The organism is Pseudomonas sp. GW822-FHT06D10, assembly GCF_058799535.1.
Genome location: NZ_JBXALN010000007.1, coordinates 111777 through 167823, shown reverse-complemented (window position 1 = coordinate 167823; position 56047 = coordinate 111777). Strand labels below are relative to the sequence as shown.

General features: G+C 64.1%; 51 protein-coding genes (2 of these 51 only partly in view). 31 read left to right on the top strand and 20 right to left on the bottom strand.

What is annotated here, in order from left to right; all coding sequences use genetic code 11:
- On the top strand, positions 1-419 hold the end of the coding sequence (yedA, locus tag AC1RL5_RS23515) for a drug/metabolite exporter YedA (protein WP_011063629.1). It extends 490 nt beyond the left edge of the window; the window shows 419 of its 909 coding nt (coding positions 491-909); its start codon lies off the left edge, out of view; its stop codon occupies positions 417-419.
- Here yedA and AC1RL5_RS23510 read toward each other — a convergent pair whose 3' ends face one another.
- The 3 genes from AC1RL5_RS23510 to AC1RL5_RS23500 all read right to left on the bottom strand — a co-directional run bounded on the left by AC1RL5_RS23510 (position 420) and on the right by AC1RL5_RS23500 (position 5360).
- Positions 420-1481, bottom strand: a complete 1062-nt coding sequence (locus AC1RL5_RS23510) for an alpha/beta hydrolase family protein (RefSeq protein ID WP_492590111.1) — start codon at positions 1479-1481, stop codon at positions 420-422. It abuts the gene before it with no gap.
- A gap of 177 nt (positions 1482-1658) precedes the next feature.
- On the bottom strand, positions 1659-4559 hold the full coding sequence (locus AC1RL5_RS23505) for a carbohydrate-binding protein (RefSeq protein WP_492590109.1): 2901 nt from the start codon (positions 4557-4559) through the stop codon (positions 1659-1661).
- Between the two features lie 342 nt (positions 4560-4901).
- Positions 4902-5360 carry a hypothetical protein gene (locus tag AC1RL5_RS23500; RefSeq protein WP_072452927.1) on the bottom strand — a complete coding sequence of 153 codons (459 nt, stop codon included), beginning with the start codon at positions 5358-5360 and terminating at the stop codon, positions 4902-4904.
- Between the two features lie 215 nt (positions 5361-5575).
- Between AC1RL5_RS23500 and rhlE1 the strand changes: the two genes are divergently transcribed.
- The gene (gene rhlE1, locus AC1RL5_RS23495) at positions 5576-6910 is read left to right on the top strand and encodes an RNA helicase RhlE1 (protein WP_011063626.1); all 1335 of its coding nucleotides are present in this window, start codon (positions 5576-5578) and stop codon (positions 6908-6910) included.
- Between the two features lie 77 nt (positions 6911-6987).
- Here rhlE1 and AC1RL5_RS23490 read toward each other — a convergent pair whose 3' ends face one another.
- The 3 genes from AC1RL5_RS23490 to AC1RL5_RS23480 all read right to left on the bottom strand — a co-directional run bounded on the left by AC1RL5_RS23490 (position 6988) and on the right by AC1RL5_RS23480 (position 11089).
- The gene (locus AC1RL5_RS23490) at positions 6988-8220 is read right to left on the bottom strand and encodes a TIGR03862 family flavoprotein (protein WP_176876779.1); all 1233 of its coding nucleotides are present in this window, start codon (positions 8218-8220) and stop codon (positions 6988-6990) included.
- Positions 8221-8308: 88 nt separating this feature from the next.
- Complete coding sequence (galE, locus tag AC1RL5_RS23485; RefSeq protein WP_072452932.1) at positions 8309-9331, bottom strand: UDP-glucose 4-epimerase GalE; 1023 nt, start codon at positions 9329-9331, stop codon at positions 8309-8311.
- A gap of 837 nt (positions 9332-10168) precedes the next feature.
- A complete protein-coding gene (locus AC1RL5_RS23480; RefSeq protein ID WP_053154063.1) occupies positions 10169-11089 on the bottom strand; it encodes a histone deacetylase family protein in 921 nt (306 codons plus the stop codon).
- A gap of 75 nt (positions 11090-11164) precedes the next feature.
- Between AC1RL5_RS23480 and AC1RL5_RS23475 the strand changes: the two genes are divergently transcribed.
- The 3 genes from AC1RL5_RS23475 (at position 11165) to AC1RL5_RS23465 (ending at position 13295) form a co-directional block, all read left to right on the top strand.
- Entirely contained in the window at positions 11165-11734 is a 570-nt protein-coding gene (locus tag AC1RL5_RS23475) for a GNAT family N-acetyltransferase (RefSeq protein WP_065363634.1), read from the top strand.
- 101 nt (positions 11735-11835) lie between these two features.
- The gene (gene tesB, locus AC1RL5_RS23470; protein ID WP_011063621.1) at positions 11836-12705 is read left to right on the top strand and encodes an acyl-CoA thioesterase II; all 870 of its coding nucleotides are present in this window, start codon (positions 11836-11838) and stop codon (positions 12703-12705) included.
- The gene (locus AC1RL5_RS23465) at positions 12702-13295 is read left to right on the top strand and encodes an HAD family hydrolase (protein ID WP_011063620.1); all 594 of its coding nucleotides are present in this window, start codon (positions 12702-12704) and stop codon (positions 13293-13295) included. The genes tesB and AC1RL5_RS23465 overlap by 4 nt, the downstream gene beginning before the upstream one ends.
- A 72-nt stretch (positions 13296-13367) precedes the next feature.
- On the opposite strand, the gene AC1RL5_RS23460 is transcribed toward AC1RL5_RS23465, so the two are convergent.
- Together AC1RL5_RS23460 and ypfJ are read right to left on the bottom strand one after the other, a co-directional pair.
- Positions 13368-14339 carry a hypothetical protein gene (locus AC1RL5_RS23460; protein ID WP_093409738.1) on the bottom strand — a complete coding sequence of 324 codons (972 nt, stop codon included), beginning with the start codon at positions 14337-14339 and terminating at the stop codon, positions 13368-13370.
- On the bottom strand, positions 14340-15236 hold the full coding sequence (ypfJ, locus tag AC1RL5_RS23455; protein ID WP_011063618.1) for a KPN_02809 family neutral zinc metallopeptidase: 897 nt from the start codon (positions 15234-15236) through the stop codon (positions 14340-14342).
- A 139-nt stretch (positions 15237-15375) separates the two neighbouring features.
- Here ypfJ and pcaQ point away from each other — a divergent pair, with 139 nt between their 5' ends.
- From pcaQ to pcaG, 3 genes are all read left to right on the top strand, one after another.
- Positions 15376-16305: a pca operon transcription factor PcaQ gene (gene pcaQ / locus AC1RL5_RS23450; protein ID WP_011063617.1), complete on the top strand. Its 930-nt coding sequence runs from the start codon at positions 15376-15378 to the stop codon at positions 16303-16305.
- Positions 16306-16408: 103 nt separating this feature from the next.
- Positions 16409-17128, top strand: coding sequence for a protocatechuate 3,4-dioxygenase subunit beta (gene pcaH / locus AC1RL5_RS23445; RefSeq protein WP_492590107.1), 720 nt, complete (start codon positions 16409-16411; stop codon positions 17126-17128).
- Between the two features lie 10 nt (positions 17129-17138).
- On the top strand, positions 17139-17744 hold the full coding sequence (gene pcaG, locus AC1RL5_RS23440; RefSeq protein ID WP_492590105.1) for a protocatechuate 3,4-dioxygenase subunit alpha: 606 nt from the start codon (positions 17139-17141) through the stop codon (positions 17742-17744).
- Positions 17745-17824: 80 nt separating this feature from the next.
- Here the strand turns inward: pcaG and AC1RL5_RS23435 are convergent, their stop codons facing one another.
- The gene (locus tag AC1RL5_RS23435) at positions 17825-18673 is read right to left on the bottom strand and encodes an aldo/keto reductase (protein ID WP_492590103.1); all 849 of its coding nucleotides are present in this window, start codon (positions 18671-18673) and stop codon (positions 17825-17827) included.
- Between the two features lie 320 nt (positions 18674-18993).
- Here AC1RL5_RS23435 and AC1RL5_RS23430 point away from each other — a divergent pair, with 320 nt between their 5' ends.
- From AC1RL5_RS23430 to AC1RL5_RS23415, 4 genes are all read left to right on the top strand, one after another.
- Positions 18994-19770, top strand: a complete 777-nt coding sequence (locus AC1RL5_RS23430; protein ID WP_011063613.1) for an IclR family transcriptional regulator — start codon at positions 18994-18996, stop codon at positions 19768-19770.
- Positions 19771-19998: 228 nt separating this feature from the next.
- Positions 19999-21051: a Gfo/Idh/MocA family protein gene (locus AC1RL5_RS23425; protein ID WP_492590101.1), complete on the top strand. Its 1053-nt coding sequence runs from the start codon at positions 19999-20001 to the stop codon at positions 21049-21051.
- Positions 21052-21058: 7 nt separating this feature from the next.
- Complete coding sequence (locus tag AC1RL5_RS23420; protein WP_093409753.1) at positions 21059-21874, top strand: sugar phosphate isomerase/epimerase family protein; 816 nt, start codon at positions 21059-21061, stop codon at positions 21872-21874.
- 100 nt (positions 21875-21974) lie between these two features.
- Positions 21975-22853, top strand: a complete 879-nt coding sequence (locus tag AC1RL5_RS23415; RefSeq protein ID WP_072452955.1) for a DMT family transporter — start codon at positions 21975-21977, stop codon at positions 22851-22853.
- A 6-nt stretch (positions 22854-22859) separates the two neighbouring features.
- Here AC1RL5_RS23415 and AC1RL5_RS23410 read toward each other — a convergent pair whose 3' ends face one another.
- Positions 22860-24482 (bottom strand): methyl-accepting chemotaxis protein, encoded by a 1623-nt coding sequence (locus AC1RL5_RS23410; RefSeq protein WP_103407247.1) that lies wholly within the window; start codon positions 24480-24482, stop codon positions 22860-22862.
- Positions 24483-24573: 91 nt separating this feature from the next.
- Positions 24574-25908, bottom strand: coding sequence for an MFS transporter (locus AC1RL5_RS23405; RefSeq protein ID WP_492590099.1), 1335 nt, complete (start codon positions 25906-25908; stop codon positions 24574-24576).
- A gap of 537 nt (positions 25909-26445) precedes the next feature.
- Here AC1RL5_RS23405 and quiC point away from each other — a divergent pair.
- From quiC to AC1RL5_RS23390, 3 genes are all read left to right on the top strand, one after another.
- Positions 26446-28356 (top strand): 3-dehydroshikimate dehydratase QuiC, encoded by a 1911-nt coding sequence (gene quiC, locus AC1RL5_RS23400; protein WP_492590097.1) that lies wholly within the window; start codon positions 26446-26448, stop codon positions 28354-28356.
- 102 nt (positions 28357-28458) lie between these two features.
- A complete protein-coding gene (locus AC1RL5_RS23395; RefSeq protein WP_072452958.1) occupies positions 28459-29136 on the top strand; it encodes a TetR/AcrR family transcriptional regulator in 678 nt (225 codons plus the stop codon).
- A 114-nt stretch (positions 29137-29250) separates the two neighbouring features.
- Positions 29251-29475 carry a hypothetical protein gene (locus AC1RL5_RS23390; RefSeq protein ID WP_015637127.1) on the top strand — a complete coding sequence of 75 codons (225 nt, stop codon included), beginning with the start codon at positions 29251-29253 and terminating at the stop codon, positions 29473-29475.
- Positions 29476-29542: 67 nt separating this feature from the next.
- On the opposite strand, the gene AC1RL5_RS23385 is transcribed toward AC1RL5_RS23390, so the two are convergent.
- The gene (locus AC1RL5_RS23385; protein WP_011063605.1) at positions 29543-30397 is read right to left on the bottom strand and encodes a shikimate dehydrogenase; all 855 of its coding nucleotides are present in this window, start codon (positions 30395-30397) and stop codon (positions 29543-29545) included.
- A complete protein-coding gene (aroQ, locus tag AC1RL5_RS23380; protein WP_011063604.1) occupies positions 30394-30843 on the bottom strand; it encodes a type II 3-dehydroquinate dehydratase in 450 nt (149 codons plus the stop codon). Before aroQ ends, AC1RL5_RS23385 begins: the two co-directional genes overlap by 4 nt.
- Before the next feature lie 259 nt (positions 30844-31102).
- Here aroQ and AC1RL5_RS23375 point away from each other — a divergent pair, with 259 nt between their 5' ends.
- The 7 genes from AC1RL5_RS23375 (at position 31103) to AC1RL5_RS23345 (ending at position 40937) form a co-directional block, all read left to right on the top strand.
- Positions 31103-31624 carry an RNA polymerase sigma factor gene (locus AC1RL5_RS23375; RefSeq protein ID WP_011063603.1) on the top strand — a complete coding sequence of 174 codons (522 nt, stop codon included), beginning with the start codon at positions 31103-31105 and terminating at the stop codon, positions 31622-31624.
- Between the two features lie 63 nt (positions 31625-31687).
- A complete protein-coding gene (locus AC1RL5_RS23370; RefSeq protein ID WP_093409762.1) occupies positions 31688-32701 on the top strand; it encodes a FecR family protein in 1014 nt (337 codons plus the stop codon).
- Positions 32702-32832: 131 nt separating this feature from the next.
- The gene (locus AC1RL5_RS23365) at positions 32833-35538 is read left to right on the top strand and encodes a TonB-dependent receptor (protein ID WP_492590095.1); all 2706 of its coding nucleotides are present in this window, start codon (positions 32833-32835) and stop codon (positions 35536-35538) included.
- Between the two features lie 83 nt (positions 35539-35621).
- Positions 35622-36239, top strand: coding sequence for a heme acquisition protein HasA (locus AC1RL5_RS23360; RefSeq protein ID WP_011063600.1), 618 nt, complete (start codon positions 35622-35624; stop codon positions 36237-36239).
- Positions 36240-36457: 218 nt separating this feature from the next.
- Positions 36458-38254 carry a type I secretion system permease/ATPase gene (locus AC1RL5_RS23355; RefSeq protein ID WP_492590093.1) on the top strand — a complete coding sequence of 599 codons (1797 nt, stop codon included), beginning with the start codon at positions 36458-36460 and terminating at the stop codon, positions 38252-38254.
- The gene (locus tag AC1RL5_RS23350) at positions 38251-39600 is read left to right on the top strand and encodes an HlyD family type I secretion periplasmic adaptor subunit (RefSeq protein ID WP_011063598.1); all 1350 of its coding nucleotides are present in this window, start codon (positions 38251-38253) and stop codon (positions 39598-39600) included. Before AC1RL5_RS23355 ends, AC1RL5_RS23350 begins: the two co-directional genes overlap by 4 nt.
- The gene (locus AC1RL5_RS23345; protein ID WP_011063597.1) at positions 39597-40937 is read left to right on the top strand and encodes a TolC family outer membrane protein; all 1341 of its coding nucleotides are present in this window, start codon (positions 39597-39599) and stop codon (positions 40935-40937) included. The genes AC1RL5_RS23350 and AC1RL5_RS23345 overlap by 4 nt, the downstream gene beginning before the upstream one ends.
- Positions 40938-41143: 206 nt before the next feature.
- Here AC1RL5_RS23345 and trmA read toward each other — a convergent pair whose 3' ends face one another.
- Together trmA and AC1RL5_RS23335 are read right to left on the bottom strand one after the other, a co-directional pair.
- Positions 41144-42223, bottom strand: coding sequence for a tRNA (uridine(54)-C5)-methyltransferase TrmA (gene trmA / locus AC1RL5_RS23340; RefSeq protein WP_492590091.1), 1080 nt, complete (start codon positions 42221-42223; stop codon positions 41144-41146).
- On the bottom strand, positions 42220-43512 hold the full coding sequence (locus AC1RL5_RS23335) for an NCS2 family permease (protein ID WP_015637118.1): 1293 nt from the start codon (positions 43510-43512) through the stop codon (positions 42220-42222). The genes trmA and AC1RL5_RS23335 overlap by 4 nt, the downstream gene beginning before the upstream one ends.
- A 206-nt stretch (positions 43513-43718) precedes the next feature.
- Between AC1RL5_RS23335 and AC1RL5_RS23330 the strand changes: the two genes are divergently transcribed.
- Positions 43719-44168, top strand: a complete 450-nt coding sequence (locus AC1RL5_RS23330) for a DUF4879 domain-containing protein (protein ID WP_015637117.1) — start codon at positions 43719-43721, stop codon at positions 44166-44168.
- 66 nt (positions 44169-44234) lie between these two features.
- Positions 44235-44786, top strand: a complete 552-nt coding sequence (locus AC1RL5_RS23325; protein WP_072452963.1) for a DJ-1 family glyoxalase III — start codon at positions 44235-44237, stop codon at positions 44784-44786.
- 3 nt (positions 44787-44789) lie between these two features.
- Here the strand turns inward: AC1RL5_RS23325 and AC1RL5_RS23320 are convergent, their stop codons facing one another.
- From AC1RL5_RS23320 to AC1RL5_RS23310, 3 genes are all read right to left on the bottom strand, one after another.
- A complete protein-coding gene (locus tag AC1RL5_RS23320) occupies positions 44790-45080 on the bottom strand; it encodes a HigA family addiction module antitoxin (protein WP_053154009.1) in 291 nt (96 codons plus the stop codon).
- A 15-nt stretch (positions 45081-45095) separates the two neighbouring features.
- Positions 45096-45374, bottom strand: a complete 279-nt coding sequence (locus tag AC1RL5_RS23315; protein ID WP_011063591.1) for a type II toxin-antitoxin system RelE/ParE family toxin — start codon at positions 45372-45374, stop codon at positions 45096-45098.
- Positions 45375-45472: 98 nt separating this feature from the next.
- Positions 45473-46711 carry an MFS transporter gene (locus tag AC1RL5_RS23310; protein ID WP_492590140.1) on the bottom strand — a complete coding sequence of 413 codons (1239 nt, stop codon included), beginning with the start codon at positions 46709-46711 and terminating at the stop codon, positions 45473-45475.
- 573 nt (positions 46712-47284) lie between these two features.
- On the opposite strand from AC1RL5_RS23310, the gene AC1RL5_RS23305 reads away from it, so the two are divergent.
- The 3 genes from AC1RL5_RS23305 (at position 47285) to AC1RL5_RS23295 (ending at position 50015) form a co-directional block, all read left to right on the top strand.
- Positions 47285-48724, top strand: coding sequence for a cytochrome ubiquinol oxidase subunit I (locus AC1RL5_RS23305; protein WP_011063588.1), 1440 nt, complete (start codon positions 47285-47287; stop codon positions 48722-48724).
- A 3-nt stretch (positions 48725-48727) separates the two neighbouring features.
- Positions 48728-49735, top strand: coding sequence for a cytochrome d ubiquinol oxidase subunit II (gene cydB / locus AC1RL5_RS23300; protein ID WP_011063587.1), 1008 nt, complete (start codon positions 48728-48730; stop codon positions 49733-49735).
- Positions 49736-49847: 112 nt separating this feature from the next.
- Complete coding sequence (locus tag AC1RL5_RS23295; protein ID WP_011063586.1) at positions 49848-50015, top strand: DUF2474 domain-containing protein; 168 nt, start codon at positions 49848-49850, stop codon at positions 50013-50015.
- Positions 50016-50111: 96 nt separating this feature from the next.
- On the opposite strand, the gene AC1RL5_RS23290 is transcribed toward AC1RL5_RS23295, so the two are convergent.
- Positions 50112-51236 carry a methyltransferase gene (locus AC1RL5_RS23290; RefSeq protein ID WP_103407254.1) on the bottom strand — a complete coding sequence of 375 codons (1125 nt, stop codon included), beginning with the start codon at positions 51234-51236 and terminating at the stop codon, positions 50112-50114.
- Between the two features lie 214 nt (positions 51237-51450).
- Between AC1RL5_RS23290 and AC1RL5_RS23285 the strand changes: the two genes are divergently transcribed.
- Positions 51451-52227: a ferredoxin--NADP reductase gene (locus tag AC1RL5_RS23285; protein WP_053153998.1), complete on the top strand. Its 777-nt coding sequence runs from the start codon at positions 51451-51453 to the stop codon at positions 52225-52227.
- Positions 52228-52274: 47 nt separating this feature from the next.
- Here AC1RL5_RS23285 and mscL read toward each other — a convergent pair whose 3' ends face one another.
- Positions 52275-52688 carry a large-conductance mechanosensitive channel protein MscL gene (mscL, locus tag AC1RL5_RS23280; protein ID WP_011063583.1) on the bottom strand — a complete coding sequence of 138 codons (414 nt, stop codon included), beginning with the start codon at positions 52686-52688 and terminating at the stop codon, positions 52275-52277.
- Between the two features lie 287 nt (positions 52689-52975).
- Between mscL and katB the strand changes: the two genes are divergently transcribed.
- From katB to radA, 3 genes are all read left to right on the top strand, one after another.
- Positions 52976-54517 (top strand): catalase KatB, encoded by a 1542-nt coding sequence (katB, locus tag AC1RL5_RS23275; protein ID WP_492590089.1) that lies wholly within the window; start codon positions 52976-52978, stop codon positions 54515-54517.
- Positions 54518-54583: 66 nt separating this feature from the next.
- Positions 54584-55144, top strand: coding sequence for an ankyrin repeat domain-containing protein (locus AC1RL5_RS23270; protein ID WP_015637109.1), 561 nt, complete (start codon positions 54584-54586; stop codon positions 55142-55144).
- Between the two features lie 45 nt (positions 55145-55189).
- Positions 55190-56047: the 5' portion of a DNA repair protein RadA gene (gene radA, locus AC1RL5_RS23265; protein WP_011063580.1), read on the top strand. The gene runs 510 nt beyond the window's last position; 858 of the gene's 1368 nt are visible here — the first part of the coding sequence; its start codon is at positions 55190-55192; its stop codon lies beyond the right edge, outside the window.

The following is a 56047-nucleotide window of genomic DNA, read 5'->3' as shown; positions in this document are numbered from 1 at the left end:
GGGCTTTCGGCTCGGTGTGGAGCAAGCATTTGCCGCTGCCCCAGGGCGCCATGGCCAGTGCCGCGGAAATGCTCGTCGGTGGCGTGGTACTGATGATCGGCAGTGCCCTGAGCGGTGAGCATCTGGACACCCTGCCTCCGATGGAAGGCTGGCTGGCCCTGGCCTACCTGGCCGGTTTCGGTTCGATCATCGCCTTCAACGCCTACATGTACCTGCTCAAGCACGTGCGCCCAGCCGCGGCCACCAGCTACGCCTATGTCAACCCGGCGGTGGCGGTGCTGCTGGGCATCGTCTTCGTCGGCGAAACCATTGGCATCGAGGAGGCCATGGCCATGCTGGTGATCATCAGTGCCGTAGTGCTGATCGGCCTGCCCCAATGGCGCAAGCCCAAGGCCGCGGCCCAGGAAGAGGCGGCCTGATCACTGTCCCGGTGGCAGGCCGGCCAGGCTCCGTTGGAGAAAGTCGCCGATGACCTGGCTCGCTTGCTGGTGAATCGCTTCGCGGCTGCGCTGGCCGCCGTCCCGGCAGATGATTTCATCCTCGGGGTTCTCTTCCCGGAGCAGGGCCGGGGCACCTGGCTTGCAGATTTGCATGAAGCTGAAATGGCTGGCATCGGCGATCACCAGCAGGCTGGAGGTGGCCGACGGCAGGTGGGTTTCCAGGTAGCCCGACTCCTGCTCCACCGGCATGCTGGCAATATCGACTCCTGCTCCCAGGATCAGGGTCGGCGTCTGCACCGCTGACAAGCTTTGCGGGGTGAACCCACGGACCAGCCCCGGGTCCAGGGAGACGACCGCCTTGATTCGCGGGTCCCGCAGGTCGGTGCCCAGAGAACCCTGGTTTTGCGGCGCAATTCCCAGCTCCGGAGCCAGCCCGCACAGACGCGGGTTGGGATGCAGCCGACATTCCTCCAGGAAGCGTTGCGGGCTATAGCGGGCGCCGGCCAATACGGTGACCGTCCAGCCGCCCAGCGAATGGCCGATGGCGGCGATGCGCTGCGGGTCGACCGCGCCTGCCAGGGACTGGTCAGCGCTCAGTGCGTCTATGACCCGGCTCAGGTCCCGGGGACGCTGCCAAAGCTTCGCCGCTTCTTCCGGACGCTGGTCGAAACTCGTGGTGCCCGGGTGGTCAGGGGCGGCGACCACATAACCCTGGCCGACCAGCGAAGTGACCAGCCAGCTGAGGTTGCGCCAGTTGCCGCGATAGCCGTGTGACAGGACCACCAAGGGATGGGCCGCAGGGGCAGGAGAGGCATCCTTGATGGTGGGCAGGCCCTGGAAGATCGGGTTCTCTGCCGATACCAGAAGCGGGCTGGCGGTTTCGGTGGGGTACCAGAGGGCGACATGCAGGGGGCGCTGCTTGCTTGCATCGGGCAGGGTTATTTCACGAAAACCGACGAGCTCGGCGGCGCAGGCCAGGGGCAGCAACAGGGAGAGTGAAAGGCCCGCTAGCATCCGTGCGGACAGGGCAATCTTGGGCATTGAAGAACTCCATGGGCAAAACGTCAGTGGTCTGCCAATGGGCGCGCTGGGTGGAATCGAGCGGCGATCGACGGCAGTGGGGTGGGCGACGACTGGGGCAATCGCCGCCCACCCTTTTAACCCACATTGCCCGGAAAGGGTGACCCGATTGTGCAGCTGGCTGTCACCCACTTCGCGTCAGTTACAGGTACCGGCGTCGAGCCAGACCTTACCGGAGCCGTCTGGCCCGGTGAACGCCGGGTTGCCCGGCTCACTGCCCTTGACCCACCAGCGAGCGATGTAAAAGCGCCCGTTATGGCTGACTCGGTCCTTCGCCACATAGGTGCCCTGGGCCGACCATGGGCCCTGGCAAGCGGCACTTTCTGCCTTGACCGTCACGCTGTGCTCGCGAGTCACGCTGTGATGGCCGTTGCCCAGGCTCAGGGTGATGCGGTAGGTGACGTCTTGTGCTGTTTTGGGGGCGACGAACTTCATCGAGGTCCCGGCCGCCTGGAAGTCCACGCTCGGGTTCACATTCCAGCGATAACTCAGCGGCAGGCCAGCAGGGTCGCTGGAACCTTTGGCGTCGAGCACCAGCGTTGCTCCGGCTTTGGCCTGGCCCGGGCCGTCGATGCTGGCCACTGGCGGCTTGACCGCCGGCTTTTCGCCTTCGCTGTTGCACGGACCCAGGTCACGCCAGACCTTGCCGGAGCCATCGGGCCCGGTGAAGGCCGGGGTGCCCGGTTCACTGCCCTGGGTCCACCAGCGCGCTTCGTATTGACGGCCTTTCCACTGCACCTGGTCCTTGGCTACATAGGTACCGTGAGCCTGCCACTGGGGCTTGCAGCTGCCGCTGCCGGCCTTGGCCTTGATCAGCATTTCGTGGGTCTTGAGGGTGCTCTGCTTGCCGTTGCTCAGGCTCAGGGTGAAGCGGTAGCGGGTGTCATCAGCCAATTCTGGTGCGGTGAAGGCAATGCGCGGACCGTCGTAGGTAAAGTCCAGCTTGGGCGAGGCTTCCCAGGCAAAGCTCAGGGCCGCGCCTTGTGGGTCGCTGGAGGCGGACGCATCCAGCACGATCTGTTCGCCTGCATTGGCTTCAGTCTTGCCGCGGATCACGGCCACTGGCGGGGTGCCGGCATCCACAGGTTTGAGCGAGGTCACCTTGACCTGGTTGTCGGCGCTGAACTCACCGTCTGCCAGCAAGCTCCAGGGGCCATTGAGGCTGTGGCTGGAGTACATCTGGTAGCCCTTGATATTGCCCGCCTGGCCCTGGTCCTGGCGTGGCAGGTAGCGCAATTGAGAGAAACTGTTATGGCTGCCCATGTCGATCACGATCTGGTGGGGATAACGCGCGTCGGTGGCCGAACTCCAGTAGGAGTTGGGGTTGTCATCGAGCACGTTCGAGCCCGAGGTGGTGCCGGATGCCACGCTGCTGGTTGAGTGGACACGCCAGCTGTTTCGAGGAAGGGGCTCGCCTTTGGCGCTGGCCAGCATCAGTTCGGCGATGCTGGCGTTGTTCTTGCCGTCCACCGAAGAGGTCGCTACGAGCTTCAGGTAGGTGCCTTGGGCCGTTTCCTGGGTGTGGCCGTAAGCGTTGCCTTGCAGGATCAGGTCTTCAGCCGCCATACCTTCGGTCCTGATAGCCAGGTACCAGCGGCCCGGCTTTGGATCCTTGGCCCCGAGACCGACTATCTGGCTGAGGGTCGAGCGGTAGTCGTAGCTGGTGGTGGTTGGTTGAGCACCATACTTGAGCGACAACTGGACCTGGCCGCCCTTGTTGGTACTGGTGCCGGGCACCACGGTGAAGGCCAGGCGCTGGGTGCCTGCCGGTACATCCAGTGGGAAGTAGCGGGTCTGGCCTTTGGCCTGGTTGATCCGTTCTTCGAGAATCGTGATCAGGTTTTCACTGTCCAGCGGCACGAGTGAGGGGGCGTAGGCGGAAATCTTCGCAGCGTTCTCGCGCCAGACCCGGGCCATGTTTGCCGTTCGAGCATCGCCCAGGGGCACGCCGAGGTGGTCCTTGAGGTCCGGGTTGGAGAAGTAGCCGACGTGGTTGCCGCAGAGGATGGTGCCGACCCGACCGTTGTTGTGGCCGAAGCGGTAGTTGTCGTTGCCGTCGTTGCAGTGGTTGCCGCCGATGTTGTGTGCCAGTTCGTGGCGGAAGGCGGCCGAGGCGCTGATGGCGTTGACCGAGTAGCGGCCGTTCACATAGGCCCAGCCGGCGGCGGTGTCCACCCCGGGTGTGCCAACGGTGAATGCGGCGACCAGGTCCGGGCTGTATTTGCGCATGCCATCGGCGAACAGGTTTTTGACATCGGCCAGCACCGGGGTGGTGATCGGGTAGTCGTTGGCTATCACCTGGGTGCCGGCCAGGCGCACACGCACATTCTTGATCTGCGAGTTTTCCACGGCACGGTTGACCGAGGCGACCTGGGCCAGGGCATAGGCCTCGTGGTCACCGATGTAGTTGGCGGCTTTCTGGGTGAAGCCTGCCAGCAGATCGATGACGATCTCGCCCTGGGCGTTGCGGTGGGTCAGGTAGCTGCGCTGACCGCTCTGGGTCTCGATCAGGTTGGGTACGTCGTCGCCTTCGTTGGGCACGGAGTCGATATTGCGCGGGTCGAAGGAGTGTTGGTTGTTGAGGCGAATCAACGACTGTTCGCCACTGGCGTTGCCGCGAATCATCAGGTTACTGTCAGGCATCAGGGCGATGAAGCTGCCGTCGCCACGGGCGGCGACAAACATTTCCTGTGCGGCGCTCTGGGAGCGGTTGTTGCTTTGCAGCGTGCCGACCATGACCTTGAGGCCCTTGAAACTGTCGTTTCGGTCCGGAATGAGGCTGCGCAGGCGCATGCCGATTTCCTGCTGCAGACGTTCGGTTCCCGCGTCGACGATGTTGCGCTGGGCCGGATTGGCCATTAGCGCCTGGATATTGATGAAGGGGCCGTCGGCTGCGCTTTCGGCGCGTGGCAGGGCCGCATCGGCAGGTTCATCGGCGGCCTGTACCAGGCCCGCCATGGGTAGCAATACAACAGTTCCCAGGCTGGCCACACAAAGGCGGGTGGCACGAGACAGGGTATTCAATCTGAAGGTCGGCATAACCATTCCTGGATATACACAGCGCGGCGCAAACCTGGCGAACAGGATCGTGAAAGCGTCCGCGCTGATGATGTGGATGAGGAGTTGTGCCGGCGGCGGGCATCATAGGCAGCGGCGCTGGTGCCGTATATTCGAAGCCTGGCTTTTAGTACCTGTCCTAGGGAACTTGCCCGTACGAAGGGCAAGAGCACTGTTGTGCCAGGGGCGTTTGCCGTGTGTCGGGTGCTGCCGGTGGAGGGGGCAGAAGGGGCGGCGAGTTGGCCAGAACGGCCGGGGAGACGGGGTGGTTGCAATAAAAAAACGCCGGGCAATGCCCGGCGCGGTGGCTTCAGCCTGAACAGGTCACTCGAACCCGCTCAGCAAGACGAGGGCGAATAACACTGCCGCCAGGGCCAGGGAAAACAGCAGGCTGATTCCCGCCACTCGCCATAGCGAGAAGAAGCGCCCGTTGCCGGCCTTGTGCTCTATCACCTGGGGGCCGAACAGTTGGCGTGCGTAGGCGTTCATCCCGTAGATCGGCGGAAGGATGAACACCACCGCAGGGATACTTTCCGGAAGGAAAAAGCCTGCCACGCTCATGGCAATGAAAAGGCCGATGCCCATGGCCCAGACTTTGTTCACTTCGCTCTCGCGGCCCATGGCCTTGAGGTTCTGGCTGATGAAATAGGCGCCGGCCACGGAGGTGCCGATGAAGGTGCTCAGGCCAATGGCCGCCACGCTGTAGAGGCACAGGCTCTGATCGGTTGGCTTGCTGGCCCGGAGTTCGGCGGCAGGGGCCTGGAAGGGATTTTGGTTGTCCATGCGCGGTGAGGCTCCTTGGGAAGGGCAAAGGGGCGGTTGAGTGCCAGCTCGGGTGTTGCGCCGCCCTTGTGCGCGACCCGTGGCAAACAGTGGGGCGAGCATACACTTACCGGGGCGGGCTTGGCAGGCCTGGGGCGGCCCGGAAGCGAGCCCCTGAATTAGGGTAAACTGCCGCCCATTGCGTCCCTGTGCTGACTTTTTCCTACGGTACCCCCATGACATTCGCCACTCTTGGCCTGATCGAACCCCTGCTGCGCGCTCTCGAAACCCTCGGCTACCAGACCCCGACCCCGGTGCAGGCGCAAGCCATTCCGGCAGTGCTGGGCGGGCGTGACCTGATGGCCGCGGCCCAGACCGGCACCGGCAAGACCGCCGGTTTCGCTCTGCCGCTGTTACAGTTGCTGACCCTGGAAGGGCCGAAAGTCGATAGCAACTCGGTACGCGCGCTGATCCTGGTGCCGACCCGGGAACTGGCCGAGCAGGTCCACGAAAGCGTGCGACAGTACGCCGAACACCTGCCGCTGCGTACCTATGCGGTGTACGGCGGGGTCAGCATCAACCCGCAAATGATGAAGCTGCGCAAAGGCGTGGACCTGCTGGTGGCGACTCCGGGGCGTCTGCTGGACCTGTTCCGTCAGAATGCGGTGAAGTTCAGCCAGTTGCAGACCCTGGTGCTGGATGAGGCCGACCGCATGCTCGACCTGGGTTTCTCCGAAGAGCTCAAGAGCATCTACGCAGCCCTGCCGAAGAAACGCCAGACCCTGTTGTTCTCCGCCACCTTCTCCGACGCCATCCGCCAGCTGGCCGGGCAGATGCTCAACGATCCGCTGAGCATCGAGGTCAGCCCGCGCAACGTGGCTGCCAACACGGTCAAGCAATGGGTGGTGCCGGTGGACAAGAAGCGCAAGCCGGAGCTGTTCAGCCACCTGCTGCGCAAGAATCGCTGGAAGCAGGTGCTGGTGTTCGCCAAGACCCGCAACGGTGTGGATGCGCTGGTGGAGAAACTCCAGGGCCAGGGCGTGAATGCCGACGGCATCCATGGCGACAAGCCACAGGCCACGCGTCAGCGCGCCCTGGACCGGTTCAAGGCCAGTGAGATCCAGATCCTGGTGGCCACCGATGTGGCGGCCCGCGGCCTGGACATCGAAGACCTGCCCCTGGTGGTCAACTTCGACCTGCCGATCGTGGCCGAGGACTACATCCACCGTATCGGGCGTACCGGCCGTGCCGGTTCCACCGGCGAGGCGATTTCCCTGGTGTGCGCCGACGAGGTGAACCTGCTCTCGGCGATCGAGATGCTCACCCGCCAGACCCTCAAGCGCCATGAGGAACAGGATTTCGAACCCGAGCACCGGGTGCCGGAAACCGACGCCAGTGGCCAGGTGGTGAAAAAGCCGAAGAAGCCCAAGAAACCGAAAACCTCCGGCGGTGGCGGCAAGCGCAACCTGGGCAAGTGGGTGGACAGCGGCGAAGTGGCCGAAGCTCCGGCGGTGAAACCGGTGCGCAAGGTGCCGGCGTTCAACACCGGGCCGCGCAAGCGCAAGCCTTGATCTGATATCGCGCCGGGCCCTTCGCCGGCAAGCCGGCTCCTACCCTTGCGTAGGTGCCGACTTGCCGGCGAAGCTGTTTATGGCTGGCGCCGCAACCACTTCAGCATCCCCAGCCCCGCCTGGCGCCCGCTGGCAAAGCAGGCGGTCAACAGGTAGCCGCCGGTCGGCGCTTCCCAGTCGAGCATTTCCCCTGCGCAAAAGACCCCAGGCATCTGTTTCAGCATCAGGTTTTCGTCCAGGGCTTCAAAAGGCACGCCGCCGGCGCTGCTGATGGCTTCGTCCAGCGGCCGGGGCCTGACCAGCGTCAACGGCAGCGCCTTGATCGCGGCGGCCAGGAGCGCCGGATCGTTGAAGCTCTCTGCCGGGGTCAGCTCCCGCAGCAACGCCGCCTTCACCCCCTCGATCCCCAACTGGCTCTGCAAGTGCTTGGCCATGGACCGCGAGCCGCGTGGCTTGGAAAGGGCGGCCTGGACCTTATCCAGGGGCTTGTTCGGTAGCAGGTCGATATGGATCGTCGCCTGCCCGTGCCGGTTGATGGATTCGCGAATCGGCGCCGACAGTGCATAGATCAGGCTGCCCTCGATGCCGCTGGCGGTGATCACGCATTCCCCCAGCCGTGGCACGTCGTCATCAAGGCCGATGGCCACGTTCTTCAGCGGCGCGCCGGCGAATTTGCTGCGCAGCAGTTCGCTCCAGGCGTTGACCTCAAAGCCGCAATTGCTCGGTTGCAAGGGCGCAAGCTGCACACCGCGCTGTTCCAGCAGGGGCATCCAAGCCCCGTCGGAACCCAGTCGTGCCCAACTACCGCCGCCCAATGCCAGCAGGACCCCATCCGCCCGTACCGCACTTTCACCCTCGGCATGCCGGATGCGCAGGCTGCCGTCGGCATTCCAGCCCAGCCAGCGGTGCCGGGTGTGGATAACGACTCCGGCATCGCGCAGGCGCTTGAGCCAGGCGCGCAGCAGCGGCGCAGCCTTCATGTCGGTAGGAAACACCCGGCCGGAGCTGCCGACAAACGTCTGGATACCCAGCTCATGAATCCATTGGCAGAGTGCCTCGGCGCCGAACTCGCGCAGCAGCGGGGCGATTTGCGGCGCACGCTCGGCGTAGCGCGAGAGGAAGGCCGGATAGGCTTCGGAGTGGGTGATGTTCATGCCACCGACCCCGGCCAGGAGGAATTTTCGGCCCACCGATGGCATGCCGTCGTACAGGTCGACCTGAACCCCGGCCTGGCTCAGTACCTCGGCGGCCATTAGGCCGGCGGGGCCGCCGCCGATAATCGCGACGCGGGAAGTAAGGGTGGGGGACATCAAAAAGCCTAGAAAATGGAAGGGGTGGTTATTGTAAGCAATGCTCGGGAACAGCGCCTGCTGGATGAGTTGCCGGCCAGTGCCGTCTTCATTCAAACGACCTGTACCCATCCGGGTTATTCGACTGCCAACGCCACGTATCTTCCATCATCTCCTTCAAACCGCGTTCTGCCTTCCAGCCCAGGTCGTGCAGTGCCTTGGACGGATCCGACCAGCATTGCGCAATGTCGCCCTGACGGCGTGGGGAGAGGGTGTAGGGAATGGTGCAGCCAGAGGCATCCTCGAATGCCCGGATCATTTCCAGTACTGAGTAACCCACCCCGGTCCCGAGGTTCCAGGCATTTATACCGGTATGCTGGGAAATGTAGTTCACGGCTGCTATGTGCCCTTTGGCAAGATCAACTACATGAATGTAGTCACGAACACCGGTGCCGTCGGGGGTGGGATAGTCGTTGCCATAGATGGAAAGTCTTTCGAGCTTTCCCACAGCGACACGGCTTATGTAGGGCAATAGGTTTTCCGGCAGGCCGTTTGGGTCTTCGCCCATCAGTCCACTCTGATGGGCGCCCACCGGATTGAAGTAGCGCAACAGGGCGACTGACCAGCGTGGATCGGCGGCTGCCATATCCTGCAGTATCTTCTCTACCATCAACTTGGAGGTGCCATAGGCGTTGGTAGGTGTTCCCAACGGGCTGCTTTCGACCAGCGGTATCTGCACCGGGTCGCCGTACACTGTGGCAGAGGAACTGAACACCAGGCGGTAGACGCCTGCGGTGGCCATGGCCTGGCACAAGGTGATGCTGCCACTGACGTTGTTCTGATAGTAGGGCAAAGGCTGTTTTACGCTCTCTCCGACGGCTTTCAGGCCCGCGAAGTGCAATACCCCATCGATCTCGTGCTGGCTGAAAATACGGTCAAGGATGGCGCGGTCGCAAACATCACCTTGAACAAATACAGGGGTGGCACCGGTTATTTGTTGCACGCGCTGTAGCGAGAGCATGGAACTATTGCACAGGTTATCCAGAACCACCGCCTCATGGCCGGCCTGAAGCAATTCCAGCACCGTGTGTGAGCCGATATACCCTGCACCGCCAGTTATTAAGAACCGCATAGTTATGAGCCTGTTTCAAGTGAGTGCTGACAGTCCGGTCGCAATGTTATCTGGAACTGATGGTGGAAATTGAAAAAATGATACAGCACTGCCAACAGTTTTCTGTGTGAGTTCGTTGCGGGCTCTTTGCTTGAGCAGCACTTCACCCATGTTTTCCAGCTAATAACAAACTACTTGAGCTCTACCCGAAGATCGTAATCTCAGGGTTTAAGGTGAGATTGTATTCGTCGGTTTTGATCATCACTGTTTTCAATAAACTGTGGTGTTATGGAAAGGTGGTTTTTATATCTGGGTAACTTTTCTGTGTGGGTGCCTTCACGCAAATACACGGTGAGGTGCTGGTAAAAAGCGCTCGACCATGTTCATCCACGTGTTGAAAGTTGAACTAAACGTTTATGCCTTTCCTGAAACGCTTTCATATTGGGGGGCGTGCTTGTCGGCGATCAGGTGCAGTTGGAGATGCTTGGGCGTTTCTCGATTGATCTTCTTGAGAAACTCCAGCCACTGCTGATGTTGTCATTCAATACTCCCCATCCCCCTTGAAGCCAGTCCAGGTTTGCGAAAAGCGCCAGGGAGGCGGGTCTGCGCCCTGATCAAAAAACAGGCACCGCTCTGCAGGCCTTGCAGAGCAAGGGGCCTAGCGTGTTTCGCGCAGGTTATCCACAGGCGGTTCCACAGGGATTGGGGGTAAGCCGCTCACAACTGTATGACCGTCTGATGTCACTGATCAAAAAACAGGCGATGGCCTTGAGGCCCCGTAGGACAAGGGCTGCAGAGGCTTTCTCCCAGCTTATCCACAAGCGGTTCCACAGTGGATGTGGGTAAGGCCTGCGGATGTCAGTAGCACCCTGACGATTCCCAGACCTTCTGGGCACTGTGGTGAAGAATGCCGTGGCGCCGGGCCAGGGCCTGGCGGTCCTTGCTGTAGCCGCCGCCGATCACGCCGACCACCGGGATGTCGCGGCCCAGGCAATGGCGCATGACCCGTTCGTCGCGTTCGGCCACGCCGGCATCAGTGAGTTTGAGGTAGCCCAGGGCGTCGTCCTGATGCACGTCGACCCCAGCGTCGTACAACACCAGGTCCGGCTGGTACAGGGGCAGCAGGTAGTTGAGGGTGTCGTCCACCACGTTCAGGTAGTCGGCGTCGCCCATGCCCATGGGCAGCGGGATATCCCAGTCGCTCTGGGCCTTGCGCGCGGGGAAGTTCTTTTCACAGTGCAACGAGACCGTCACCGCGTCGGCGGTATGTTGCAGGATCCGCGCGGTGCCATCGCCCTGGTGCACATCGCAGTCGAATATCAGCACCCGGCCCACGCGCCCGCTTTCCAGCAGGTAATGGCTGATCACCGCCAGGTCGTTGAAGATGCAGAACCCCGCCGGGTAGTCATAGTGGGCGTGGTGGGTGCCGCCGGCCAGGTGGCAGGCCAGGCCATGTTCCAGTGCCTGTTCGGCGGCCAGCAAGGAGCCGCCGACGGCACGCACCGTGCGCCGTGCCAAGGCTTCGCTCCAGGGCAGGCCAAGGCGCCTCTGGTCCTCCCGGGACAACTCGCCGCTCATGTAGCGTTCGATATAGGCCGGGTCGTGGGCCAGGGCGAGGATTTCTGCCGGGCACAGCTCGGGGCGCAGCAGGTCGGCGTCGCGGGTCAGGCCGCTGGCCACCAGGTGATCGCGCAGCAGGCGGAACTTGTCCATGGGAAAGCGGTGCTCCGGCGGGAACTCGGGGCTGTAGTCGTCGTGATAGATCAATGGCAATGGCATGGCATTTTCTTAGAGGAACCCGTGAAGGATCCTACCAGCGATGTAGACTTGCACCCACGGAAACGGAGGGCACTGATGGAGCCGATACTGCAACTCGAAAGCGCGCGCCTGCTGCTGCGTCAATGGCGCGACGATGACTTGCCGGCATTTGCGGCGATGTGCGCCGATCCGCAGGTCATGCGCTACTTTCCGGCGCCTTTGAGCCGTCTGGAAAGCGCGGCGCTGATCGGTCGGGTGCGTGGGCATTTCGCCGAACATGGCTTCGGACTCTGGGCCCTGGAGCGTAAGGATAGCGGTGAGTTCATCGGTTTTACCGGTCTGGGCGTCGTGGGTTTCGAAGCGCCCTTCACTCCGGCGGTGGAAATCGGCTGGCGCCTGGCCCGCGAGCACTGGGGCCTGGGTTACGCCAGTGAGGCCGCCTGGACCGCCCTGCGCTGCGCTTTCGATCGTCTGGCGCTGGAGGAGGTGGTGGCGTTCACGACCCGGACCAATCTGCCGTCGCAGAAGGTCATGCAGGCCATTGGTATGCATCACACCGTCGAGGATGACTTCGAACACCCGAACCTCGCTGGCGATCACCCGCTGCGCGAGCATGTGCTGTACCGCATTACCCGCGAACAATGGTTGGAAACCTTGCATGGATAGCAAGCGCGCACGTTTAGAATGTGCCGATGAGGTGCGACCCCAATTGATTTGACCGCCGCAGCCGAGATTGCGCGGTTTTGCTCTGTGTGAGGAGAGTCTGAATGAGTCATGTGCTGGATGATCTGGTCGATCTGTTGACCCTGGAAGCCATCGAAGAAAACCTGTTTCGCGGTCGCAGCCAGGACCTCGGTTTTCGCCAGCTGTTTGGCGGCCAGGTGCTCGGCCAGTCGTTGTCCGCGGCCAGTCAGACGGTGGAGGAGGCGCGCCATGTGCACTCCATGCACGGCTATTTCCTGCGCCCCGGGGATGCCGCGCTGCCGGTGGTCTACCAGGTGGACCGGGTGCGCGACGGTGGCAGCTTCAGCACCCGGCGAGTGACGGCGATCCAGAAGGGCAATCCGATCTTCACCTGCAGCGCCTCGTTCCAGTACGACGAACAGGGTTTCGAGCACCAGAACAGCATGCCCCAGGTGGTCGGGCCGGAAAACCTGCCATCGGAGCTGGAGATCACCACCCAGCGCGCCCACCTGATTCCCGAGCACATGCGCGAGAAGCTGCTGTGCCCCAAGCCGATCGAAGTGCGCCCGGTGACCGAGAAGGACCCCTATAACCCGCAGCCCATGGATCCGGTGAAGTACGTCTGGTTCCGCGCCGACGGCGCCCTGGCCGACAGCCCGGCGCTGCACAAGTACCTGCTGGCCTACGCTTCGGATTTCGGCCTGCTGACCACCTCGATGCTGCCCCACGGCAAGTCGGTGTGGCAGAAGGACATGCAGGTCGCCAGCCTCGACCACGCTCTGTGGTTTCACGCCGACCTACGCGCTGACGACTGGCTGCTGTATGCCATGGACAGCCCCTGGGCCGGAAACTCCCGGGGCTTCTCTCGGGGCAGCGTGTTCAACCGTGCCGGGCAGTTGGTGGCCTCGGTGACTCAGGAAGGGTTGATCCGCCATCGCAAGGATTGGGCATGAGTCTTTCAGAGATAAAACATTGGGTGTTCGACATGGACGGCACCCTGACCATCGCTGTGCATGATTTCGCGGCGATCCGCGAGGCGCTGTCGATTCCTGCCGAGGATGACATCCTCACACACCTGGCGGCCTTGCCGGCGGACGAATCCGCGGCCAAGCATGCCTGGCTGCTGGAACACGAGCGCGACCTGGCCCAGGGTTCGCGCCCGGCGCCGGGTGCGGTGGAACTGGTGCGGGAACTGGCCGGGCGCGGTTATCGCCTGGGCATCCTCACCCGCAATGCGCGGGAGCTGGCCCATGTGACCCTGGAGGCCATCGGCCTGGCGGACTGCTTTGCCGAGGCCGACGTGCTGGGCCGCGACGAAGCACCGCCCAAGCCCCATCCGGGCGGTTTGCTGAAGCTGGCCGAAGCCTGGGATGTCTCGCCGTCACGGATGGTCATGGTGGGGGACTACCGCTTCGACCTGGACTGCGGGCGGGCCGCCGGGACCCGTACGGTGCTGGTCAACCTGCCGGACAACCCCTGGCCGGAGCTGACCGACTGGCATGCCCGGGATTGTGCGCAGTTGCGCGACCTGCTGTCGGCCTGAGGGCCCTGTTCGCCGGCAAGGCTCCCGTCGGAGCCTTGCCGGCGAAAGCGTCGTTCCAGGCAGCGCCTTTCTTTACTTGAACACTGCCGCCTGCCCCTCGGGCGAGGTGAACATCCGGTCACCGTCATGCCCGACCCCGGGCACTTCCACCAGCCGTTGCAGCAAGCCTTGCGGATGACGCCGCACCAGGTAGTCGAAGTAGTTGTGCCCGCGAATCAACCGGTACGCGCCCTGGGTCTCGGCGGCGCAGCTCTTGTCCAGGGCGGGATGGTTGGGATCGGTGTCCTGCTGGCCCAGCAGGTAGGTGATGTCGCGCGTCACGTAGCCCTGTTCAAGCTGCGCCGGGGAATGGCCGCCGGCATAGGCCGGTAGCCGGTTCAGGCCGTACTTCCAGTCGTTGAAGCCCGGGCAACTGGCCGGTTCGAATGCCACCGGGCGCCATGCGTCGAAGTAGGCGTAGGACGACGGATTGGCGATCACGTAGCGCAGGCCGATCCCGGCTTTTTCCAGCTCGGGGTGGCTGCCGGTGCTCAGCGCATAGCGCTGCACCACCTGGGCGCCGCCGGAGTGACCGGCGATCACCACTTCCTTGAGTGCCGGAAAACGTTTGCGGTCTTCCAGGCGCTGGAGGATGGCATCGAGCACCGCATAGGAGCTGATGGCCTGCGGGCCCACGGAAGGTTCGCCGGCCATCCAGCCATTGCCCTTCCAGCGCAGTAGCGCGTCTGGCAATTGATGGCGGGCGATGTCGCTCTGGTTGAGAAACTGCGGGGCGATCACCAGGGTTGTTGTGCTTTGCCCGGCCTGCCCGGCAGCGCTTTGCCCACTGTGCAGATACGTCTGGGCGTTGCGCAGCCGGCCGTGAACGATGATCAGGGCCCGCTCTACGCCCGGCAGCGGCTGGCGCCAATCCTGGCTCAGGCCCAGGGCCAGTTGCCCGCCCTCCAGGGGCAGGCGTTGCGGGCTGATGACCTTGACCCCCTGTTCCGCCGCCTGGGCGCCGCAGCCACCCAGGCACAGCAGCAGGGCCAGCAAGCGGCGCATCTACAGGCTCCTGGCGCTGAAGGTATCGCACTGGCTGACCTGGCCCTGGCTGAAGCCGGTCTTGAACCAGCGCACTCGCTGCGCCGAGGTGCCGTGGGTGAAGGAGTCCGGCACCACCCGGCCCTGGCCTTGCTGCTGCAGGCGGTCGTCACCGATGGCATTGGCGGCGTTCAGGGCTTCTTCCACATCCCCGGGTTCCAGCCAGTTCAGGCGCTTCTGTGCGTGATAGGCCCAGACCCCGGCAAAGCAGTCGGCCTGCAGCTCCTGGCGTACCAGCAGGCCGCCATCGCCTTGCATCTGCTGGCCTTGCTGGCGCGCGGCCTGGATTTTTGCCGAGACCCCGAGCAGGGTCTGCACGTGGTGCCCGACTTCATGGGCAATCACGTAGGCCTGGGCGAAGTCGCCGGCGGCGGAAAAGCGCTGGGCCATCTCCCGGAAGAAGTCCATGTCCAGGTACACCTGGCGATCGGCGGGGCAGTAGAAGGGCCCGCTGGCGGAAGTGGCCGCGCCACAGGCGGAATTGACCCGGCCCCGGAACAGGATCAGCTTGGGCGGCTGATACTGGCGGCCGGCTTGCTGGAAGATCTGGCCCCAGGTGTCTTCGGTGTCACCGAGGATGGCGCGGACAAACTCTGCCTGTTCGTCATTGGCCGGTGGTGCCTTGCGTGCCTGGGTGGTGGCCGGCGCTGAAGTCTGCCCGCTCTGCTGGCCCAGCAGTTGCCCGAGGATCTGCAGCGGATCCTGGCCGGTGGCCCAGCCGATGCCGACGATCAGTACGATCGCCGTCAGGCTCAAGCCCTTGCCTCCACCGAACCGCATGCCACCGCCACCGCCGGCGCTGCTGTCATCTCGCGCGTCCACGACGTTGTCGCTGCGCCGGCCTTTTTTCCAAAGCATGGGGGTGTCCTCGTTTTTTCTGCTGGTCAGTGTTGCTGGTGGCTCGAACCGGCGCCAGTCCGGTCGTCAGGGATTTTTCTGCACGCTACCATGGCCCGGTTACGGATCGATCCGGTCCAGGCGCATTCGGGGCTCCCTATTGAACATCGATACCCGCATCAAATTCCGTCACTTGGTGTGTTTTCTTGAAATGGCCCGCCAGGGCAGCCTGGCCCGGGCGGCCGATGTCCTGGCGGTGAGCCAGCCGGCGATGTCGAAAACCCTCAAGGAACTGGAAGCGTTGCTGGAGACCCGGCTGTTTGCCAGGAGCAAGGCCGGCCTCAGCCTGACCGAGGCCGGGCGGGCCTTCCTGCGTTATGCCGGGCCTTCGGTGCAGGCCCTGCGGGAAGGTGTCAGCAGCCTGCGCGGCGGTGAGTACGCCGCCGGGCTGGTGCGCATCGGTGTGCTTTCCACGGTGGAAAGCCTGCTGCTGCCGGAGGTGATGCGGCGCCTGCATCAGCGCCATTCGGCGCTGACCGTGAGTGTGCTGACCGGCCCCAGTGCTTACCTGCTGTCGCAATTGCGGGTCGGCGACCTGGACCTGGTGGTGGGGCGCATGACCGAGAGCCCGGAGATCCACGGCCTGAGCTTCGAGCACCTGTACAGCGAATCCATGACCCTGGTGGCCCGCCCGCAGCATCCACTGGCAACCGGCCCTCTGGACCGCGACGCGGTGAGCGCCTATCCCCTGGTGCTGCCCCTGGCCGGCACCAGCATTCGCAAGCACGCCGACAGCCTGTTCATCCAGTGCGGCATTGCCCCGTCGCAGCAGCGTCTGGAAACCCTCTCGGTGGCCCTGAGCCGACGCTACACCTTGTCCAGCGATGCGCTGTGGATCGCGCCGCTGGATGCCGTGCGCCTGGACCTGGCCAATGGTGAACTGCGGGAGCTGGACCTGGGCCTGCGCGAACCCGGTGGCTCGGTGGGGATTTCCAGCAATGCCAGCCTGCCCTTGTCGCTGGCGGCGCAATGGGCGGTGGAGGTGCTCCGGGAAGTGGGGCTGGCCTATCGCGAGGGCAGCTATCCATAACCTTTTGGTTATGGATGGCGGGCGGCTTTTCAATTTTCCCCGCTCCTGATTTGTTTGAAACTGCGCCGGCTGCGCTCCATAAATCAAACAACAGGAGATCGACATGTCTGATGCAGACAGCAGTCGCTTCGTGATTCGCGACCGTAATTGGCACCCCAAGGCCCTGACCCCCGACTACAAGACCTCCGTCACTCGTTCCCCGCGCCAGGCGCTGGTGAGCATTCCACAATCGGTCAGTGAAACCACAGGCCCGGACTTTTCCCACCTGCGCACCGGGCGTTTCGACAACGACCTGCTGCTCAACTTCAACAATGGTGGCTTGCCCGTGGGCGAGCGGATCATCGTTTCCGGGCGGGTCTGCGATCAGTACGGCAAACCCATTCCCCATACCCTGGTGGAAATGTGGCAAGCCAACGCCGGCGGCCGCTACCGGCACAAGAACGACCGCTACCTGGCGCCCCTGGACCCGAACTTCGGTGGCGTCGGCCGGGCCCTCACCGACCGTGATGGCCACTACAGTTTCCGCACCATCAAGCCCGGCCCCTACCCATGGCGCAACGGCCCCAATGACTGGCGCCCGGCGCATATCCATTTCTCCATCAGTGGCCCGTCGATCGCCACGCGCCTGATCACCCAGCTGTATTTCGAAGGCGACCCGCTGATCCCGCTGTGCCCGATCGTCAAGTCCATCGCCAACCCGGACGCGGTACAGAGCCTGATCGCGCGCCTGGACATGGGCGGCGCCAACCCCATGGATTGCCTGGCCTACCGCTTCGACATCGTGCTGCGCGGCCAGCGCAAGACCCACTTCGAGAACTGCTGAGGAGCCTGACATGCCTGTTCAACTGCTGCCTGAAACCCCCTCGCAAACGGCCGGCCCCTATGTGCATATCGGCCTGGCCCTGGCGGCCGCGGGAAACCCGCCGCGCCCCGAGGAAATCTGGAACCAGATGGCCAAGGCCGATGCGCCGGGTGAGCGGATCCTGCTGATCGGCCACGTCTACGATGGCAATGGCCACCTGGTGCGCGATTCATTCCTGGAGTTCTGGCAGGCCGACCACGCCGGGGTCTACGACCCGGTGTTCGATACGGAGAAACCGTTCAACTGCTTCGGTCGCACCGCCACCACCTTCGATGCCGGGGAATGGACACTCAACACGGTCAAGCCCGGGGTGGTGAACAACGCTGCTGGCGTGCCCATGGCGCCGCACATCAACCTGTCGCTGTTTGCCCGGGGGATCAATATCCACCTGCACACCCGGCTGTACTTTGCCGATGAGCCGGAAGCCAACGCCCAGTGCCCGGTGCTGAACCTGATCGAACAGCCCCAGCGCCGGGAAACCCTGCTGGCCCGTCCCTGTGAGGTCAATGGCCAGCGTGCCTACCGTTTCGATATCCGCATTCAGGGTGAAGGCGAGACAGTGTTCTTCGATTTCTGAAGCATCGCCAAGCCAGGGATGGCCAGCGCTCGAGAATCCGCCCCCTGACGCCACGCTGTGGTGTCAGGGGGCGCTTCGTTTCAGTGGTCGAAGTGGTCCCACACCGGAGCGAAATCCGGGCTGACCTGACGCTGGTCCTTGGGCAGGGCGGCGATCAGCGCCCGGTCTGCATCGTCCAGGTGGATCTTCAGGGACTCCAGGTTGGCCAACTGGTTGGCCAGGCTGCTGGCCTTGGGGATGGCTGCCACATTGTCCTGGTCGAGCAGCCACTTGAGGGCCACCTGGGTCGGCAGCACGCCGTGCTTGGCGGCGATCTGCTGGATTTCGGCCACCTCTGAGACCTTGTTGCGCGCCAGCGGGGTATAGGCGGTCAACACCATGTCGCGCTCGCGGGCATAGTCCAGAAGGCCGCTCTGGCCCAGCAGCACGTGGTACTCCACCTGGATCGCCGACAGCGGAGCGCCCAGCCCTTCGATCACTCGGCGCAGCAGGGCCAGGGGAAAGTTGGCCACGCCAATGTGTTTCACCAGCCCCTGCTCCTTGAACGACACCAGGGTTTCGATGCTGCGTTCCAGTTCCCAGTCGCTGGTGGGCCAGTGAATGTGGAACAGGTCGATGTAGTCGGTTTGCAGGGCTTTCAGGCTGCGCTCCAGTGAGTGGCGCATGGCGGTGGGTTGCAACTGGTCCCACCAGACCTTGGTGGTGACGTGGATCTGCTCCCGGGGCACAGGAGTGTTGGCCAGGGCCTGGCCCACCGCTTCTTCGTTGTTGTAGGCCTGGGCGGTGTCGATATGCCGGTAACCCAGTTCCAGTGCCTGTTCCACGGCGCGGGTGCATTCCTGGTCGAGCATTGGCCAGGTGCCCAGGCCGAGCTTGGGCATGTGCAGGCCGCTGTGGGTGAGGACGGGGCAGTCAAGGGTATGAGGCATGGGCAATCTCCCTGTGGATAAAAGAGCACAGCCGGTTGAGGGGCGAGTGACGATCCGGGCTGCGGGGGTGTTGCTGAAGGTTGGACAGCATTGGCGGGCGGAAAATGCCCGGAAAATCGCTGCGGCGGGCAAGCCGTTATTTTGCGTTTTATGGAAGCGGGTTCCAAAAAATATACGAGCTCGGCTACCCTGCCACAAGGCGCCGTGCCGGGTACAAGACTCGAACGGCGCCGATTCCGGGCGGTAATCGAACACCGCTGCCCGGTTCCCCAACCGGCCGCTTGTCTCTAGAATCGGCCAAATTTTGTCGGGACCCGACCATGGCTGGCAGTCAAATCGAACGCGTTTTCAGTGTTCTCGAACGTCTTACCGCTGATCCCCGTGGGCTGCCGCTGCAGACCCTGGCCGAGCAACTGGAGATTCCCAAAAGCGCCACCCACCGCTTGCTGGCGGAGCTGATCCGCCTGGGTTATGTGCGGCAGAACCCGGACAACCTGCGCTACCAGCTGTCCACGCGGCTGGTAGCCATGGGCTTTCGCTACCTGTCCGCCAGCGGCGCCGATATCGTTCAGCCAGTACTGGACCGCCTGGCGGTCGAATCCGGCGAGCTGGTGCGCCTGGGCGTGATCGAAGGCGAGCGCCAGACCTGGATCGCCAAGTCCCAGGGCGCCCGTTCCGGCTTGCGCTACGACCCGGACATGGGCCGTGAGGCACCGTTGTTCTATACCGCCTCCGGGCATGCCTGGCTGGCCACCCTGAGTGATGCCGAGGCCCTGTCCCTGGTGGAGCGCCAGGCGGCCGAGCCCCCGACGGACCTGGGGCCCAACGCTCCGCGCTCGAACATCGAACTGCTGGAGCGCCTGCGCCTGGCCCGGGAGCAGGGCTATGCCTGGGTCGAAGAAAGCTCCGCCGTGGGCACCTCGGCGATCGCCGCGGTGGTGCGCCATCCCATTGATGGCCGGGTCGTGGGCGTGCTCAGCGTTGCCGGTCCCAGCGCACGCCTGCCTCTGGCGCGGCTGCACGAACTGGCGCCACTGCTGTTGCAGTTTGCCGAGGAACTGTCGGCCGCCAGCCAGGCGTCCGAGTTGTTCAATTGAGGTAACGCCGCAGGGCCTTGCTTGGCGATCTGCCGCAGGGCCGCTTGATACCGCCGCGTCTGTTGCACAGCCGTTCGCAGCCTGCGGCAGCGGCTACGTAGACCTCGACTCGGCACAAAGCTGTTCGATAATCGGACGGTATTTTTTATCCCTCTTGTGTGAAAGTGGAACTGAGTTCTAAATATTTGAAATTCAGTGTCCCTATAACAATCACAAGAGGATCTTCCATTGAGCACGCCACTGCGCATCGCCCTGATCGGCGTCGGCAATATGGGGCAGCAGCACTATCAGCACCTCAAGACTCTGGCCGAGGCCTGCCTCTGCGCGGTGGCCGATCCCGGCCCCCAGGCGGCGGCTGTCGCCGCGCAATGGCAGGTGCCGCACTTTGCCGATCACCAGACCTTGCTCCGGGAAGTCCGCCCGGATGCGGTGATCGTTGCCAACCCTAACAACCTCCATGTCAGCACCGCCCTGGATTGCCTCGCCGCAGGCGTGCCGGTGCTGCTGGAAAAACCGGTGGGCGTGCATCTGGATGAAGTGCGCGAATTGGTAGCGGCCACGCGGACCACTGGGGTCCCGGTGCTGGTGGGGCATCATCGACGGCACAACCCATTGATCGCCCGCGCCCATGAACTGCTGCGTAGCGGCGCCCTGGGGCGCCTGACCAACGTCACCGCACTCTGGCAATTGCAGAAGCCCGAGCGCTATTTCGACATTCCCTGGCGCCGCGAGGCCGGGGCCGGCATGTTGCTGACCAACCTGATCCACGACCTGGACCTGCTGCGCCACCTGTGCGGCGAGGTGCGCCAGGTCCAGGCCATCACCAGCAACAGCGTGCGCGGCTACGCCAACGAGGATTGCGCAGCGGTGCTGCTGCAATTCGACAACGGCGCCCTGGGCAGCCTGACCGGTTCCGACGCCGCGGCCGCGCCCTGGAGCTGGGAGCTGGATTCCGGGGAGAACCCGGTGTACCCGCGCCAGCCCGACCAGCCCTGTTACTTGCTGGCCGGGACCGCAGGCGCCTTGAGCATTCCCCAACTCAAGCGCTGGCACTACGCCGAAGCCGGGGCCGGTTGGCATGAGCCTCTGCTGATGGAGCAAGAGGCCTTTGACCCGGGCGAAGCCCTGCGCCTGCAGTTGCAGCACTTTGTCCAAGTGGCCCGGGGGGAAGTCGAGCCTCTGGTCAGTGCCGCCGATGCCGCGCGCACCCTGGCGCTGATTGAAGCGATTCGAGAGGCCGCCGCCACCGGCCGTGCCTGCACCCCAACCCTGATTGAGTGAAGAACGCATGAGTGAGCGGATTTTCTCCCTGGCCAGCCTGACCGTGCTGGAGCTTTCCCCGCCGCAGATGGTCGAGGTGGCGGCCCAGGCCGGCTACAGCCACGTTGGCCTGCGGCTGGTGCCGGCGACGCCGCAAGAGCATCATTTTCCCTTGGTGGCGGATGCCGATCTACGCCGCCAGACCCTGGCCCGGTTGCGTGATACCGGAGTGCGGGTGCTGGATGTGGAAATCCTGCGGCTCAAGCCGCAGACCCGGATCAAGGACTTCGAGGGCGTGCTGGCAGTGGGCGCCGAGTTTGCCGCCAGCGAGTTGCTGGTGGCGGGCAATGATCCGGATGAAGCCCGCATGACCGACAACTTTGCCGCCTTGTGTGATCTGGCGGCGCAGTATGGCTTGCACCCCCATCTGGAGTTCATGCCCTGGACCGATGCGCGCAACCTGGAGCAAGCCGTGCGCGTGGTGGAGAACGCCGCTCGCAGCAACGGCTGCGTGCTGGTGGACGCCTTTCACTTCGACCGCTCGGGATCGCGCCTGGAGGACCTGGCCAAGGTGGATCCGGCGCGGTTGCGGTATGCCCAGTTGTGCGACGTGGCCGGGCCGCGCCCGGACGATATGCAGGAAATCTTGCGCCAGGCCCGTAACGAGCGGCGTTTCCCGGGGGAGGGCGATTGCGATCTGGCGGGGCTGCTCAAGTGCCTGCCGGAAAACCTGCCCCTGAGCCTGGAGATTCCTACGGTGCAATTGCTGGAGCAGGGCGTGAGTGCCTTGCAGCGAGCACAGATGGCCCTGGACAGAACCCGGGAGTTGCTGGCTCGGATTTGAAGCCGCGCAGGCCTTTCGCCGGCCTGCCGGCTCCTGCCAACATCCGGTAGGGGCCGGCTGGCCGGCGAAGCCCTTTCTACACTTGCCCCAAGGAAAGCCCATGACCCGCAGCACGCCCCTTTCCGGGATCAACCACCCTTTCAAGGGCATTGTGCTGATCGTTCTGGCGACCTTTCTGTTCGCCAGCCACGATGCCCTGTCCAAATACCTCTCGGGATTCTTTCCGGTGATCATGGTGGTCTGGGCCCGTTACCTGATCCACACCCTGCTGATGGCCGGGATCTTCCTGCCGCAATCCGGCCTGCGGGTACTACGTAGCAAGCGACCGCTGCTGCAACTGCTGCGGGCCTTGTGCCTGTTGAGCACCAGTTTGCTGTTCACTTCGGCGCTGCTGTTCATTCCCCTGGCCGAGGCCACGGCGGTCAACTTTCTCGCCCCGGTGCTGGTCACCGCGTTGTCGGTGCCTTTGCTTGGCGAGCAGGTGACCCGGGGCCAGTGGCTGGCGGTGATCTGCGGTTTCGTCGGGGTGCTGATCATCGTGCATCCGGGCGGCGAGCTGTTCACGCCGGCGGTGTTGCTGCCGTTCTGTTCGGCGCTGTTCTTCTGTTTCTATCAACTGCTCACACGCAAGCTGGCCGAGCATGACAGCCCCACCACCAGCAACTTCTTTGCCGGGCTGTGCAACACCCTGGTGATGACGGCGCTGGTGCCGTTCTTCTGGCAGACCCCCGGGTTCCTCCATGGTTTGCTGATGCTGGCATTGGGCGCCTGCGGCATGAGTGCCCACCTGTTCCTGACCCAGGCCTTTCGTCATGCGGCGCCGGCGCTGCTGGCGCCCTTCGGCTATTGCCAGATTGTCTTTGCCGGGTTGCTGGGCTGGTTGCTGTTCGGCCACGCGCCGTCGTTGATCACCCAGGTGGGCATCATCGTGATCTGCCTCAGCGGGCTGGCGGCGGCCTGGCAGCAACGCCGCCGCTGAGACGGTTCAGAAACGCAAGCGCACCACCAGGTTCTGCAGGCCGGCCGCCAGGTGCGACAGCTCCTGGCTGGTGGCGTTCGTGCGGGTGGCGGCGTCGGCGCTTTCCAGGGACAGGTCGCGGATGTTCAGCAGGTTGCGGTCCACTTCACGGGCCACCTGGGCCTGTTCTTCCGAGGCACTGGCGATCACCAGGTTGCGCTCGTGGATCTGTTCGATGGCCCGGGTGATTTCCCCCAGGGCCAGCCCGGCCTGCTCGGCGATGGACAGGGTCTGGGCCACCCGCTGACTGTTGCCGTGCATGGACTGCACCACGCTGTCGGTGTCGCCCTGGACCCGGCCGATCATCTGTTCGATTTCCTGGGTCGACTGCTGGGTGCGATGGGCCAGGGCCCGCACTTCGTCTGCCACTACGGCAAAACCACGGCCGGCTTCCCCAGCCCGCGCCGCCTCGATGGCGGCGTTCAGGGCCAGCAGGTTGGTCTGTTCGGCAATGGCGCGGATCACGTCCAGCACCTTGCCGATTTCCCGTGACTGCTCGGCCAGGGTCTGCACTTGCTGCAGGGCGATGCCGACATCGCTGCTCATGGCCTGGATCGCGTCCAGGGTCTGGGTCACCCGGGTTTGCCCCTGGGTGGCCTGGGCGGTGGACTGGCGGGTGGTATCGGAGGTGGACACTGCGTTGCGTGCTACTTCCTCGACGGCCGCGGTCATCTCGTTGACGGCCGTGGCTGCTTGCTCGATTTCGTTGTGTTGCTGCTGCAGCCGGCTGGAGTCCTGGTGGGTGCTCTGGCTCATCTGTTGCGCGGCGGCGGCCAGTTGGGTCGAGGTGCTGCTGATCAGTTGCAGGGTTTCACGCAGGCTGGCCTGCATCCTGGCCAGGGCCTTGAGCAGGCGCGCGGTTTCATCGCTGCCCTCGCAGTGGATGGGGCGGCCGAGATCGCCGGCGGCCACTTGCTCGGCCACGCTCACAGCCTGGCGGATGGGCACGACGATGCTGCGAATCAACAGCCAGGCCAGGCACAGGGTCAGCAGGGCGACGGCGATCAGGGCGCCGATCACCGTGATTTTTACTTGGGTGTAAAGCGCGTCGGCATGCTGGGCCGACTGGCTGACTTCCTCGGCCGTCAGGTTCATCAGCTCGGCGAACTGGTCGCCGGTCTGGGTCGAGTAATCCTGGATCTTGCCGTTGAGCAGAGCCGTCATCTCGCTGCTGCGGTTGTCCCGGGACAGGGCTTCGTACTGGGCCAGGGCCTGTTGGTAGCTCTTGACCGTGGCGAGGAATGCTTCGTATGGCACCCGATTTTGATCGCCCACCAGCGGCGCGAACCTGGCCAGGGCCTGGTCGAGCCAGGCTTGTACCTGATGCAGGCGGGCAATGGTGCTTTCCAGCACTTGCGGTTCACGGTTGAGGGCCATGCGCAGGCTCAGCACGCGGATGCTCAACACGTAGTCGCGCACTTCTCCCAGGTAGCGGGTGCTGGGCAGGGAAATGTTCTCGGTGTGTTGGCCGGTGGCGCGGACTTCGGCCACTTGCTTGAGGGCGAACAGCCCCTGCAGCAGGACCAGCAGGGCAATCACGCCGAAGCTGATCACGGCGCGTTGGGCGATGCTCAGGTTACCGAGCGTCATGGGACGATCTCCGAGTCTGGAAAAACAAAAGGGGGGGAGGGCGAGCCGATAAAAAAACGCAGGCCCGGAGTGGGCCTGCGTGAACGGAGCATCAGTCTTCTACGCGGGGAATCTTGCGCGGGGCCATGAAGTACATCCAGGTCAGGGCAATGAAGTACATCGCCGGGATCAGGGTGAACAGCAGGGTGTAGTTGTTGTTGGTCACGGTCAGGATGTGGCCGACGATCTGGGTCATGAACATGCCGCCGATGGCCGCGCACATGCCGCCGAAGCCGAACACCGTGCTCATCATGTGCTTGGGCGTGTAGTCCATCACCAGGCTCCAGATGTTGGCGGTCCAGGCCTGGTGCGCGCCGATCCCCAGGGAGATGGCGAACACGGCCAGCCACAGGTTGGCGGTGCCGGCGGCCATGATCACGCCGATGATGCAGCAGGCGAACAGGAACATCGACAGCAGCCGCGCCTTGATCGGGTTCATGCCGCGCCCGATCAGGAACGAAGAGAGGATGCCGCCGCCGACGCTGCCGAAGTCGGCGGTCAGGTAGATGATGATCAGCGGGATGCCCATCTGGGTCACGTTGATGCCCAGGTTGTACTGCTGGTTGAGGAACGGCGGCAGCCAGTACAGGTAGAACCAGAACACCGGCGCTGTCATCGCGTAGGCCAGGGCGAAGGCCCAGGTGCCGCGCATGCGCAGGATGCGGCTGAAGGGCACGCGGGTTTCTTCCGGCTCCACCTGTTGCTGGATGTAGGCCAGCTCGGAGGCTTTGACGCTTGGATGATCTTCAGGGTTGAAGTACTTCAGGCCCCAGAACAGCAGCCAGATGCCACCCAGCGCGGCCATGCACAGGAACGCGGCCTGCCAGCCCCAGGCGTGGAGGATCAGCGGCAGCAGCATGGGCGTGAACATTGCGCCGACGTTGGTCCCGGCGTTGAAGATCCCGGTGGCCACGGCCCGTTCGCCGGCCGGGAACCACAGCCGCGTGGTCTTCACGCAGGCCGGGTAGTTGGCGGCTTCGGTGAGCCCGAGAATGAACCGGCAGACCATGAAGCCCGCCGCCGAAGTGGCCAGGCCGTGGGCGCCGGTGGCCAGGCTCCACAACAGCACGGCGAAGAAGAACACCCGCTTCACCCCAACCCGGTCGATCAGGCGGCCCTGGAGCACGAAGCCCACGGCGTAGCCGACCTGGAACCAGAAGTTGATGTTGGCGTAGTCCATCGCCGTCCAGTTCATTTCCTTGGCCAGGATCGGCTGCATCACGCCCAGTGCGGCGCGATCTATGTAGTTCAGGGTGGTGGCGAAGAACACCAGGGCGAGCATGCCCCAGCGGGTCTTGCCGACCGCCATGGCGCCGCGGATCTTGTCGCCGATGCCGCCGGCAATGCTGAGGCTCGGGGCGATGCGAGAGCTTTGGGAAGGAGTCATGTGGGCCATCCGTTCAGTGACTGGCGAGCCGGGGCTCGTCGGAACTCAAGGGCGCGTGACCAACCGTCGGCGGGGGCATGGCAGCCCGGGAACCTGCGGGTTGATCGGCTGGGGCGGCGCGTCGTTGCGGCAGATGCCGGGCAGGCGAACGCCATCGGGTCGGCTGCAGCTCAGGGCTGTAGCGCGGCGTATTCCAGGGTGCCGGTTGAGGCCGTTGGCGGTATCAGCCAAAGGGATGTGCAGCAGTGAAGGGCGTTGAGTGCAAGCATGAGGGTGTACCCGATTTTTGAAATTTTTATGGTGTGTTCTGGGTCTGGGTGATTGAAGCCGGGGGTTTGGGGCCGGCTCAACGTGCTATCGATGGTGCGCAGTGGCTGAAAAATCGTCAATTCGCCAATCTGTATTTTGTTCGATAATCGAACACAAAACTAACTGGTTCGTACACTTTAACAAGGCCTGTGGAATAATCCGCAACATCCAATAAAAAGCCGCGGTCCCCCTGTGCCCGACTGGCCGTCCTTACCCGGGAGTCGAATCATGCAGCGTTCCATTGCCACCGTGTCCCTGAGCGGTACCCTGCCGGAGAAACTCGAAGCCATCGCCGCCGCCGGGTTCGACGGCGTGGAGATCTTCGAGAACGACCTGCTCTACTACGACGGCAGCCCTCGGGAAATCAAGCAGATGTGCGCCGACCTGGGCATTGCCATCACCCTGTTCCAGCCATTCCGGGATTTCGAGGGCTGCCGTCGCGACCGTCTGCCGCGCAACCTGGAGCGCGCCGAGCGCAAGTTCGACCTGATGCAGGAACTGGACACCGACCTGGTGCTGGTGTGCAGCAACGCCTCGGCGGACAGCCTGGGGGACCGGCAGATCCTCATCGACGACCTGCACCTGCTGGCCGAGCGGGCCGGTGCCCGGGGCCTGCGCATCGGCTACGAAGCCCTGGCCTGGGGCCGTCACGTGAATACTTATCAACAGGTCTGGGACATCGTGCGCAGCGCCGATCACCCAAGCCTCGGGGTGTTGCTGGACAGCTTCCACACCCTGTCGCTCAAGGGCGACCCGGCGGCGATTGCCGAGATTCCGGGGGACAAGATCTTCTTCGTGCAGATGGCCGATGCGCCGATCCTGGCCATGGATGTGCTGGAGTGGAGCCGGCATTTCCGCTGCTTCCCCGGCCAGGGCGAATTCGACCTGCCGGGCTTTCTGGCGCCGATCATCAAGAGCGGCTACACCGGGCCGCTGTCCCTGGAGATCTTCAACGACGGCTTTCGCGCCGCGCCGCCGCGGGCCAACGCCGCCGATGGCTTGCGCTCGCTGCTGTACCTGGAAGAGAAGACCCGCGAGCGCCTGCTGCAGGAAGGCCAGCCGGTGGCGAACATCGACACCCTGTTCGCGCCGCCTGCGGTGCAGGCCTATGGCGGCACCGAGTTTCTCGAGTTCGCCGTGGACGAGGCCCTGGGTGCCAAGCTCGGCGGCTGGCTGGAGCGCCTGGGGTTCGCCAGGGCCGGGCAGCATCGCTCCAAGAGCGTCAGCCTGATGCGCCAAGGGGATATCAACCTGATCCTCAACTCCGAGCCTTATTCCTTCGCCCACAGTTTCTTCGAGGCCCACGGCCCTTCGGTGTGTGCCACGGCAATCCGGGTCAAGGACAGCGCCAAGGCCCTGGAGCGGGCGGTGGCCTACAAGGGCCAGCCCTATCGCGGCCTGGTGGGCCCCAATGAGCTGGAGCTGGCGGCGGTGCGCGAGCCCGATGGCAGCCTGATCTACCTGGTGGATCAGCAGCAGGGCGGCCAGCACCTGTACGACACCGATTTCAATATGCACAGCGGCGTGGTGGCCAAGGGTGGCCTCAAGCGCATCGACCACATGGCCATGGCCCTGCCGGCGGACAGCCTGGACAGCTGGGTGCTGTTCTACAAGAGCCTGCTGGACTTCGAGGCCGACGACGAAGTGGTGCTGCCCGACCCCTACGGCCTGGTGAAAAGCCGCGCCCTGCGCAGCCGTTGCAGCTCGATCCGCCTGCCGCTGAACATCTCGGAAAACCGCAACACGGCGATCTCCCATGCTTTGTCCAGCTATCGCGGTTCCGGAGTGCACCACATCGCTTTCGATTGCGACGATATCTTTGCCGAAGTCAGCCGGGCCAAGGAGGCTGGAGTGCCGCTGCTGGACATCCCGCTCAACTACTACGACGACCTGGCGGCACGCTTTGATTTTGACGACGAATTTCTCAGCGAACTGGCCTACTACAACGTCCTCTACGACCGCGATGCCCAGGGCGGCGAGCTGTTTCACGTCTACACCGAGCCTTTCGAAGGGCGCTTCTTCTTCGAGATCATCCAGCGCAAGAACGGCTATGCCGGCTACGGTGCGGCCAACGTCGCGGTGCGCCTGGCGGCCATGGCCAAATCACGCAGCGGTGCCGTGCGCCAGGCCAAGTTGTAGAAGATTGTTAACGACGGCGGTAACGGCCGCCGTCGCGCTTTCTTTCGCAGGGTGACGCGGCCCATAATCGCCCGCGTGTGCAGTGATGGCCGTGAGCCCAGAATGACAATGACCAGTGAACGCTCGATTGCGCCCGATGAGCCTGCTCTCGAACCGCGCAAGAGTCGCAAGAACAACCCGGAAAAGACCCGCGAGAACATCCTTCAAGAAGCCATTGTCGAGTTCGTCCAGCAGGGCTTGTCCGGCGCGCGAGTGGATGCGATCGCCGAACGCATCCATACCTCCAAGCGCATGATCTATTACTACTTCGGCAGCAAGGAGCAGCTGTACGTCGAGGTGCTGGAGAAGCTCTACGGCGATATCCGCAGCACCGAGAGCCGCCTGCACCTGGCAGAGCTGGCGCCGCAGGAAGCGATTCGCCGGCTGGTGGAGTTCACCTTCGATCACCACGACCGCAACGTCGATTTCGTGCGTATCGTCAGCATCGAGAACATCCACAAGGCCGAGTACGTGAAGCAGTCCGGCGTGATCAAGGCCATGAACAACACCATTCTCCATGCCCTGGGCGAGATCCTCGAGCGCGGCGCGCGCGAAGGCGTGTTCCGCGGCGGCCTGGATCCGCTGGACGTGCATTTGCTGATCAGCTCGTTCTGTTTCTACCGGGTCTCGAACCGCCACACCTTTGGCGAGATCTTCCAGATCGACCTGCCGGATGAAGGCATCACGCAACGCCACCGGGAGATGATCTGCGAGTCGGTGCTGCGCTACCTGCAGGCCTGATCCCACTCTTTGTAGGCGCTGGCTTGGCAGGCGCTGGCTTGCCAGCGAAAGCGCCCGTAAGATCGCCATCGCCACCAAGGCTTCTGCAACCTGCACCACGACAAGGAAGGCACCATGGGCAACCCCGTTCCAACCCTGAAAATAATCCTGATCCTGATGATCGTGGTCGACACGTTCTGGTTCGGCGAGCGCCTGCTGTCCCTCACCGGGTTCAGCATGTTCGACTGGTTGCCGTCGTCGGTGATCAGCCTGGTGGGCATCCTCGGCAGCCTGCTGATGATTCTCTTCAATGTGCTGCTGATCGGCCTGCTCTCGCGCCTGCAGCTCAAATCCGACTAAGCAGGCTGTAGCCGCTGCCGCAGGCTCGCCAGCGCCCTGAAGGCAGCAGCTGCTACCGAAGCCTGTCTCAGCCGTTCATGCTGTGAAAGTGCGCCAGCATGCGCTGCGGGTCCGCGCGTTGGCCGCTGAACAGCTCGAACGCCTTGACCGCCTGGAACACCGCCATGGTGCCGCCGTCCAGGGTCCTGCAACCCAGGGCCCGGGCGTTGCGCAGCAGTTCGGTTTCCAGGGGAAAGTAGACGATCTCGGCAACCCACAACTGCGCTCGCAGCAGTTCCACCGGCACCGGCATGCCCGGCAGCTTGGCCATGCCCATGGGCGTGGTGTTCACCAGCCCGTCGGCGCTGTGCAGGGCACTCGACAGATCACCGCCTGCCCGGGCCCGGGCGCTGCCGAAATGCTGGTTGAGGTTGTCCGCCAGGCTTTGCGCCCGCTGCGGCTCCACGTCAAAAATGTTCAGTTGCTCCACGCCTTCACTCAGCAGGGCGTGAGCCACTGCGGCCCCGGCACCGCCGGCGCCCATCTGCACCACCTGGCGCCTTGCCACGTCCGGCAGGCCGCGGCGAAAGCCCTCGGCAAAACCCAGGCAGTCGGTGTTGTGGCCGACTCGTTTGCCATCCTTGAGCACCACGGTGTTCACCGCACCGATGCCCCGGGCTTCCGGGGACAGTTCGTCGAGCAGCGGCAGGATGCTCTGCTTGCAGGGAAAGGTGATGTTCAGGCCGGTGAAGCTCATCTGCTCGGCGGCGCGCAACAGTTCAGGCAGGGCGCTGCTGTCCAGGCCCAGTTGATCCAGATCGATCAACCGGTACAGGTAGCGCAAATGCTGGGCATCGCCCTCTTGTTCGTGCAGGGCCGGGGTGCGGGAGGCCTGGATGCCGGCGCCAATCAGCCCGGCCAGAACACTGGCTTGCCGGCTCATGCGCCTTGCTCCTTGAACCGCTGGCTGAAGTGTTCCAGCGCCAGGCGATAGCCATGGCTGCCAAAGCCGCACATCACCGCCTGTGCGATGGCGGAAACGAAGGAGTGATGGCGAAACGGTTCGCGCGCGTGGACGTTGGACAGGTGCACTTCGATCACCGGCAGCTCGCTGGCCACCAGGGCGTCACGGATTGCCACCGAGGTGTGGGTCCAGGCGGCCGGGTTGATCAGGATGCCGGCGCAGCGACCACGCGCCCCGTGGATCCAGTCGAGCAACTCGCCTTCGTGGTTGGTCTGGCGAAACTCCACGGCGAGGCCGAACTCCTCGGCGGCGCGGCCGCACAGGGCGGAAATGTCAGCCAGGGTTTCGTGGCCGTAAGTGGCCGGCTCGCGGGTGCCGAGCAGGTTCAGGTTCGGGCCGTTGAGCACCAGAACGATAGGACGCATGGGGTAAATCTCCGTTGTTATTGTCGGCCTCGGGAGAGCGTACGAGGCGTTGAAAGGTAAATTGTACTAACTGGTTAATTTGGTCAATTGGCGGTAGATGCGCAACGGGGGGCGGGCGGATTAAGTGTTCGGTAATCGAACGACAGCGTAGGGCTCGCAGGTGCAAGGCTGCCGCCAATGAGTGCTTATATCAATTGAAAATCATTCTCGACTGACCGTAAGATGCCCGGCAATTTCCTTCATGTTCCAGGGAGTCGGTTTGTCGGACGTGGATCTCAAGGGACTGTTTCTCAAGCATGCCGCTGCCTTGCGTGGGTACCTGGCGCGCAAGATACGGGACCCGCAGTTGGCCGCTGATCTGGTGCAGGAGAGTTTCCTGCGGCTGGCCGAGCACACGCGCGGCGAGCGTATCGACAACTCCCAGGGCTATCTCTACCGCACGGCGAACAATCTGCTGATCGACCATGTACGTCAGGAGGCGCGGCGCAAGACCGAGACCGTGCCCCATGAAGTGCTGGCCGACATCGAGGATGAGGCGGCCGGGCTGGAGGCTCAGGCGATGGCGCAGCAACAGCGCAAGGCACTGAAACAGGCGATCATGGAACTGCCCCCGCGGACCCAGGAAATCTTTCGCCTCAACCGTATCGAAGGCATGACCCACGCCGAGGTGGCCCGGCACCTGAATATTTCCGACAGCTCGGTGCAAAAGCACTTGTCCCGGGCGCTGGCCTATGTGATGCAGCGTTTGCAGGCTACCGACGGTCGGCCGGTCGACGAGTGAGTTACGGTAAAAGTCGGGGTCAGACGTCACTGCTTATATATAACGAGAAATCGAGATTCACACGTGAATAGCCAGGGTCCGCAAGAGCGCAGTATCACCGAGGCCGCCGCCGACTGGGCGGTGCGTTTGCACGCGGGAGGCCTGAGCGCCACCGAGCAGGCGCAGCTTGCCCAATGGCAGGCCGCCGACCCGCGTCATCCCCAGGCTCTGGTGTTTGCCCGGCAGACCTGGGAGGCCCTGGGCGAGTTGCGCCTGGACCCCGAACTGGCGGCCACTGCCCCACCACGGCGCCAGGCGGCGCGGCCTGCGGCGACAATACCGCGCCCGCGCCGTCGACGCCGGCTGGTGCGGGCCGCCAGCGCGGCGATGCTGGTACTGGTGGTGGCCCTGGGCTGGCTGCAAGGGCCGCAGGCGCTGCTTTACCTGCAGGCTGACTACCTTACCGGCAAGGGCGAGGTACGCACCGTACAACTGGCCGATGGCAGCCAGGTGGAGCTGGATTCGGGCAGCGCCATTCGCCTGGACTACAGCGGCGACAAGCGCCAGGTTCAATTGCTGGCCGGCTCCGCGGTGTTTGATGTGGCGCCCATGGCCGGCGAGGAAAAACGACCTTTTATCGTGCAGAGTGCCGGCGGCCAGACCCGCGCCCTGGGCACCCGTTTCGTGGTCGGGCGCGAGAGCGCTCAACAAGCCTGGGTCGGCGTGTTGCAGCACAGTGTCGCGGTGAGCCTGGATGCCCCGGCGCAACGCGGGGCCTCCGAGCGGGTGCTGCAAGAGGGGCAGAGCGTGCGCTATGACCCGCAGTCGGGGGTGGTGGCGCTTGATGGGCTCGACCTGCAGCGGGCTACCAGTTGGCGGCGCGGCGTCCTGGTGTTCGACCGCCAGCCCCTGGGCCTGGTGGTGGAGCGCCTCAATCACTATCGGCCCGGGCGGGTGGTGCTGACCAACAGTGCCCTGGCCCAGCGTCAGGTCAGCGGTGTCTTCCGCCTGGACATGCTCGATGCAGCCCTGGTTACCCTGACCCAGGAACTGCAGGTGCAGCGTTTCGACCTGGCCGGCGTCAGCCTGATTTACTGAGGCCTGCGGGCCTTTTTCCACCCTTGTGCAAAATAATTCAAAAAAACCTTACTGAGTTTTCCTGCCTGGCACGTCTAGCTAATTGAGATGCATTCGCATAAACAAAAATAGCCAGCGCAGGAACAAGGGACATGAGGGTAGGCAGTCGCACTGGAATTCACGCAGCAAGTCGTTTGGCCCTGGCCATTCACTTGGGCGTCGCAGGGCTGTTGGCAGGAGGCGGTTTGCTGCACGCGGCGGAGCCTGTGGGTGCAGCCCCACAGAGCGCCCAGCAGCAACGCGAGATGGATTTCGATATCCCCGCCCAGGCCCTCGGCAGTGCAGTGCTGGTGTTTGCCGAGCAGGCCGGGGTGCAGGTGCTGTTCGACAGCCTGCGCCTGCATGGCTTGCACAGCTCGCCGCTCAAGGGCCGCTACAGCGCCGAGGAGGGCCTGGCGCGGCTGCTGGGCAATGCGCCGGTGCAGTACCGCTTCACCGGCGAGCGCCAAGTGACTCTGAACCGGGTGGAAACCGGCCGTGACGGCGCCCTGGCCCTGGCGCCCACCACCATCTCCGGCAACCTCGAAGGCCGCCAGAGCGACTGGGTGTATAACGCGCCGCGTTCGGTGAGCGTGGTCGGCCGCGAGCAGCTCGATCGCAACCCGCCCCGGCACGCGGCCGACATGCTGGAGGAAACCTCCGGTGTGTATTCGGCAGTCAGCCAGCAGGACCCGGGCCTGTCCGTGAATATCCGCGGCCTCCAGGACTATGGCCGGGTCAACATGTCGGTGGACGGCATGCGCCAGAACTACCAGCAGAGCGGCCACCAGCAGCGCAACGGCACCCTCTACGTCGACCCCGAGCTGCTCTCCGAGGTGGTGGTGGAGAAGGGCGCCACTTCGACCATGGGCGGCGCCGGGGTGATTGGCGGGGTCGCCAATTTTCGCACCGTCGAAGCCCGTGACCTGCTCAAGCCCGGCCAGGAAATCGGTGGCCGGATCCGCGTGACCAGCGGCCTGGGTGGCCGCAGCAACGGCACCCATTTCATCGGCAGCACCGCCTTCGCCATCGGCACCGAGGTCTGGGACATGCTGCTGGCCGCCAGTGAACGGCACCTGGGGGACTACAACCCGGGGACCAAGGGCGGCATTGGCGAGCTGCGTACCGGTAGTTGGATGGACCCGTCGATCAATGACCGGGTGAAGAATTCCAAGGTGGCCTATTCCGCTTCCGTGATGCGTTCGCGCCTGGCCAAGCTGGGGCTCAACCTGCCCCAGGACCAGCGCCTGCAACTGAGCTACCTGACCACCCAGGTGTCCTACGACGACGCCAACATGATGAACGTCGAGAACCAGCAACAGCTCTGGGAAAAGCTCGGCAGCAGCGATGTGCGCTCGCAGAACTTCGGCCTCGACTACAGCTACACCCCGGACAACCCGCTGATCGACTTCAAGGCCAAGCTCTACTACGTCGACAACAGCAACGACCAGAGCACCCTGACCCGGCGCAGCAGCCCCGGCTACTCGATCACCTACCAGACCGACACCTATGGCGCTCAGGCGCAGAACACCTCGACCTTCGCGCTCGGCGAGCTGGCCACGCTGAAGGCCAACTACGGCCTGGAATTCTTCTATGACAAGGTCCGCCCCGACTCCAGCCAGCCGGTGCCCAAAGGGTCGGCGGTCAGCGCTTCGCCCGCGGCCAGCATGACCCCCGAGGGCGATCGTGCCCTGGGCAGCCTGTTCACCCGCCTGGATTTCGACTACGACGGCTGGTTGAACCTCAACGCCGGTTTGCGCTACGACCGCTACCGCCTGCGGGGCGAGACCGGAATCAACACCCGCACCTTCGTGATCGGCAAGACGCCCCAGCAGATTTCGGTGCCGGTGGCCTATGACATCGACAACGAGGAAGGGCGCTTCTCGCCGACCTTCGGCCTGTCGGTCAAGCCGGGCGTCGAATGGCTGCAGTTGTTTGCCAGCTATGGCAAGGGCTGGCGGCCACCGGCGGTGACCGAAACCATGATCACCGGCCGGCCCCACGGCGGCGGCTCGGAGAGCACCTTCCCCAACCCCTTCCTCAAGCCGGAGCGTTCCAGCACCTGGGAAGCGGGGATCAACGTCTTCAAGGAAAACCTCTGGTTCAACGATGACCGCCTGGGGATCAAGGTGGCGTACTTCGATACCCGGGTCGATGACTTCATCTATATGGCCATGGGTGTGCAGCCCCCTGGCTATGGCTCGCCCGGCATCGGCAACAGTGCCTATGTCAACGACCTCAGCAGCACCCGCTTCAAGGGCGTGGAGTACCAGCTGGACTATGACGCCGGTCGCGCCTACGGCCAGCTGAACTACACCCGCATGATCGGCGACAACGATTTCTGCACGAAAGTCGCCTGGCTGGGGGGCGTGACCCAGCCGGTGAAGAATGGCAGTGGGCGTGGCGCGATCGTCACCGGCATGCGTCCCGATGATGCAGCCAACAACGCCAGCCGCTGCAATGCGGCGATCCTCGGTTCGGCCGAACACATGCCCATGGACCGCGGCACCCTGACCCTGGGCGCGCGCTTTTTCGACCGCAAGCTGGATATCGGCGCCCGAGCCCGCTACAGCGCCGGCTATTCGATCGCCGGCTCCGCCACCGGCACCGTGAGCCAGACCGGCGTCTACCCGGCCGATTGGAAGCCCTACACCGTCTACGACCTGTATGGCAGCTACCGGGCCACTGAAGAACTGACCCTGCGCCTGGCCATGGAAAACGTTACCGACCGCGCCTACCTGGTGCCCCTCGGCGATGTCCTGGCCTTCACCCTCGGCCGTGGCCGGACCTTGCAGGGCACCGTGGAGTATCAGTTCTGACCGCTTTTGCCCATTGATGGGCAAAACCGCAGCAGGCAGTGGCCTGCTGCGGACATGACCCCCCTAATGTATTGGAGTTTTGCATGAGCATTTCGATCTCTTACAGCGCTACCTACGGCGGTAATACTGTTGCGCAATACCTGACTGACTGGTCGGCCTACTTCGGCGACGTCAACCACCGCCCAGGCGAAGTGGTCGACGGCACCAACACCGGTGGCTTCAACCCGGGCCCGTTCGACGGCACCCAGTACGCCATCAAGAGCACCGCCAGTGACGCGGCCTTCGTTGCCGACGGCAACCTGCACTACACCCTGTTCAGCAACCCGAGCCACACCCTCTGGGGCTCGGTGGACACTATCTCCCTGGGCGACACCCTCGCCGGTGGTTCGGGCAGCAACTACAACCTGGTCAGCCAGGAAGTCAGTTTCACCAACCTGGGCCTCAACAGCCTGAAGGAAGAAGGTCGTGCAGGCGAAGTGCACAAGGTGGTCTACGGCCTGATGAGTGGCGACAGCTCGGCGCTGGCCGGCGAGATCGATGCCCTGCTCAAGGCGATCGACCCAAGCCTGTCGGTGAACTCCACCTTCGACGACCTGGCCGCTGCTGGCGTTGCTCACGTCAACCCGGCTGCTGCAGCCGCTGCCGATGTTGGCCTGGTGGGTGTGCAGGACGTGGCCCAGGACTGGGCGCTGGCCGCCTGAGTGCAGGCCTGAGGCATAAAAAAGCGAATGCAGGATCGCTCCTCCATTCGCTGGCTTGACTCACCTCCGTCGCCCGAGTTTTCGAAGGCCAGGGCGGCGGCGGTGGCAAATTCTGGGGAGCGCCGTGGTGCCTGTCAACGCACCGGGCGCGCCTCTTGTCGTTCCGCTCTGCCCGAGCGGAAGGCCCTGTAACCCTACACTCTCCACAGGACACCTTGATGAGCAGGCCGAATCCACTTGCCGCTTCCGAGACGCTGGCGGCCTTGACGGCCTACAAGGGCGGCTTTTTCAACATCGGCCTGTTCTCGGCGGTGATCAACCTGCTGATGCTGGCCCCGGCCCTTTACATGCTGCAGGTCTACGACCGGGTGCTGGCCTCGGGCAATCAGATGACCCTGCTGATGCTGACGCTGATGATCCTCGGCCTGTTCGGCCTGATGGGGGCGTTGGAGTGGGTGCGTAGCCAGGTGGTGATCCACCTCGGTACCCAGATGGACATGCGCCTGAACCAGCGGGTGTATGACGCCGCTTTCGAAGCCCAGCTCAAGGGCAGCCCCCAGGCCGCCGGCCAGGCTTTGAACGACCTGACCGCGCTGCGCCAGTTCGCCACCGGCAATGCCTTGTTCGCGTTCTTCGATGCGCCCTGGTTTCCGGTCTACCTGCTGGTGATCTTTCTCTTTCACCCCTGGCTCGGCCTGCTGGCCCTGGCCGGCGCGGTGCTGCTGGTGGCGCTGGCCTGGATCAACCAGCATATCTGCCAGGCACCCCTGGCCCAGGCCAGCCAGTTGTCGATCATCACCAGCCAGCAGGCCACCGCCAACCTGCGCAATGCCGACGCGATCGAAGCCATGGGCATGCTCGGCGCCCTGCGCGAGCGCTGGTTCATCGGCCACCAGGGCTTTCTCGCCCAGCAGAACCTGGCCAGCGAAAAGACCGCCACCATCAGCGCCTGGTCCAAGGGCGTGCGCATGGCCCTGCAGTCCCTGGTGCTGGGCCTGGGCGCCTGGCTGGCGGTGCAGGGCCAGATCACCCCGGGGATGATGATCGCCGGCTCGATCCTAATGGGCCGCGTGCTCAGCCCCATCGACCAGTTGATCGCGGTATGGAAGCAATGGAGCTCGGCGCGCCTGGCCTACGAGCGTTTGTCCGAGTTGTTGCAGGCCAACCCGCCACGGCCGGCGCGCATGAGCCTGCCGACGCCCAAGGGCAAGTTGAGCGTCGAACAGCTGAGTGCCTGTGCCCCTGGCAGCCGGCGCCCGGCCCTGAGCAACCTCGGTTTCACCCTGGAGGCCGGCCAGGTGCTGGGGGTGATCGGCCCTTCCGGTTGCGGCAAGTCCACCCTGGCCCGGCTGTTGGTCGGTGCCTGGATGCCCCTGACGGGAAAGGTACGCCTGGATGGCGCAGACCTGGCTCAGTGGGACAGGCAGCAACTGGGACCGCATATCGGTTACCTGCCCCAGGACATCCAGCTGTTCGCCGGCAGCATCGCCGAGAACATCGCGCGTTTTGCCCAGCTGGACTCGGATCAGGTCCTGCAGGCCGCACAAATGGCCGGGGTGCACGAACTGATCCTGCAATTGCCCCAGGGCTATGACACGCGCCTGGGCGAGGGCGGTGCCGGGTTGTCCGGCGGGCAGCGCCAGCGCATCGGCTTGGCCCGGGCGCTGTACGGCCTGCCGGCGCTGATCGTGCTCGACGAGCCCAATTCCAACCTCGATGAGGCCGGTGAGCAGGCGCTGCTGCAAGCCATCAGCCAGCTCAAGCAGCGGCAGCGAACCCTGGTGCTGATCACCCACAAGCCCAACGTGCTGACCCTGACCGACCAGTTGATGATCCTGCGCGACGGCCAGTTGCAGGCCTATGGTCCTACGGCGCGGGTGCTGGAGGCGAACCAGAAGGCCAAGGCCGCGCCGCCGCCGGCTGTACCGATGAGCAATCCGGCGAGCAGCCCGGTGACCAGCTTGAACATGAACTACCGCCTGGGCGTGGCCGGCGGCGAAGGGAAAAAAGCATGAAGGCGAATTTATCCACAGGTCCTGCTGCGCCGGTCGCGGGGCCGGCCGCCAGCAATGTGTTGTCCCTGGACGACAGGAAGTACTCACGGCTCGGCTGGCTCCTGGTGCTGGGAGGTTTTGCCGGGTTTATCGGCTGGGCCGCCCTGGCGCCGCTGGACAAGGGCGTGGCGGTGTCGGGCAAGGTCATGGTCTCGGGCCATCGCAAGACCGTGCAGCACCAGAGCGGCGGCATCGTCGAGCGGATCGAAGTCAAGGAAGGCGACCGGGTCAGCGCCGGGCAGGTGCTGCTGCGCCTCAACGAGACGCCGCTGCGCACCCAGATGCAGTCCCTGCGCAGCCAGTACCTGGGCTCGCTGGCCAGCGAAGCGCGGCTCAATGCCGAGCGCGACGGCGCCAGCGATATCGTCTTCGACCCGCAACTTCAGGCCCTGGCCAGCGAGCCGGACGTGGCCGCCAGCCTGTCGTTGCAACGGCAGCTGTTCAGCAGCCGGCGCCAGGCCCTGAGCATGGAACAGCAAGGGATCGCCGAGACCATCGCCGGCTCCGAGGCGCAGTTGCGTGGCACCCGGGATTCCCAGGCCAGCAAGCTGGCGCAGCGCCGCGCCTTGAATGAACAGTTGCAGGGGCTGCGGGAACTGGCCCGGGACGGCTATATCCCGCGCAACCGGCTGCTGGACAGCGAGCGCCTGTACGCGCAGATCGACGGCTCGATCGCCGAGGACTTCGGCCGCATCGGCCAGTTGCAGCGGCAGATCCTCGAACTGCGCCTGCGCATCCGCCAGACCACCGAGGATTTCCAGAAAGACCTGCGCAGCCAGTTGGCCGATACCCGGGTGCGCACCGAGGACCTGCGCAATCGCCTGGCCTCCGCCCAGTTCGAACTGGCCAACAGCCAGGTGCGCGCCCCGGCCGCCGGGGTGGTGGTGGGGCTGGAGGTCTACACCGAAGGTGGGGTGATCAAGCCGGGCCAGCCGCTGATGGACATCGTGCCCCAGGACGAGCCGTTGCTGGTGGAGGCCCGGGTGCCGGTGCAACTGGTGGACAAGGTGCACCCGGGGCTGCCAGTGGAGCTGATGTTCTCGGCCTTCAACCAGAGCACCACGCCCAGGGTGCCGGGGGAGGTGACCCTGGTGTCCGCCGACCGGCAGGTGGATGAGCGCACCGAGGAGCCTTACTACACCCTGCGGGCCACGGTCAGCGCCCAGGGCATGCAGCAGTTGCAGGGCTTGCAGATCCGCCCGGGCATGCCGGTGGAAGCCTTCGTCCGTACCGGCGAACGCTCGATGCTCAACTACCTGTTCAAGCCCCTGCTGGACCGGACTCACATGGCGTTGGTGGAAGAATGATTCGAGCCTGGTGCTACTACCTGCCCCTGCTGTGCCTGTTGGGCAGCCCGTCGGTCCAGGCCCTGGGGTTGCTGGACGCCTATGACCTGGCCTTGCGCAATGACCCGACCTTCCAGGCAGCGATCAAGGAACGCGATGCCGGGGAAGAGAACCGGGCCATCGGCCGTGCCGGGCTGCTGCCGAACCTGTCCTGGAGCTACAACAATTCGCGCAACCAGTCCGAAGTGACCCAGGAGACCGTTCGCGGTGATGTCACCAATGACCGGGACTACCGCAGCTACGCCTCGACCCTGACCCTGCAGCAACCGCTGCTGGACTACGAAGCCTATGCGCGCTACCGCCAGGGCTCGGCCCAGGCGCTGTTTTCCGACGAACGCTTTCGTGGCAAGAGCCAGGAACTGGCGGTGCGCCTGCTCAGTGCCTACAGCCAGGCGCTGCTGGCCCAGGAGCGCATCGAACTGAGCCGGGCGCAGAAGCGTGCCTACGCCGAACGCTTGCAGCTCAACGAACGCCTGCTCAAGGGCGGCGAGGGCACCCGCACCGATGTGCTGGAGACCCAGGCCCGGCTGAGCCTGGCCCTGGCGCAGGAGATCGAGGCCCAGGACCAGCAGGACGCGGCCCTGCGCGAGCTGCAAGCCATAGTCGGCGAACCGTTGCAGATCGACGAACTGGACCCGCTGACCCGGCAGTTCCAGATCCAGCCGCTGCTGCCCAACCGCTTCGACAGCTGGCGTGACCTGGCCATGGCCAACAACCCGGACCTGGCGTCCCAGCAGCAGGCGCTGCGAGTGGCGGAGTATGAAGTGGAGCGCAAGCGCGCCGGGCACCTGCCCAAGGTGAGTTTGTATGCCAGCAGCCGTCAGACCAGTTCCGATTCGGAAAGCTCCTACAACCAGAAGTACGACACCAATACCGTGGGCATCCAGGTCAGCCTGCCGCTGTTTGCCGGTGGCTCGGTATCGGCCTCGACCCGCCAGGCGGCCAGCCAGCTGTCCCAGGCGCAGTTCGAACTGGATGCCAAGACCGCCACCACCCTCAACGAACTGCGCAAGCAGTTCAACCTCAACACCAGCGCCGCGGCCAAGGTCCGGGCCTATGAAATGGCCGTCAGCTCCGCCGAGGCCCTGGTGACCGCGACCCAGAAGAGCGTGCACGGCGGCGAGCGGGTCAACCTGGATGTACTGGACGCCGAGCAACAACTGTTCACCGCCCGCCGCGACCTGGCGGATGCCCGGCATGCCTACCTGTTGGCGCGGATCCAGCTCAAGTACTACGCCGGCCTGCTCAACGAACAGGACCTGCAGCAACTGGCCGGCTACTTTCGTCCTCTCGGCTGACCTTGTAGCCGCTGCCGCAGGCTGCGACCGGGGCGCCGCCCCGCACACCCGGCGACGCAGACGTGCCTGATGCGCCGCGGTGTCAGGTTTGCGCCTGCTTCGCAGTCGATCGCAGCCTGCGGCAGCGGCTACAGGAAACGGTAGGGGATCGGCGGCCCAGAATGACAACGGCCGTCTCGAGGACGGCCGTTGGGGAGCGGGGCCAATCAGCGGCGGGTCAGCAGGACCCCGGATTCCATGTGGTGGGTCCAGGGGAACTGGTCGAACAGCGCGCAGCGGGTGATGCGGTGGGTGTCGTGCAACTGGGCGATGTTGGCCGCCAGGGTCTGCGGGTTGCAGGAGATGTACAGGATGTTGTCGAAGCGCCGGGTCAGTTCGCAGGTGTCCGGGTCCATGCCGGCCCGAGGCGGGTCGACGAACACGCTGCCGAATTCGTAGCTCTTGAGGTCCACGCCCTGCAGGCGGCGGAACGGCCGAACTTCGTTCAGGGCTTCGGTCAGCTCTTCGGCCGACAAGCGCACCAGGGTGACGTTATCCACAGCGTTTTCGCTGAGGTTGCTCAAGGCCGCATTCACCGAGGTCTTGCTGATCTCGGTGGCCAGCACCTTGCGCACCCGGGTGGCCAGGGGCAGGGTGAAGTTGCCATTGCCGCAGTACAGCTCCAGCAGGTCGTCCTGGCGCTCGCCCAGGGCTTCATAGGCCCAGTTGAGCATCTTCTGGTTCACCGTGCCGTTGGGCTGGGTGAAGGCGCCTTCGGGCTGGCGGTAGCTGAAGGTACGCCCGCCGACTTCGAGCTTTTCCACTACGTAGTCCTGGCCGATGACTTCGCGCTTGCCCTTGGAGCGGCCGATCACGCTGACCTTGAGGTCGGCGGCCAGCTGGCTCGCGGCCTTGTGCCAGTGCTCGTCCAGTGGGCGGTGGTAGCACAGGGTGATCATCGCGTCGCCGGCCAGGGTGGTGAGGAACTCCACCTGGAACAGCTTGTGGCTCAGGGGCGCGCTGGCTTGCCAGGCGGCCTTGAGCCGGGGCATCAATTGGTTGATGCGCTGGCTGGCGATGGGGAACTCCTCGATGAGGATCGGCGTGCGCTTGTCGTCCTGGGAGAACATCGCGTAGTGCCGTTCCCCGGCCTCGCGCCACAGGCGGAACTCTGCCCGCAGGCGGAAGTTCTGCAGGGGCGAGTCGAAGACCTGAGGCTCGGGTGCATCGAAGGGGGCCAGCAGGTCGCGCAAGCGCGCGACCTTGTTATTCAACTGGGTGGTGTAGCTTGCGGCGTCAAAAGTCATGCGGGGTAACCGAGCTTGATCACGAACAGGATCGACAGGATCACCAGGGGCGCGTTCAGCTCACGGGCACGGCCCGACAGCAGCTTGATCACGGTCCAGGCGATGAAGCCGAAGGCAATGCCGTTGGCGATGGAATAGGTGAACGGCATGGCCAGGGCGGTGACCACCACGGGAGCGGCGACGGTGATGTCTTCCCAGTCGATTTCCGCCAGGCCCGAGGTCATCAGCACGGCGACGAACAGCAGGGCCGGTGCGGTGGCGAAGGCCGGCACGCTGGCCGCCAGTGGCGAGAAGAACAGCGCCAGCAGGAACATGATCGCCACCACGATGGCGGTCAGGCCGGTGCGGCCGCCGGCGCTCACGCCCGCCGCGGATTCGATGTAGCTGGTGGTGGTCGAGGTGCCCAGCAGGGAACCGGCCATGGCGGCGGTGCTGTCGGCGATCAGCGCCCGGCCCATTTTCGGCATGTGGCCGTCCTTGCCCATCAGCCCGGCGCGCTTGGCGACGCCGATCAGGGTGCCGGAGTTGTCGAACAGGTCGACGAACAGGAAGGCGAAGATCACGCTGATCAGGCCGATATCCAGGGCGCCCTTGATGTCCAGTTGCAGGAAGGTCGGGGCCAGGGACGGTGGCATCGAGGTCACGCCGCCGAACGGGGTGACGCCCATGAGAATGGAGACGACGGTCACCGCGAGAATGCCGATCAGCACCGCGCCGCGCACTTTCAGGGCTTCCAGGGCCACGATCAGGGCAAAACCCAGGGCCGCGAGGATAGGGGCCGGTTTGCTGAGATCGCCCAGGCCCACCAGGGTCGACTCGTTGCCCACGACGATCTGGGCGTTATGCAGGGCGATCAGCGCCAGGAACAGGCCGATACCGGCGGCAATGGCCGAGCGCAGGGGCAGGGGGATGCTGTTGATGATCCATTCGCGGATGCGGAAGATCGACAGCAGGAAGAACAGCACCGCCGAGATGAATACCGCACCCAGGGCCACCTGCCAGGTGTGGCCCATGTGCAGGACCACGGTGTAGGTGAAGAAGGCGTTCAGGCCCATGCCCGGTGCCAGGGCGATCGGGTAGTTGGCGATCAGGCCCATGACGGTGGAACCGATGGCCGCCGCCAGGCAGGTGGCAACGAAGATCGCGCCCTTGTCCATGCCCGTCTCGCCGAGAATGCTCGGGTTGACGAAAAGGATGTAGGCCATGGCCAGGAAGGTGGTCACGCCCGCAAGAATCTCGGTGCGCACGTTGGTGTTGTGTGCCTTGAGTTGAAACAGCCTTTCCAGCATGTCTGCTCCCCGTGGCGCCGCCGGGCGCCGTGAATGTATCGACTCCAACAGCAAAGCACAGACTTTATAAGGTGCCTGCGGATTTGCTCTGGGTCGGAAAAAGCCGCGCATCATACCAGCAGCGTGGGCCAATGGCTGCGATCGTCGGCGATGTTTTGCCGCGCTGGCAAGTAGCGCATACTGCGCCCTGGTTTTAGGGGGGATTTATGCGCAGCACAGTGAAAATGACAGCCCTGGCATTGCTCGGCGCGACAGCCTGCTGGCTGGCGGCCCCGGCCATGGCGCGCTCGGCCCCGCCGCTGAGCCGGGTGGAGATTCTCAAGGTGCTGTCACCTTCCTGCGGCCTGGAGGATGTCTCCGACGGTCGTGAACGGACCCAGTGCGATCACAACGGCCCGAACATCAAGGTCTACGTGCTGGAGATCGGCTACGGTCGCGAGCCCCATGTGACCCTGGACGGCTTCGAGGTCGATGGCACCCGTTCGCCGGTGTGCGAGGACGGCTCCAGCTATGTGCCCTGCGGCAACTCGGGGACTACCGTCGGCTATGTCTATGTCTTCGACCTGGCGGGCAAGCAGGAGGGCACCTTCAGCTTTCGCAACACCTCGCTCAACGCCCCGGGCAACAGCCTGGGCGCGCAGATCTACATCAAGTGACGGCGCCCTGAACGGCAGCCGGCAAAGCTGACTAAGCTCTAAAGACCTCCACGCGGAGTCATCCCCATGACCTTCAGAGCCCTGGTCACCCTTGCCGAAGGCATCGACGACCTGCAAAGCGTGACCCTGATCGACGTATTGCGCCGTGCCGAAGTCGAAGTGCTGGCCGCCAGCGTCGAAGGCCGGCGCATGCTCACCTGCGCCCGAGGCACCCGCTTGACCGCCGACGCCATGCTGGTGGACGTGCTGGCCCAGCGCTTCGACCTGATCGTATTGCCCGGCGGCGCGGTGGGCGCCCAGCACCTGGCGGCCCATCAACCGCTGCAGCAACTGCTCAAGGATCAGGCCGCAGCGGGACGCCTGTTCGCCGGCATCGCCGAAGCCCCGGCCCTGGCCTTGCAGGCGCATGGCGTGCTGCGCCAGCGGCGCATGACCTGCCTGCCCAGCGCCAGCCATCATCTGCTGGGCTGCACCTTTGTCGACCAGCCGGTGGTGGTGGACGGTAACTGCATCACCGCCCAGGGCTCCGCCGCGGCCCTGGCGTTTGCCCTGGCCCTGGTGGAAGCGCTGTGCGGTCGCGGCAAGCGCGCCAAGGTGGCTGGAGAGCTGCTGGTTTAGGGCTCAGCCAACATGGGCCACGATGGGCTCGATCAGCGGTTGCAGTTCCTGCTCGGTGTGCCAGATGTCGTAGTCGGCCTGCACCGCCAGCCAGACCTTGGCCTTGCCGATCCCGGCGCGTTCCAGCTTGACCGCCAGTTCTGCGCGGATTGGCGCATGGCCGTTCAACACCTTGGACAGGTGCGGGCGGGCGTAGCCGATATGCCGCGCCAGCTCCGTCACGCTGATGCCCAGTTCGGGCAAGATATCCAGGCGCAGGGTGTCACCGGGGTGGGGCGGGTTGTGGATGGGCATGATCCTGCCTCCTGTTCAGTGGTAGTCCAGATAATCCACCAGCTCGATATCCGAACCTACGAAACGAAAGATCACTCGCCAGTTGCCGGACACTACCAGGGACCAGTAGCCAAGCAGGTCGCCCCTGAGCGGGTGCAGCCGCCAGCCCGGCAGATTGAGGTCTGCCGGTTCGCTGGCGTGATCCATGAACGACAGCTGGCGGGCCAACCGGCGTGCATGCTCGGCCCGTATTCCACGAGTCGATCCGGTTTCATAGAAGGCGCGCAGGCCTTTGTGCTGAAAGGACTTGATCAAGGGGTGCGAGTGTAAGGCGATACCTTACACTCTTCGTAGCGGTTTTGTATTGCAGAGAATGATCAACAAGCTGTTACAGGGGCAAGCCGCCTGAGGTTTTACACCTTGGCTTCTTCCACGCGTTCGATCATTCGATCACGCTGGGCCAGGGTCGGGAACAGCTTGATCCAGACGCCGGTCACCAGCAGCGTGCCGACCCCGCCCAGCACCACCGCCGGCACCGTGCCGAACCAGTGGGCGGTCAGCCCGGATTCGAACTCCCCCAACTGATTCGAAGCGCCGATGAACAGGCCGTTCACCGCGCTGACCCGGCCGCGCATTTCGTCCGGGGTCTCCAGTTGCACGAAGGAGGCGCGAATCACCATGCTGATCATGTCCGCCGCCCCCAGCACCACCAGCACCGCCAGGGAAAGCCAGAACGAGGTCGAGAGGCCGAAGGCGATGGTGGCCACGCCAAACACCCCGACCGCGGTGAACATCACCCGCCCGACCTTGCGCTCGACGCTAAAACGCGCCAGCCACAGGGACATCAGCAAGGCCCCCACCGCTGGCGCCGAACGCAGCAGCCCCAGGCCCCAGGGGCCGGTGAGCAGGATGTCCTTGGCGAACACCGGCAGCAGCGCGGTGGCGCCACCCAGCAATACCGCGAACAGGTCCAGGGAGATGGCGCCGAGGATGTCCGGGCGGCTGCGGATGAAGCGGATGCCCGCCAGCAGCGAATCAAGGGTGGCCTTGCCCTTGTTCAACGGGGTCTGCCGGGCCGGCAGGTTGAGCATCAGCACGCAGGCGATCAGGTACAGGACCACGGTGGGGCCGTAGACCCAGACGCTGCCGAAGGCGTACAGCAACCCGCCCAGGGCCGGGGCGACGATGGTCGCCGACTGCTGCGCCGATTGCGCGGCGGCCACCGCCCGGGGAAACAGCGCCGCGGGCACGATGCTCGGCAGCAGGGCCTGGGTGGTGGGCATTTCGAAGGAGCGGGCGCCGCCGAGCAGGAAGGCCAGAATGAAGATCATTTCCCGGGTGACGCTGTCGGTCAGGCTGCCGACGGCCAGGGCCAGGGCGATCAGGGCTTGCAGCGACTGGCAGATAGCCGCCACCCGACGCCGGTCGTAGCGGTCGGCCACATGCCCGGTGTGCAGCATGAACAGCACCCGCGGGGCGAATTCCACCAGCCCCACCAGGCCCAGGTCCAGCACATTGCCGGTCAGTTGGTAGAGGTTCCAGCCAATGGCCACGGTGAGCATCTGGAAGCCGCTGGCGGTGAAGATCCGCGCCAGCCAGAACGCGATGAACGGACGATGGTGACGGAGCAGCAGAGGGTCTTGGCTGGGCATCGGGCGGTAGATCTGAGCGGGGAGTGCCACGAGATTATCACCAAGATGTAACCAATAGTTGCGGCTCGGGGAAAATTCGTTAGCCGCGCATCTATCTTGTTTTTCGCTCGAACACCTGGTCGCGAATCCTGTAGCCGCTGCCGCAGGCTGCGAACGGCTCCGGAGGAGACGCCAGGATCTTGAATACGCCGCAGGCTCGACGGGAAGTTGCCAGCCAAGGCCCTGCGTACCGAACGCGGCCCGGCCTTTCGCAGCTTCGCAGGCTGAGCAGCGGCTACAGGCGTTTTGTGTGGGAAAAAGCCGGGAAAACCCCGGGCTTGAGAGGGTGAGGCAAGCTGTCACGCGGCAAATAACCACAGAGTTGCATGGCGAAATTAGGACTACTCTTTCAACGTTGCTTGATCCAGATCAAAACCTTTTTGCAAAGGCTGATGTGGTGGCCCAAGTGCCAGACTCCCTGCGTAGCGATGGTTTAAAAAAGAACGAATCCGAATTCGCCGCACTCCATATCCGTGGGGGCAGTGGGTGCAGGCCTCTGGCCGGCAGCCGGTATTACCTGATAGAGGAAAGCTTATGTTCGGTTTAGAGGCTCTTGATCTCGCCCGAATTCAGTTCGCGTTCACCATCTCGTTCCATATCCTGTTCCCGGCGATCACCATCGGCCTGGCGAGCTACCTGGCGGTACTCGAAGGCCTCTGGCTGAAGACCCGCGACGACACCTACCGCGATCTCTACCACTTCTGGTCGAAGATCTTTGCCGTCAACTTCGGCATGGGCGTGGTCTCCGGCCTGGTGATGGCCTACCAGTTCGGCACCAACTGGAGCCGCTTCTCGGACTTTGCCGGGTCCGTCACCGGCCCCTTGCTCACCTATGAAGTGCTCACGGCCTTCTTCCTGGAAGCCGGTTTCCTCGGGGTGATGCTGTTCGGCTGGAACAAGGTCGGGCGCAAGCTGCACTTCTTCTCCACGGTGATGGTGGCCATCGGCACCCTGATCTCGACGTTCTGGATCCTCTCGTCCAACAGCTGGATGCAGACCCCCCAAGGCTATGAAATCGTCAACGGCCAGGTGATCCCGGTGGATTGGCTGGCGGTAATCTTCAATCCGTCGTTCCCCTACCGCCTGGCGCACATGGCCGTAGCCGCGTTCGTCGCCACGGCGTTCTTCGTCGGCTCGTCGGCAGCCTGGCACTTGCTGCGCGGGCGGGACAACCCGGCCATTCGTCGCATGCTCTCCATGGCCATGTGGATGGCCCTGATCGTGGCGCCGGTGCAGGCGGTGATCGGTGACTTCCACGGGCTCAATACCCTCAAGCACCAGCCGGCGAAAATCGCCGCTATCGAAGGCCACTGGGAAAACGTCGGTAACGAGCCGACCCCGCTGATCCTCTTCGGCTGGCCGGACATGAAGGCCGAGAAAACCCGCTTCGCGGTGGAAATCCCTTACCTGGGCAGCCTGATCCTCACCCACTCGCTGGACAAGCAGGTGCCGGCGCTCAAGGAGTTCCCACCCGAGGACCGGCCCAACTCGACCATCGTCTTCTGGTCGTTCCGGATCATGGTCGGCCTGGGCATGCTGATGATCTTCACCGGCCTGTGGAGCCTCTGGCTGCGCAAGCGCGACACCCTCTACACCTCGCGCCCGTTCCTGTACCTGGCGTTGTGGATGGGCCCGTCCGGGTTGATCGCGATCCTGGCCGGCTGGTTCACCACCGAGATCGGCCGCCAGCCGTGGGTGGTCTATGGCCTGATGCGCACGGCGGATGCCTCTTCCGGCCACAGCTTTGTGCAGATGAGCATCACCCTGGCGCTGTTCGTGGTGGTGTACTTCTCGCTGTTCGGCGTGGGTATCGGCTACATGATGCGCCTGGTGCGCAAAGGCCCGGTTACCAACGAAGGTGCCGAAACCAGCCACGGTGGCCCCGGCCAGAAACGCACCCCGGCCCGTCCGCTGTCCGCAGCCGACGATGACCACGACGCCGACCACGGCACCCGCCTGAACAAGGGGAACTGAGTCATGGGTATTGATCTTCCGCTGCTCTGGGCCGTGATTATCATCTTCGGCATCATGATGTACGTGGTCATGGACGGCTTCGACCTGGGGATCGGGATTCTCTTCCCGTTCGTCAAGGATGACCGCGACCGTGACGTAATGATGAACACCGTCGCGCCTGTCTGGGACGGCAACGAAACCTGGCTGGTACTGGGGGGCGCGGCGTTGTTCGGCGCCTTCCCGCTGGCCTACTCGGTGGTGCTCTCGGCACTCTACCTGCCGCTGATCCTGATGCTGGTGGGCCTGATCTTCCGCGGCGTGGCCTTCGAGTTCCGCTTCAAGGCCAAGGAAGACAAGCGCCACATCTGGGACAAGGCCTTCATCGGCGGCTCGGTGGCGGCGACCTTCTTCCAGGGCGTGGCCCTGGGGGCATTCATCGATGGGCTGCCGGTGGTCAACCGCCAGTTCGCCGGAGGTTCCCTGGACTGGCTGACCCCGTTCACCCTGTTCTGCGGCCTGGCGCTGGTGGTGGCCTATGCCTTGCTCGGTTGCACCTGGCTGATCATGAAAACCGAAGGCAAGCTGCAACTGCAGATGCATGACCTGGCGCGGCCCCTGGCCTACGTGGTGCTGGCGGTGATCGGCGTCGTCAGCATCTGGACGCCCCTGGCCCACGCCGAGATTGCCGCGCGCTGGTTCACCCTGCCGAACCTGTTCTGGTTCCTGCCGGTGCCGATCCTGGTGCTGGTGACCATGTACGGCCTGCTCCGCGCCGTGGCCCGCAACGCCCACTACACGCCGTTCCTGCTGACCCTGGTGCTGATCTTCCTCGGCTACAGCGGCCTGGGCATCAGCCTATGGCCGAACATAGTGCCACCGTCGATCTCCATCTGGGACGCCGCCGCGCCGCCGCAGAGCCAGGGCTTCATGCTGGTGGGCACCTTGTTCATCATCCCGTTCATCCTGGGTTATACCTTCTGGAGCTACTACGTGTTCCGCGGCAAGGTCACCCACGAAGACGGTTATCACTAGGTAGGAGCCGGCTTGCCGGCGAAGAGGCCTTCGCGCCTTGCGCCGAGCTTGCGGTCGCTTTCGCTGGCACGCCAGCTTCTACGGGAATCCGGGTTAGGCAGGAGTTGAGGTCATGAGCGGTAAACACTCTTTGCAGGAAATCGAACAGGCGGAAAAGAAGCCGCTGTGGCAGCGCCTGGGTTGGCTGGTAATGATCTGGGGTGGCAGTGTCCTGGCCCTGTTCGTGGTCGCCAGCCTGATGCGCATGTTCATGAATGCCGCAGGCCTGACCACCCACTGATCATCCCATCCCGTTGCCTTGCGGCACGGTTTCAACCCTCCCTTGGTGGAGGGTTTTTTTTGCCTGTCGAAAAGACAGCTGTGTTCTGGCGAGCCCTTACTTGCGGGCCTTGAGGATGACGAACTTGGGGGTTGCCGCCACTTGCTCGACGCCGCGGAACAGCCGCGCCAGCTTGCTGTGGTAGCCCAGGTGGCGGTTGCCGACGATGTACAGCGCGCCCCCTACCACCAGGGCCTCCCGGGCCTGCTGGAACATGCGCCAGGCGAGGAAGTCGCCCACCACCTGCTGCTGGTGGAACGGCGGGTTGCACAGCACCACCTCCAGGGATTGCGCTGCCTGGCCGGCCAGGCCGTCGCCGGCGCGCATTTGGGCTTCGCGCTCGCCCAGCACGGCCTGCCAGTTCTCCCGGGCCGATTGCACCGCCATGAAGGATTCGTCCACCAGGGTGTAATGGGCCTGGGGGTTGTCCAGGGCGCTGGCAATGGCCAGTACGCCGTTGCCGCAGCCCAGGTCCGCGACCCGGGCGCTGCCGAGGTTCTGCGGCAGGTGCGGGAGGAAGGCGCGAGTGCCGATGTCCAGGCCTTCGCGGCAGAACACGTTGGCGTGGTTGAGCAGCTCGATGGCCGGCTGTTCCAGGCGATAGCGGGTCGGGTAGGGCGACACGACGGGCTGCTTGTCTTGCGGCGTGGCAATCAGCAGCCGAGCCTTTTTCACCGCCAGCGAGGCCTGGACCGGGCCGATGTAGCGCTCCAGCAAATCACCGGCGGCGCGGGGCAGGTGCTTGACCATCGCCGCCGCCACCACCTGGGCGCCGGGGGCCAGTTGCCCTTGCAGGCGGATCAGTTGCTCTTCCAGCAGGGCCAGGGTCTTGGGGACGCGGATCAGCACCCGGTCGAAGGGGCCGGCCAGGGCCTCGCTGGCCGGCACCACGCGCACGGCGTCGAAGGGCAGGCCGTTGCGCACCAGGTTCTTTTCCAGGGCCAGGGCGCCCAGGTAGGAGTCGCCACTGCTGCTGACCTGGACCTTGCCCAGCAGGCTCGCGGCCAGGGCGCCGAAGCTGTCGTTGAGCACCAGCACCCGGGTGTCGCTGGCCGGTTGTTGTTCGGCCAGGTGATTGAGCAGGTATTCGTCCGCCGCGTCGAAGGCTTGCAGTGGCTCGTTCTGCTGTTCGGGCTGGCGGATCAGGTCGAGCTGGGCGAAGGGGCTTGCAAGCAGGGGCATGGGGCGGACTCTAGGTAATCGGTGAATGTCCCGGCGGTGGGGGCTGTCGAGCGCACGGGAACCCTCGGACAGCGGCAGTGCGGGCTGTTCGAAGCGGGGCTAAATGGTACGTTTTTTTATCGCTGATTGCCCGCGCTCTATGCCACTACAAACCGCCGGTGTTTCTGCGCGGCGCTTTGCGGGACACTAGCGCATCGGTTTTGTGGAGCCTGTCATGACTGCCAGTGAAGAAAAGTACACCCGCCAGACCCTGCTCGAGGTCCAGCCCCTGACCTCCAGCCTGTTCACCCTGCGCACCACCCGGGATGCGGGTTTTCGCTTTCGTGCCGGGCAGTTCGCTCGCCTCGGGGTGACCAAGGCCGACGGCAGTACGGTGTGGCGCGCCTATTCCATGGTGTCGTCGCCGTTCGATGAGTTTCTCGAGTTCTTTTCCATCGTGGTGCCCGGCGGCGAGTTCACCAGCGAGCTGAGCCGCCTGGAAGTGGGGGACAGCCTGCTGGTGGATCGCCAGGCCTTTGGCTACCTGACCCTGGACCGTTTCGTCGATGGTCGCGACCTCTGGTTGCTATCCACCGGCACCGGGATTGCGCCGTTCCTGTCGATCCTCCAGGACTTCGAGGTGTGGGAAAAATTCGAACGCATCATCCTGGTCTACAGCGTGCGCGAGGCCAAGGAGCTGGCCTATCAGCGCCTGCTGGCCGAGTTGCCCCAGCGCGAATACCTGGCGGAATTTGCCCACAAGCTGCAATTCATCAGCACCGTGACCCGCGAGCAGCATCCGGGCAGCCTCAACGGGCGCATCACCCAGTTGATCGAGAGCGGTGAGCTGGAGCGCGCCGCCGGCGTGGAGCTGAGCCCCGAGCACTCCCGGGTGATGCTCTGCGGCAACCCGCAGATGATCGATGACACCCGCGCCCTGCTCAAGCAGCGGGGCATGAGCCTGAGCCTGACCCGGCGACCGGGGCAGGTGGCGGTGGAAAACTACTGGTAATGAAAACGGCGCCATCAGGGCGCCGTTGTCGTATTGCGGGATCAGCCTCAGGGCTTGTTGTTCTGAGCCTTGAGCAGATCGCGGATCTCCCCCAGCAGCTCTTCTTCCTTGGTCGGCACCGGCGGCAGCGTCGGGGCCACGGCCTCTTCGCGCTTGAGACGGTTGATCACCTTGACCCCCATGAAGATGGCGAAGGCAATGATCACGAAGTCGATGATGCTCTGGATGAACTTGCCGTACGCCAAGACCACTGCCGGCGTATCGCCCGCAGCCGCCTTGAGCGTGACCGCCAGATCCCCGAAGTTCACCCCACCGATCAGCAGGCCGATTGGCGGCATGACCACGTCGCCAACAAAGGACGAGACGATCTTGCCGAACGCGGCGCCGATGATGATACCGACGGCCATATCGACCACATTACCTTTGACCGCGAAGGCCTTGAATTCACTTAGCACGCCCATAGGTTATTCCTTGCTACAGATGAGGTTGGTTACGGCAGTGTAATTCAGCAAAAAGCATTTTGCCGAAACAACTTTTTACAGCTCGCGGGGTTATCGACCGATAAAGAGGCAAATAGTTTATTCAAAGTGCCATCAAATCGCGCGCGATATACCCCGCGCCCCACGATATAACCAGTACATTCTGTCAATCGAGCGGTTACGGCCTTTCTATTTATCTTTCAAATATTTAGTCACTAGCCTCTAGCAGGCGCATCGAGATGCGCCTTATATAACTAGAGGAATACAACATGACCGCTTCTCTTGGCCTTGGGAGTCTTTCCCAGCGACGCGTACTGGGCGTGCTTGCCGCCAGTATGCTTTCCCTTTCCGTACAGGCCGCCACGCTGACCCGCGACAACGGTGCGGCAGTGGGCGACAACCAGAATTCGCAGACTGCGGGCGCCACCGGCCCGGTGCTGTTGCAAGACGTGCAGTTGATTCAGAAACTCCAGCGGTTCGACCGCGAGCGCATTCCAGAGCGTGTGGTGCATGCCCGTGGCACGGGTGCCCACGGTACTTTCACGGTAACCGACAACCTCACGGACCTGACCCGTGCCAAGGTGTTTGCCGCCGGCGAAGTGACCCCGGTATTCGTGCGTTTCTCGGCGGTGGTGCATGGCAACCACTCCCCGGAAACCTTGCGCGATCCACGGGGCTTCGCCACCAAGTTCTATACCGCGGACGGTAACTGGGACCTGGTGGGTAACAACTTCCCGACCTTCTTCATTCGTGATGCCATCAAGTTCCCGGACATGGTGCATGCGTTCAAACCCGATCCGCGCACCAATCTCGACGATGACTCGCGGCGTTTCGACTTCTTCTCCCATGTTCCAGAAGCCACCCGTACTCTGACCGAGCTGTATTCCAACTCCGGCACTCCGGCCAGTTACCGGGAAATGGACGGTAATGGTGTGCATGCCTACAAGTTGATCAACGCCAAGGGCGAAGTGCACTACGTGAAGTTCCACTGGAAGAGCCTGCAGGGTCTGAAGAATCTCGACCCGAAACAAGTGGTGGACGTACAGGGCCGCGATTACAGTCATATGACTAATGACTTGGTAACCCACATTAATAAAGGGGACTTTCCCAAGTGGGACTTGTATGTCCAGGTATTGAAACCCGAAGACCTGGCCAAGTTTGATTTCGACCCGCTGGACGCTACCAAGATCTGGCCCGGTGTGCCCGAGCGCAAAGTCGGGCAGATGGTGTTGAACCGCAATCCGGCCAACGTATTCCAGGAAACCGAGCAAGTGGCCATGGCACCGGCCAATCTGGTGCCAGGCATCGAACCGTCGGAAGACCGCCTGCTGCAAGGCCGGGTGTTCTCCTATGCCGATACCCAGATGTACCGCATCGGCGCCAATGCCCTGCAACTGCCGATCAACGCGCCGAAGAACCCGGTGAACAACGGCAACCAGGACGGCGCGATGAACCTGGGCCACAGCAGCACGGGGGTCAACTACCAGCCAAGCCGCCTGATGCCACGCGAAGAGCAGCAGACCGCGCGCTACAGCCAGATGGCGCTGGCGGGCAGCACCCAGCAGGCGAAGATCCAGCGCGAGCAGAACTTCAAGCAGGCCGGTGACCTGTACCGCTCCTTCAGCAAGAAGGAACGCCAGGACCTGATCGACAGCTTCGGCGGCTCCCTGGCCACCACTGATGATGAGAGCAAGCACATCATGCTGTCGTTCCTTTACAAGGCCGACCCTGAATATGGCACTGGGGTGACCAAGGTGGCCAAGGGCGACCTGGCCCGAGTCAAGGCCCTGGCGGCGAAGTTGAGCGACTGATCGAGCGAGCCTTACCCGTCACGCCCGCCCGGGCGTGACGTCTTTTTCCGACAGAGGAGTCGCGCCATGCGTCTTTTTATAGCGCTGCTGTCAGTGGCCTGGTCGTTTGCCGCCTACGCGCAGCCTACGGCCGAAGCAGCGGCCGCCGCCGACCCGGTGGCGGTCAAGGTCCAGCTGGAAAACTATTATTTCGATGCCGCCCGCCGTGGCGATGTGGAAATGCTCGACACCTTTATCGCGGCCGGCTATTCCCTCGATACCCAGGATGAAAAGGGCTACACCGCGCTGATCCTCGCGGCCTATCACGGCCAGGGCCCGGCGGTGGAGCGCCTGCTGGCCGCTGGGGCCAACGCCTGCGCCCAGGACAAGCGTGGCAACACGGCCTTGATGGGGGCGATCTTCAAGGGCGAGGTGCAGATCGCCCGGCGCCTGCTGGCCGCCGATTGCAGCCCCGACCAGCGCAATGGCGCCGGGCAGACCGCCGCCATGTACGCCGGGTTGTTCAAGCGGGTCGAATTGCTCGACGCCCTGGCCGCCAAGGGCGCCGACCTGAATGCCGAGGATCCCCTGGGCAATAGCGCCACGCGCCTGGCCAGCGGGCAGATACGTACCGCCGCACCGCGCTGATCCGCGCCAGCTGAGCTATCATCGCGGTTTTTGCCGGGGGTTCAGATGGCCAAGGCCAAGCGCATGTACGGCTGCACCGAGTGCGGCTCCACCTTTCCCAAATGGGCCGGGCAGTGCGGTGAGTGCGGGGCCTGGAACACCCTGACCGAGACCATGATCGAAAGCGGCGGCGCGGCGGCGCCTGCCGGGCGCACCGGCTGGGCCGGGCAGCAGGCGCAGATCAAGACCCTGGCGGAAGTCAGCGTCGAGGAAATCCCGCGTTTCTCCACCGCTTCCGGTGAACTCGATCGGGTGCTGGGCGGCGGCCTGGTGGACGGTTCGGTGGTGCTGATCGGTGGTGATCCGGGGATCGGCAAGTCGACCATCCTGCTGCAGACCCTGTGCAATATCGCCACGCGCATGCCGGCGCTGTATGTCACCGGTGAGGAATCCCAGCAGCAGGTGGCGATGCGCGCCCGGCGCCTGGGCCTGCCCCAGGACCAACTGCGGGTGATGACCGAGACCTGCATCGAAACCATCATCGCCACGGCCCGGGTAGAAAAACCCAAGGTCATGGTGATCGACTCGATCCAGACGATTTTCACCGAACAACTGCAGTCGGCCCCGGGCGGCGTGTCCCAGGTGCGCGAGAGCGCGGCCTTGCTGGTGCGCTACGCCAAGCAGAGCGGCACGGCGATCTTCCTCGTCGGCCACGTGACCAAGGAAGGCGCCCTGGCCGGGCCGCGGGTGCTGGAGCACATGGTGGACACCGTGCTGTATTTCGAAGGCGAATCCGACGGGCGCCTGCGCTTGCTGCGGGCGGTGAAGAACCGTTTCGGTGCGGTGAATGAGCTGGGTGTATTCGGCATGACTGACCGCGGATTGAAGGAAGTCTCCAATCCTTCGGCGATTTTCCTGACTCGT

Bases quoted from the DNA above. Each gene is read 5' to 3' on its own strand.
- AC1RL5_RS23415 (WP_072452955.1), top strand. From the start codon at position 21,975: ATGACCCGCAGCACGCCCCTTTCCGGGATCAACCACCCTTTCAAGGGC.
- AC1RL5_RS23435 (WP_492590103.1), bottom strand. From the start codon at position 18,673: ATGCCTCATACCCTTGACTGCCCCGTCCTCACCCACAGCGGCCTGCAC.
- AC1RL5_RS23385 (WP_011063605.1), bottom strand. From the start codon at position 30,397: ATGAGCCGGCAAGCCAGTGTTCTGGCCGGGCTGATTGGCGCCGGCATC.
- tesB (WP_011063621.1), top strand. From the start codon at position 11,836: ATGAGTCATGTGCTGGATGATCTGGTCGATCTGTTGACCCTGGAAGCC.
- AC1RL5_RS23295 (WP_011063586.1), top strand. From the start codon at position 49,848: ATGAGCGGTAAACACTCTTTGCAGGAAATCGAACAGGCGGAAAAGAAG.
- AC1RL5_RS23460 (WP_093409738.1), bottom strand. From the start codon at position 14,339: ATGCGCCGCTTGCTGGCCCTGCTGCTGTGCCTGGGTGGCTGCGGCGCC.
- AC1RL5_RS23345 (WP_011063597.1), top strand. From the start codon at position 39,597: ATGATTCGAGCCTGGTGCTACTACCTGCCCCTGCTGTGCCTGTTGGGC.
- AC1RL5_RS23325 (WP_072452963.1), top strand. From the start codon at position 44,235: ATGACCTTCAGAGCCCTGGTCACCCTTGCCGAAGGCATCGACGACCTG.
- AC1RL5_RS23405 (WP_492590099.1), bottom strand. From the start codon at position 25,908: ATGACTCCTTCCCAAAGCTCTCGCATCGCCCCGAGCCTCAGCATTGCC.
- ypfJ (WP_011063618.1), bottom strand. From the start codon at position 15,236: ATGCTTTGGAAAAAAGGCCGGCGCAGCGACAACGTCGTGGACGCGCGA.
- AC1RL5_RS23335 (WP_015637118.1), bottom strand. From the start codon at position 43,512: ATGCTGGAAAGGCTGTTTCAACTCAAGGCACACAACACCAACGTGCGC.
- quiC (WP_492590097.1), top strand. From the start codon at position 26,446: ATGCAGCGTTCCATTGCCACCGTGTCCCTGAGCGGTACCCTGCCGGAG.
- AC1RL5_RS23355 (WP_492590093.1), top strand. From the start codon at position 36,458: ATGAGCAGGCCGAATCCACTTGCCGCTTCCGAGACGCTGGCGGCCTTG.
- AC1RL5_RS23365 (WP_492590095.1), top strand. From the start codon at position 32,833: ATGAGGGTAGGCAGTCGCACTGGAATTCACGCAGCAAGTCGTTTGGCC.
- AC1RL5_RS23350 (WP_011063598.1), top strand. From the start codon at position 38,251: ATGAAGGCGAATTTATCCACAGGTCCTGCTGCGCCGGTCGCGGGGCCG.
- AC1RL5_RS23480 (WP_053154063.1), bottom strand. From the start codon at position 11,089: ATGCCATTGCCATTGATCTATCACGACGACTACAGCCCCGAGTTCCCG.
- AC1RL5_RS23410 (WP_103407247.1), bottom strand. From the start codon at position 24,482: ATGACGCTCGGTAACCTGAGCATCGCCCAACGCGCCGTGATCAGCTTC.
- mscL (WP_011063583.1), bottom strand. From the start codon at position 52,688: ATGGGCGTGCTAAGTGAATTCAAGGCCTTCGCGGTCAAAGGTAATGTG.
- AC1RL5_RS23465 (WP_011063620.1), top strand. From the start codon at position 12,702: ATGAGTCTTTCAGAGATAAAACATTGGGTGTTCGACATGGACGGCACC.
- trmA (WP_492590091.1), bottom strand. From the start codon at position 42,223: ATGACTTTTGACGCCGCAAGCTACACCACCCAGTTGAATAACAAGGTC.
- AC1RL5_RS23390 (WP_015637127.1), top strand. From the start codon at position 29,251: ATGGGCAACCCCGTTCCAACCCTGAAAATAATCCTGATCCTGATGATC.
- aroQ (WP_011063604.1), bottom strand. From the start codon at position 30,843: ATGCGTCCTATCGTTCTGGTGCTCAACGGCCCGAACCTGAACCTGCTC.
- AC1RL5_RS23430 (WP_011063613.1), top strand. From the start codon at position 18,994: ATGGCTGGCAGTCAAATCGAACGCGTTTTCAGTGTTCTCGAACGTCTT.
- galE (WP_072452932.1), bottom strand. From the start codon at position 9,331: ATGCGGTTCTTAATAACTGGCGGTGCAGGGTATATCGGCTCACACACG.
- AC1RL5_RS23320 (WP_053154009.1), bottom strand. From the start codon at position 45,080: ATGCCCATCCACAACCCGCCCCACCCCGGTGACACCCTGCGCCTGGAT.
- AC1RL5_RS23310 (WP_492590140.1), bottom strand. From the start codon at position 46,711: ATGCCCAGCCAAGACCCTCTGCTGCTCCGTCACCATCGTCCGTTCATC.
- AC1RL5_RS23510 (WP_492590111.1), bottom strand. From the start codon at position 1,481: ATGCCCAAGATTGCCCTGTCCGCACGGATGCTAGCGGGCCTTTCACTC.
- katB (WP_492590089.1), top strand. From the start codon at position 52,976: ATGACCGCTTCTCTTGGCCTTGGGAGTCTTTCCCAGCGACGCGTACTG.
- AC1RL5_RS23490 (WP_176876779.1), bottom strand. From the start codon at position 8,220: ATGTCCCCCACCCTTACTTCCCGCGTCGCGATTATCGGCGGCGGCCCC.
- AC1RL5_RS23330 (WP_015637117.1), top strand. From the start codon at position 43,719: ATGCGCAGCACAGTGAAAATGACAGCCCTGGCATTGCTCGGCGCGACA.
- AC1RL5_RS23285 (WP_053153998.1), top strand. From the start codon at position 51,451: ATGACTGCCAGTGAAGAAAAGTACACCCGCCAGACCCTGCTCGAGGTC.
- AC1RL5_RS23360 (WP_011063600.1), top strand. From the start codon at position 35,622: ATGAGCATTTCGATCTCTTACAGCGCTACCTACGGCGGTAATACTGTT.
- pcaH (WP_492590107.1), top strand. From the start codon at position 16,409: ATGTCTGATGCAGACAGCAGTCGCTTCGTGATTCGCGACCGTAATTGG.
- AC1RL5_RS23395 (WP_072452958.1), top strand. From the start codon at position 28,459: ATGACAATGACCAGTGAACGCTCGATTGCGCCCGATGAGCCTGCTCTC.
- AC1RL5_RS23290 (WP_103407254.1), bottom strand. From the start codon at position 51,236: ATGCCCCTGCTTGCAAGCCCCTTCGCCCAGCTCGACCTGATCCGCCAG.
- AC1RL5_RS23505 (WP_492590109.1), bottom strand. From the start codon at position 4,559: ATGCCGACCTTCAGATTGAATACCCTGTCTCGTGCCACCCGCCTTTGT.
- AC1RL5_RS23475 (WP_065363634.1), top strand. From the start codon at position 11,165: ATGGAGCCGATACTGCAACTCGAAAGCGCGCGCCTGCTGCTGCGTCAA.
- AC1RL5_RS23500 (WP_072452927.1), bottom strand. From the start codon at position 5,360: ATGGACAACCAAAATCCCTTCCAGGCCCCTGCCGCCGAACTCCGGGCC.
- AC1RL5_RS23420 (WP_093409753.1), top strand. From the start codon at position 21,059: ATGAGTGAGCGGATTTTCTCCCTGGCCAGCCTGACCGTGCTGGAGCTT.
- pcaG (WP_492590105.1), top strand. From the start codon at position 17,139: ATGCCTGTTCAACTGCTGCCTGAAACCCCCTCGCAAACGGCCGGCCCC.
- cydB (WP_011063587.1), top strand. From the start codon at position 48,728: ATGGGTATTGATCTTCCGCTGCTCTGGGCCGTGATTATCATCTTCGGC.
- rhlE1 (WP_011063626.1), top strand. From the start codon at position 5,576: ATGACATTCGCCACTCTTGGCCTGATCGAACCCCTGCTGCGCGCTCTC.
- AC1RL5_RS23305 (WP_011063588.1), top strand. From the start codon at position 47,285: ATGTTCGGTTTAGAGGCTCTTGATCTCGCCCGAATTCAGTTCGCGTTC.
- AC1RL5_RS23270 (WP_015637109.1), top strand. From the start codon at position 54,584: ATGCGTCTTTTTATAGCGCTGCTGTCAGTGGCCTGGTCGTTTGCCGCC.